47 protein-coding genes (2 of these 47 cut by a window edge) are annotated in these 57,671 nt (G+C 69.4%); 17 read left to right on the forward strand and 30 right to left on the reverse strand.

Going from position 1 to position 57,671, the window contains the following annotated elements; all coding sequences use genetic code 11:
• A protein-coding gene (locus AB0H50_RS00235; RefSeq protein ID WP_357444331.1) for a hypothetical protein crosses the window boundary here: on the reverse strand, positions 1-194 show its 5' portion. It extends 691 nt beyond the left edge of the window; the window shows 194 of its 885 coding nt (coding positions 1-194); the start codon lies at positions 192-194; its stop codon lies beyond the left edge, outside the window.
• 30 nt (positions 195-224) lie between these two features.
• The gene (locus AB0H50_RS00240; protein WP_357444334.1) at positions 225-1,262 is read right to left on the reverse strand and encodes a 3-oxoacyl-[acyl-carrier-protein] synthase III C-terminal domain-containing protein; all 1,038 of its coding nucleotides are present in this window, start codon (positions 1,260-1,262) and stop codon (positions 225-227) included.
• Between the two features lie 281 nt (positions 1,263-1,543).
• Here AB0H50_RS00240 and AB0H50_RS00245 point away from each other — a divergent pair, with 281 nt between their 5' ends.
• From AB0H50_RS00245 to AB0H50_RS00260, 4 genes are read left to right on the forward strand one after another with little or no spacing between them, the layout of a single operon-like run.
• Positions 1,544-2,914, forward strand: coding sequence for a cytochrome P450 (locus tag AB0H50_RS00245; protein WP_357444337.1), 1,371 nt, complete (start codon positions 1,544-1,546; stop codon positions 2,912-2,914).
• Between the two features lie 7 nt (positions 2,915-2,921).
• Positions 2,922-4,310 carry a wax ester/triacylglycerol synthase family O-acyltransferase gene (locus AB0H50_RS00250; protein WP_357444340.1) on the forward strand — a complete coding sequence of 463 codons (1,389 nt, stop codon included), beginning with the start codon at positions 2,922-2,924 and terminating at the stop codon, positions 4,308-4,310.
• Position 4,311: 1 nt separating this feature from the next.
• Entirely contained in the window at positions 4,312-6,237 is a 1,926-nt protein-coding gene (gene asnB, locus AB0H50_RS00255; RefSeq protein WP_357444343.1) for an asparagine synthase (glutamine-hydrolyzing), read from the forward strand.
• Positions 6,234-7,421 carry a cytochrome P450 gene (locus AB0H50_RS00260; protein ID WP_357444346.1) on the forward strand — a complete coding sequence of 396 codons (1,188 nt, stop codon included), beginning with the start codon at positions 6,234-6,236 and terminating at the stop codon, positions 7,419-7,421. Before asnB ends, AB0H50_RS00260 begins: the two co-directional genes overlap by 4 nt.
• Here AB0H50_RS00260 and AB0H50_RS00265 read toward each other — a convergent pair.
• Positions 7,391-9,607, reverse strand: coding sequence for an MMPL family transporter (locus AB0H50_RS00265; RefSeq protein ID WP_357444349.1), 2,217 nt, complete (start codon positions 9,605-9,607; stop codon positions 7,391-7,393). The two genes, AB0H50_RS00260 and AB0H50_RS00265, sit on opposite strands and share 31 nt — an antisense overlap.
• 333 nt (positions 9,608-9,940) lie before the next feature.
• Between AB0H50_RS00265 and AB0H50_RS00270 the strand changes: the two genes are divergently transcribed.
• Both AB0H50_RS00270 and AB0H50_RS00275 read left to right on the forward strand, forming a co-directional pair.
• Positions 9,941-11,980, forward strand: coding sequence for a CocE/NonD family hydrolase (locus tag AB0H50_RS00270; RefSeq protein WP_357444352.1), 2,040 nt, complete (start codon positions 9,941-9,943; stop codon positions 11,978-11,980).
• 67 nt (positions 11,981-12,047) lie between these two features.
• Entirely contained in the window at positions 12,048-12,692 is a 645-nt protein-coding gene (locus tag AB0H50_RS00275) for a TetR/AcrR family transcriptional regulator (RefSeq protein WP_357444355.1), read from the forward strand.
• Positions 12,693-13,265: 573 nt separating this feature from the next.
• Here AB0H50_RS00275 and AB0H50_RS00280 read toward each other — a convergent pair.
• The 3 genes from AB0H50_RS00280 to AB0H50_RS00290 all read right to left on the reverse strand — a co-directional run bounded on the left by AB0H50_RS00280 (position 13,266) and on the right by AB0H50_RS00290 (position 17,028).
• Positions 13,266-14,618 carry a 2OG-Fe(II) oxygenase gene (locus AB0H50_RS00280; RefSeq protein WP_357444357.1) on the reverse strand — a complete coding sequence of 451 codons (1,353 nt, stop codon included), beginning with the start codon at positions 14,616-14,618 and terminating at the stop codon, positions 13,266-13,268.
• Between the two features lie 404 nt (positions 14,619-15,022).
• Positions 15,023-16,654, reverse strand: coding sequence for a hypothetical protein (locus AB0H50_RS00285; protein ID WP_357444360.1), 1,632 nt, complete (start codon positions 16,652-16,654; stop codon positions 15,023-15,025).
• On the reverse strand, positions 16,651-17,028 hold the full coding sequence (locus tag AB0H50_RS00290; RefSeq protein ID WP_357444363.1) for an ESX-1 secretion-associated protein: 378 nt from the start codon (positions 17,026-17,028) through the stop codon (positions 16,651-16,653). Before AB0H50_RS00290 ends, AB0H50_RS00285 begins: the two co-directional genes overlap by 4 nt.
• A gap of 200 nt (positions 17,029-17,228) precedes the next feature.
• Here AB0H50_RS00290 and AB0H50_RS00295 point away from each other — a divergent pair, with 200 nt between their 5' ends.
• The 5 genes from AB0H50_RS00295 to AB0H50_RS00315 all read left to right on the forward strand — a co-directional run bounded on the left by AB0H50_RS00295 (position 17,229) and on the right by AB0H50_RS00315 (position 23,761).
• Positions 17,229-18,233, forward strand: coding sequence for an NAD-dependent epimerase/dehydratase family protein (locus AB0H50_RS00295; RefSeq protein WP_357444366.1), 1,005 nt, complete (start codon positions 17,229-17,231; stop codon positions 18,231-18,233).
• A gap of 31 nt (positions 18,234-18,264) precedes the next feature.
• Positions 18,265-19,287, forward strand: a complete 1,023-nt coding sequence (locus AB0H50_RS00300; RefSeq protein WP_357444369.1) for an Rv2578c family radical SAM protein — start codon at positions 18,265-18,267, stop codon at positions 19,285-19,287.
• 125 nt (positions 19,288-19,412) lie between these two features.
• Positions 19,413-21,377: a 2-oxoacid:acceptor oxidoreductase subunit alpha gene (locus tag AB0H50_RS00305; protein ID WP_357444372.1), complete on the forward strand. Its 1,965-nt coding sequence runs from the start codon at positions 19,413-19,415 to the stop codon at positions 21,375-21,377.
• On the forward strand, positions 21,374-22,453 hold the full coding sequence (locus AB0H50_RS00310) for a 2-oxoacid:ferredoxin oxidoreductase subunit beta (protein ID WP_357444375.1): 1,080 nt from the start codon (positions 21,374-21,376) through the stop codon (positions 22,451-22,453). Before AB0H50_RS00305 ends, AB0H50_RS00310 begins: the two co-directional genes overlap by 4 nt.
• Positions 22,454-22,609: 156 nt before the next feature.
• On the forward strand, positions 22,610-23,761 hold the full coding sequence (locus AB0H50_RS00315) for an FIST N-terminal domain-containing protein (RefSeq protein WP_357444378.1): 1,152 nt from the start codon (positions 22,610-22,612) through the stop codon (positions 23,759-23,761).
• A gap of 214 nt (positions 23,762-23,975) precedes the next feature.
• Here AB0H50_RS00315 and AB0H50_RS00320 read toward each other — a convergent pair whose 3' ends face one another.
• The 3 genes from AB0H50_RS00320 to hisS all read right to left on the reverse strand — a co-directional run bounded on the left by AB0H50_RS00320 (position 23,976) and on the right by hisS (position 27,176).
• On the reverse strand, positions 23,976-24,983 hold the full coding sequence (locus AB0H50_RS00320) for a malate dehydrogenase (protein WP_357444381.1): 1,008 nt from the start codon (positions 24,981-24,983) through the stop codon (positions 23,976-23,978).
• A gap of 140 nt (positions 24,984-25,123) precedes the next feature.
• The gene (locus AB0H50_RS00325) at positions 25,124-25,771 is read right to left on the reverse strand and encodes a hypothetical protein (protein WP_357444384.1); all 648 of its coding nucleotides are present in this window, start codon (positions 25,769-25,771) and stop codon (positions 25,124-25,126) included.
• Positions 25,772-25,895: 124 nt separating this feature from the next.
• The gene (gene hisS / locus AB0H50_RS00330; protein ID WP_357444387.1) at positions 25,896-27,176 is read right to left on the reverse strand and encodes a histidine--tRNA ligase; all 1,281 of its coding nucleotides are present in this window, start codon (positions 27,174-27,176) and stop codon (positions 25,896-25,898) included.
• Between the two features lie 139 nt (positions 27,177-27,315).
• Here hisS and AB0H50_RS00335 point away from each other — a divergent pair, with 139 nt between their 5' ends.
• The gene (locus AB0H50_RS00335; protein ID WP_357444390.1) at positions 27,316-28,182 is read left to right on the forward strand and encodes a peptidylprolyl isomerase; all 867 of its coding nucleotides are present in this window, start codon (positions 27,316-27,318) and stop codon (positions 28,180-28,182) included.
• Positions 28,183-28,594: 412 nt separating this feature from the next.
• A complete protein-coding gene (locus AB0H50_RS00340; protein WP_357444393.1) occupies positions 28,595-29,149 on the forward strand; it encodes a hypothetical protein in 555 nt (184 codons plus the stop codon).
• Between the two features lie 62 nt (positions 29,150-29,211).
• Here AB0H50_RS00340 and AB0H50_RS00345 read toward each other — a convergent pair whose 3' ends face one another.
• The 18 genes from AB0H50_RS00345 to AB0H50_RS00430 all read right to left on the reverse strand — a co-directional run bounded on the left by AB0H50_RS00345 (position 29,212) and on the right by AB0H50_RS00430 (position 50,031).
• Positions 29,212-29,595 carry a DUF4913 domain-containing protein gene (locus AB0H50_RS00345; protein ID WP_357444396.1) on the reverse strand — a complete coding sequence of 128 codons (384 nt, stop codon included), beginning with the start codon at positions 29,593-29,595 and terminating at the stop codon, positions 29,212-29,214.
• A 55-nt stretch (positions 29,596-29,650) separates the two neighbouring features.
• Positions 29,651-31,492: a TraM recognition domain-containing protein gene (locus AB0H50_RS00350; RefSeq protein WP_357444399.1), complete on the reverse strand. Its 1,842-nt coding sequence runs from the start codon at positions 31,490-31,492 to the stop codon at positions 29,651-29,653.
• Between the two features lie 39 nt (positions 31,493-31,531).
• Entirely contained in the window at positions 31,532-32,074 is a 543-nt protein-coding gene (locus tag AB0H50_RS00355) for a hypothetical protein (RefSeq protein ID WP_357444402.1), read from the reverse strand.
• A gap of 86 nt (positions 32,075-32,160) precedes the next feature.
• A complete protein-coding gene (locus AB0H50_RS00360; RefSeq protein ID WP_357444405.1) occupies positions 32,161-33,831 on the reverse strand; it encodes a peptidoglycan DD-metalloendopeptidase family protein in 1,671 nt (556 codons plus the stop codon).
• A gap of 61 nt (positions 33,832-33,892) precedes the next feature.
• Positions 33,893-34,201, reverse strand: coding sequence for a transposase (locus AB0H50_RS00365; RefSeq protein ID WP_357444408.1), 309 nt, complete (start codon positions 34,199-34,201; stop codon positions 33,893-33,895).
• Positions 34,202-34,280: 79 nt separating this feature from the next.
• Entirely contained in the window at positions 34,281-36,602 is a 2,322-nt protein-coding gene (locus AB0H50_RS00370; RefSeq protein ID WP_357444411.1) for a hypothetical protein, read from the reverse strand.
• A gap of 7 nt (positions 36,603-36,609) precedes the next feature.
• Positions 36,610-38,100, reverse strand: a complete 1,491-nt coding sequence (locus tag AB0H50_RS00375) for an SCO6880 family protein (RefSeq protein ID WP_141809824.1) — start codon at positions 38,098-38,100, stop codon at positions 36,610-36,612.
• Complete coding sequence (locus AB0H50_RS00380; RefSeq protein ID WP_357444414.1) at positions 38,097-39,578, reverse strand: hypothetical protein; 1,482 nt, start codon at positions 39,576-39,578, stop codon at positions 38,097-38,099. Before AB0H50_RS00380 ends, AB0H50_RS00375 begins: the two co-directional genes overlap by 4 nt.
• 193 nt (positions 39,579-39,771) lie before the next feature.
• The gene (locus AB0H50_RS00385) at positions 39,772-40,581 is read right to left on the reverse strand and encodes a hypothetical protein (RefSeq protein ID WP_357444417.1); all 810 of its coding nucleotides are present in this window, start codon (positions 40,579-40,581) and stop codon (positions 39,772-39,774) included.
• Positions 40,578-41,243 carry a hypothetical protein gene (locus AB0H50_RS00390; protein ID WP_357444420.1) on the reverse strand — a complete coding sequence of 222 codons (666 nt, stop codon included), beginning with the start codon at positions 41,241-41,243 and terminating at the stop codon, positions 40,578-40,580. Before AB0H50_RS00390 ends, AB0H50_RS00385 begins: the two co-directional genes overlap by 4 nt.
• Positions 41,244-41,274: 31 nt before the next feature.
• The gene (locus AB0H50_RS00395; RefSeq protein WP_357444423.1) at positions 41,275-41,547 is read right to left on the reverse strand and encodes a hypothetical protein; all 273 of its coding nucleotides are present in this window, start codon (positions 41,545-41,547) and stop codon (positions 41,275-41,277) included.
• Between the two features lie 7 nt (positions 41,548-41,554).
• On the reverse strand, positions 41,555-41,851 hold the full coding sequence (locus AB0H50_RS00400) for a hypothetical protein (RefSeq protein ID WP_357444426.1): 297 nt from the start codon (positions 41,849-41,851) through the stop codon (positions 41,555-41,557).
• Between the two features lie 93 nt (positions 41,852-41,944).
• Positions 41,945-42,583 carry a hypothetical protein gene (locus AB0H50_RS00405; protein ID WP_357444429.1) on the reverse strand — a complete coding sequence of 213 codons (639 nt, stop codon included), beginning with the start codon at positions 42,581-42,583 and terminating at the stop codon, positions 41,945-41,947.
• Positions 42,580-43,461 (reverse strand): hypothetical protein, encoded by an 882-nt coding sequence (locus tag AB0H50_RS00410; RefSeq protein ID WP_357444432.1) that lies wholly within the window; start codon positions 43,459-43,461, stop codon positions 42,580-42,582. Before AB0H50_RS00410 ends, AB0H50_RS00405 begins: the two co-directional genes overlap by 4 nt.
• Positions 43,462-43,477: 16 nt before the next feature.
• Positions 43,478-44,404 (reverse strand): hypothetical protein, encoded by a 927-nt coding sequence (locus tag AB0H50_RS00415; RefSeq protein WP_357444435.1) that lies wholly within the window; start codon positions 44,402-44,404, stop codon positions 43,478-43,480.
• A 56-nt stretch (positions 44,405-44,460) separates the two neighbouring features.
• Positions 44,461-46,098, reverse strand: a complete 1,638-nt coding sequence (locus tag AB0H50_RS00420; RefSeq protein WP_357444438.1) for a cutinase family protein — start codon at positions 46,096-46,098, stop codon at positions 44,461-44,463.
• Positions 46,099-46,421: 323 nt separating this feature from the next.
• Entirely contained in the window at positions 46,422-48,851 is a 2,430-nt protein-coding gene (locus tag AB0H50_RS00425; protein WP_357444441.1) for a RelA/SpoT family protein, read from the reverse strand.
• A 262-nt stretch (positions 48,852-49,113) separates the two neighbouring features.
• Positions 49,114-50,031 carry an alkaline phosphatase family protein gene (locus tag AB0H50_RS00430; RefSeq protein ID WP_357444444.1) on the reverse strand — a complete coding sequence of 306 codons (918 nt, stop codon included), beginning with the start codon at positions 50,029-50,031 and terminating at the stop codon, positions 49,114-49,116.
• Between the two features lie 137 nt (positions 50,032-50,168).
• Between AB0H50_RS00430 and AB0H50_RS00435 the strand changes: the two genes are divergently transcribed.
• Positions 50,169-50,501 carry a YnfA family protein gene (locus tag AB0H50_RS00435; RefSeq protein ID WP_357444447.1) on the forward strand — a complete coding sequence of 111 codons (333 nt, stop codon included), beginning with the start codon at positions 50,169-50,171 and terminating at the stop codon, positions 50,499-50,501.
• Between the two features lie 153 nt (positions 50,502-50,654).
• Here AB0H50_RS00435 and AB0H50_RS00440 read toward each other — a convergent pair whose 3' ends face one another.
• The 3 genes from AB0H50_RS00440 to AB0H50_RS00450 all read right to left on the reverse strand — a co-directional run bounded on the left by AB0H50_RS00440 (position 50,655) and on the right by AB0H50_RS00450 (position 53,590).
• A complete protein-coding gene (locus AB0H50_RS00440; RefSeq protein WP_357444450.1) occupies positions 50,655-51,296 on the reverse strand; it encodes an NUDIX hydrolase in 642 nt (213 codons plus the stop codon).
• A gap of 16 nt (positions 51,297-51,312) precedes the next feature.
• Positions 51,313-52,566, reverse strand: a complete 1,254-nt coding sequence (locus tag AB0H50_RS00445; RefSeq protein ID WP_357447119.1) for an adenylosuccinate synthetase — start codon at positions 52,564-52,566, stop codon at positions 51,313-51,315.
• Positions 52,567-52,648: 82 nt separating this feature from the next.
• Entirely contained in the window at positions 52,649-53,590 is a 942-nt protein-coding gene (locus AB0H50_RS00450; RefSeq protein WP_357444453.1) for a hypothetical protein, read from the reverse strand.
• A gap of 387 nt (positions 53,591-53,977) precedes the next feature.
• On the opposite strand from AB0H50_RS00450, the gene AB0H50_RS00455 reads away from it, so the two are divergent.
• The 3 genes from AB0H50_RS00455 to AB0H50_RS00465 form a co-directional block, all read left to right on the forward strand.
• Positions 53,978-55,360, forward strand: coding sequence for a helix-turn-helix domain-containing protein (locus AB0H50_RS00455; protein WP_357444456.1), 1,383 nt, complete (start codon positions 53,978-53,980; stop codon positions 55,358-55,360).
• Between the two features lie 130 nt (positions 55,361-55,490).
• Positions 55,491-56,321 carry an isocitrate lyase/phosphoenolpyruvate mutase family protein gene (locus tag AB0H50_RS00460; RefSeq protein WP_357444459.1) on the forward strand — a complete coding sequence of 277 codons (831 nt, stop codon included), beginning with the start codon at positions 55,491-55,493 and terminating at the stop codon, positions 56,319-56,321.
• A 119-nt stretch (positions 56,322-56,440) separates the two neighbouring features.
• On the forward strand, positions 56,441-57,671 hold the 5' portion of the coding sequence (locus AB0H50_RS00465; protein WP_357444462.1) for an MFS transporter. The gene runs 149 nt beyond the window's last position; 1,231 of the gene's 1,380 nt are visible here — the first part of the coding sequence; its start codon is at positions 56,441-56,443; its stop codon lies beyond the right edge, outside the window.

Here is a 57,671-nt window from a genome sequence, read left to right on the forward strand (position 1 = left end):
TCGTAGTCGAGATGCATGCCGAGCTCGCGCTGGATCAGCGCGGCGTTGGACGGTTCCACGATGTTGGCGTCTCGATACACGCCGACGTTCACCAGCACGTCCACGTCCGCCGCCGACAGGCCTGCCCCGGCCAGGCATTCCCGCGCCGCGGCGACCGCGTGGCCGATCGAGCCGAGCGCCGGATCGTCGCTCACCGCCGAATTCTGCAGAATGGTCGCCACGTGCTACTTCACCAACTCACCGATGGTCGCCGACAGGACGCCGAACACCATTCCGGATGCGGTCGGCACGAAACAGATCTTGGAACCCGGCGCGATCAGGCCGCGCGACAAGTAGTCGTGCAGCACCAGGAAATGTGTGCTCGCACCGGTATTTCCGTACTTTTCGACGCACGCCAGCCGCGGTGGCATGGGAGCGCCGTGAATCTTGCTGCCCGACTCCGCCAGTTTCTCCGTGAAACCGACGCCGAGCTGATGGAAGACGATGTAATCGAAGTCCTCGTCGGCGAACGTCGTGCCATTCTTGGCCAGCACGTCGCGATGGAATTTCGCCCATGTCTCGCGCCGCGGCGCGGCCTGCATGGTGATGTTGTCGGTCAACATGATCATGTTCTCGGTGTTGTCGCTGGGTTTCGCGATACACAGGGGCGAGTATTCCGCGCAGGTGATCATGTCGATGTAGTGCACGGCCTCGTTGTCGTCGACGGCGCGGTCGAGCACCACCGCGACGGCCGCGTCGGCCAGGGTCAGTGCCGCGAACTGGGGGTCGCGGGCGTCCACCGCCTCGGCCAGCGCGCCCTCGGTGACCGGCGAGATGACTTCGGGTGTCACCACCATGCCGGTCCGGACGACACCGGCGCGAATCAGGTTGTCCAGCAGGTAGATACCGGTCATGGTGCCGCCGCACGCGTTGGCGACGTCGTAGCCGGTGGCGTTGACAGCGCCGATGCGGCGGGCGATCTCGCCCGCTGCGGACGGCTCGAACACCATGCGGAATCCGTCGTGCACGGTGGTGCCGCCGCAGATGATCACATCCAGATCGGCGGGATCGTATCCGGAGCCCGCGAGGCAGTCGAGGGCCGCGGCGACACCCAATGTCAGGGTGTCCTCTTCGGTGCGGTCGACCATATGCCGGTGTGCGATACCGGTAATGCGTTCGACGTCGAACTCGCCGCCGCTCGACATACGTTGCAGCACTTCGTTCGTGGTGAATTCTCCGGCAGGGAGAGCGGCCCCCAGCGCGCGTATTCGAGAGCGATTCATATGAGATTTCCTCCGATGGCCGCGGCTATCCCGGGATTGGAGCCACACGGCGCTGACACAGCAAGGGAGCGACAGTAACCCGGAAGCAACCGGATGCCTGCGACACTACGACCGAACCGCGACAGCAGTCCACTTCGGCCGCCGCCTGAGTGAGGGGGATCACCAATCGATGTGTGCGCCTTGCTACTTCGTGACAAATCTTCGGTACGAACCTAGTTTCCCGCGATGAATTGCCGTCGCCGATTGCGCCGGGCACTCTATTCGTGATTAGGCTCGGGCCGGTGTCCGCCGCACCGATGTCGCTCCTCGATCTCCCCGGGCCGGACGGCTGGCCGGTGCTGGGCAACCTCCCGCAGCTCACCCCGACGCGGCTGCACCGGCAACTGGACAGCTGGTGCGCGGAATACGGCCCCGTCTACCGGCTGAGCATGCCCGGCAGACGACTGGTCGTGGTCGGCGATCCCGAACTGAGCAAGGAGATCCTGCGGCAACGGCCGGGGACCTACCGACGACAGTCCTCGATCGAGTCGATCATGAGCGAGATGGGCTCCAACGGGCTGTTCTCCTCCGAAGGCGAGGCGTGGCGACGGCGCAGGCGGCTGGCCATGCCCGGCTTCAACGCCGCCCATCTCACGCGCTTCCACACCACGCTCGAGCGGATCACCGAGCGGCTCCAGCGGCGCTGGCTCGCGGCGGCGCCCGAGGACGTGCGCGCCGACCTGACCCGCTACACCGTGGACGTGACGGCGAAGCTCACCTTCGACTACGACATCAACACCCTGGAGCAGTCCGGCGACGTCATCCAGCAGCACCTCGAGCACGTCTTCCCGATGATCAACCGCCGCTTGAACATTCCGCTCCCGTACTGGCGCTGGGTCAAGCTGCCCGCCGACCACGCGCTGGATCGGGCGCTGGAGGCGCTGCGCACCGAGGTGAACACGGTCATCGCCCGCGCGCGCACCACCGCGCCCGAACAGCCGACGAATTTCATCGAAGCATTCCTGCTCGCCCACGACGGCGGCGAATCGTTCACCGACGAGGAACTCTTCGCCGAGGCGCTGACGATCCTGATCGCCGGACAGGACACCACGAGCAACGCCGCGGCATGGCTGCTCTACCACCTGGCCTCCGAACCCGAAGCGCAGCAACGCATCCGGGAGGAGATCATCCGGATACCGTCGACGCTGGAGCGCCAGCCGTATCTGGAAGCCGTTGTCGCCGAGTCGATGCGGCTGCAACCCACCACTCCGCTGCTGCTCATGGAAGCCGTGCACGACACCGTGTTGCGCGACATCGCGCTGCCCGCGGGCACGTGGGTGCTGGTCAACGTGCGGTACCCGGGCCTCCAAGAGGAGAACTTCGCAGATCCGCACAGGTTCGACCCCGAACGGTGGTTGCGCGACGCCGACGGCAGGGCGCACCGCCCGGACGTCGCGATTCCCTTCGGATCGGGGCCGCGCTTCTGCCCGGGCCGCGGCCTGGCGATGCTGGAGGTCAAGAGCGTGGCCGCGATGGCTTGCCGCACTTTCGATTTCCGGCTCCCGGACGGTGTTCCACCGCCCGACGACCGGTTCCATTTCGCCGTGATCCCGGTCGGCCTGCGGCTCGACCTCGCGCCACGACCGGCGGCGGGCCACGAATTCGAAGGATAGGAGCCGTATGGCGGTCAAGCGATTGTCGGCGACCGACGCGACCTGGTTGTCGCTGGAGTCGCAGGAGATGCCGATGCATGTGGCGTTCCTGATGGAATTCCACTGTCCCGATGGCGATGCCGAGGGATTCGTGCGCCGCTGGCACGCACGGCACGGCGCCCCGTTCACCGCTCCGCCGCCGTGGAATCTTCGGCCAGTACCCGGTCGGCTCGCCCAATCCTTCGCTCTGGTAGCGGAAGTCGGCGAGATCGACCCGGCCGACCACATCAGGACGTGGCGGCTGTCCAAGGGCACCGGTCGCGACGAACTGGTCGAGCTCGTGACGCGCATCCACCGCGAGCAGCTGGACCTGGGCAAGCCGCCGTGGGAGCTGCACTTCGTGACAGGGCAGTCCGAGGACCGGTTCGCCGTGGTGTTGAAGGCGCATCACAGTCTGCTGGACGGTGTTTCGCTGGTACGCGTCATCACCGGCGGTCTGTCCCCCGACCCGCTGGCGCGCGATCTGCCGCCCTTCTTCTCGATCGGCCCCGAGACCGACCTCGGTCCGGCGCGGACGAGCCGGATTCGTGCGCTGTTCACGGCGGTGTACGGGTTCTTCGCGATACTGTCCGGGGTCGTCGGGGCCGCGCGGGATGCGTTGCGGCGCAAGGCGGGACAGCCGACCGCGCAGCACACGTACCGGCAGCCGCCCTCCGTCCTGGACGGTCCGATCACCGGCGCGCGCGATCTCTCGCTGCGCCGCTACCGGCTCGATGAGATCAAACGACTGGCGCGCGCCGCGGACTGCACCGTCAACGATCTGGTGCTGTATCTGGTCGCCACCGCGTTACGCGGCTACCTCACCGATCACGCCGAACTACCCGAGCGCCCGCTCACCGCCGGCGTGCCGACCGATCTGCGCGACGGCGATCAGCGGGTGGGCACCCGCGCCGGACTGATGTTCACGGCGCTGGCGACCGACGTCGAGGACCCGGTGCGACGCCTCGCCGCCGTCAAGGACGCGATCGACGCCGCCAAGCGGCACATGGGCGCGATGTCGCCGGGTGCGGTCATCGGCTACGGCCTGGCGACCACCTTCCCGTGGATCTTCGCACTGCTGCTCGGCATCCGGTCGGCTCCGTCCTCGCACCCCATGGGCATCTCCAATATTCCCGGGCCACGGGACACGCTGTACCTGGACGGCGCTCGCCTGGACGCGATGTATCCGATATCCCTTCTGATGCACGGCAATGCGCTGAATTTCACCTGCTTCGGCTATCGTGACGAGCTGTTCATCGGCGTGCTCGGCGCCGCCGACAAGCTGCCGCCGATCGAGCACCTGACGGCCGCGCTGGACGCCGCCGTCGCCGAACTGGACGGGCTCCTCGCACCCGCTACCGCGGTCGGGCAGGACTGACATGTGCGCCGTCTGCGGCATCGTCGACTTCGAGGCCCCGGTCGACCCCGGCCCGCTGGCCGCGATGTGCGCCGTGCTGCGCCACCGCGGCCCCGACGACCACGCCACCTGGAACGACCGGCACGCCGCGCTGGGGTTCCAGCGTCTGTCGATCGTGGACGTGCGGCACGGCGCGCAGCCCACCGCCGACGAGAGCGGTTCGATCCACGCGCTGCTCAACGGCGAGATCTACAACCACAAGGCGTTGCGCCGCGACCTGGCGGCGCGCGGGCACCGGTTCCGCAGCGACAGCGACGCCGAGGTCGTCCCGCACCTGTACGAGGAGTACGGGGACGGGTTCGTCGAACACCTCGACGGCGATTTCGGCATCGCGATCTGGGATGCCGCCCGGCGCAGGCTGACGCTCGCCCGCGACCGCGTCGGGGTCAAACCGCTCTTCTATCACGTGCGCGGTGCCCGCCTGACGTTCGCGTCGGAGATCAAGGGCATCTTCGCCTCCGGCGCCTGCACGCCCGAGATCGACCGGCAAGGGTTGAGCGACTGCCTCTTTTACGGGCACACCATCGCGCCAGGCACGTTCTGGCGTGACGTGCGCGACCTGGAACCGGGCACCGTCCTCACCGCGGACGCCGACGGTATTCGGAGCCGACGCTATTTCCGCGTCTTCCAGCGCGAGGATCCGGACGCGCCGCTGCTCACCGGGCGCGCGGCGATCGAGGCGTTCGGCGAGCGGTTCACGGCCGCGGTCGCCAAGCGCGTCCCCGACGAGGTGGACGCGGGTGTCGCGCTCAGCGGCGGGCTCGACTCGTCCGCCATCGCCGCCGTCGCCACCCGGCGCTGCGACGCGCCGCTGACCACGCTCAGCGTGCGGCTGTCCGGCGCGATCCACGACGAGACCGAGATGTCACGGCTGGTCGCGCGGTGGTTGCGGGTGCCGAACGTGGAGTCCGAGACGACCGGAGCGCGTGTCTGCGAGCTGCTGCCGAAGAGCATGTGGCACTTCGAATCTCCGTTCTGGTACGGCGGCGTCGCCTCCCCGTTCCTCGACCTGACCGCGCTCGCCCGCGGCCAAGGCCTCAAGGTGGCGATGAGCGGCGACGGCTCGGACGAATTGCTCGCCGGGTACGACTTCTACCGGTTGATGCGGCTGAGTTCGCGGCTGGAGGCCCTGCGGCTGGACGCCCTGCGACCGCTGGTGTGGCGGCAGGCGACGAAGTGGATCGGCGCGCCGAGCGGCATCGACCGCCACATCGTCGAAATCTCCTCTCGGCGTAATCAATACACCGAACAGTACGGGCAGATGCCGCCGTGGGTGTACCTGTGGAGCGCGCTGTCCGGCACGGCGCGGCCCGCCGTGCTCGCCGACCTGCCCGAGCCGTCGGCGCTGCCGCGACCGCCCGAGCACAGCGCGCTGCACCGGCAGATGCATTTCGAGTTCCACACCCGGCTGCCGCACTGGGTGCTGCCGATCTCCGACCGGCTCGGCATGGCGCACGGCCTCGAGGTGCGGGTGCCGTTCCTCGACCGCGACGTCCTCGACGTCTGCGCCGAGCTCGACCCGCGCATGCTCATGCGCCTCGGCACCGAGAAGTACGTGCTCAAGCGGGCGATGGCGGATCTGCTGCCTAAGCGGATCGTGCGGCGGCGCAAGAAGCCTTTCATGACCCCGGTCGGCCCGTGGTACCTCAGCGGCCCTGGCGCGGAGCTGGCCGCCGACCATCTCTCCCGCGCCGCCGCGCGACGCTACGGGCTGTTCGATCCCGAAGCGACGGAACGGATCTGGCGCACGGCCGTGGACCAGCCTGGCACCTGGGATGGCGTGACGGCCGAATGGGCCGCGATGGCGATCCTGTGCACCCATCTCGTCATCGACCAGTTCGGCGCCGACCGATTCACCGCCGACGCGATCGCGGGAGCCCGCGCATGACCGTGAGACTGCCGCGTGCCGCCGAATGGCACGAACTCGCCCTGCACGCCGCCGCCCAGCCGGGCCTGGCGTTGCTCGCGCCGCTCGGGGCCGCCACCCGGCCCCTCCGCAGAGTGCCGAAATTCGGCTGGGTGGTGTCCGATCCGGAACTCGCGCGCCAAGTCCACCGCGACAGCGAGCATTTCAGCATCGCGACGGACGGTGCGTCGGGACACTGGTGGTCGCAGATGCTCGGCGAATTCGGCGCCGAACGCTTCGAGGGGCCGGAGCACCAGCGGTTGCGCGCCGGACTCGGCGACCTGTTCAGCAGACCCGCGTCCGAACTCCTCGTCGAGGACGCGACGGGCGCGCAGCTCGAGCGGCTGCGCACCGATCTGGCCGCGGGCCGGACGGTCGATATCGCCGAGTTCGGCCGGGTGTTCACGGCGCGAACAATGGTCGACGTGGCCGGTCTGCCGCGCGAAACCGGCACCGACACACCGTATCTGGACCTCTTCGCGGCCATGGAGCGGCTGGCCGACCTGGGCAAGGGCAACTGGGCGACGACCGTCGTGCCGCCTCGCAACCGGCAGCGCGGCCGGGAGCTGGCGGCACTGATCGGCGCGAACGTCGAGCACGTGTACGACTCGGCCGGCTCCGGCACCGTCATCGGACGCTGCCGGGACATGGGATTGACACTCGAGCAGACGCGGGGATTCACCGTGCTGCTCGTGGTGGCCGGCACCGTCACGCTCGCCAGCACCATCGGTCGGCTGGTCGCGCTGCTGCACGACACCGGCGACCAGCATCGGCTGCTGGCCGGCGCGGACCTGATCCCCGAGGCGGTGCGGGAGGGTCTGCGGGTGACGAGCTCGATGCCGGTCGTCGGGCGCGGCGTCGTCGGCGACGTCGAACTCGGCGGCAGGCGATTGCGCGCCGGTGACCGCGTCAAGGTGATGACCTGGTACATCGACAATTCCGTCGGCCGGTTCGACCTCGATCTGGGTTATGTGGCGCGGACGCGGCAGCTATGGTTCGGCGGCGGCAGGCACTTCTGCCTCGGCGCCGCGCTCACCCACGTGCAGCTGACGCGCTTCCTCGAGACGCTGCTCGCGACGGGCCGCCCTTGGGAGATCACCCGCCGCCGCTACCGGTTCAACGCGTTCGTCCCGCTCTACCGCAGGCTCGACATCCGCTTGCGCTGAGACATCTCCTTGCGCTGGCGCGGGGCAGGCAGCCACCAGTTCCAGCGGCCGAGCAACCGCAGGGTCGCCGGTACCAGCACCAGTCGCACGACGACCACGTCGAGCAGGACCGCGACGGCCAGCGCGAAACCGAGCTGCTTCAGTTCCAGGGTGCTCGCGGTGAGGAAGCAGGCGAACACCACCACCATGATCGCGGCGGCGACCGCGACGGGTTTGGCGGTGGCGCCGATCCCGTCGGCGACCGCGTCCTGGTTGGCGGCGACCGGATCGGTCACGCCGCGTGCCGCGGCCGAGTCCCAGTTCTCCCTGATCCGGCGGATGACGAACACCTCGTAGTCCATCGAGAGGCCGAACAGGATCACGAACACGATCAGCGGCATCACGACCTGCACGAAACCGGGACTCTCGAAGCCGAAAAGGGTTTCGCCCCAGCCCCATTGGAACACCGCGACGGTGATGCCGAGCGCGGCCGCCGTGGCGAGCAGGTTGACCGCGACCGCCTTGACCGGCACGGCGACGCTGCGGAAGACCGCCACCAGCAGGGCCAGCGCGCACAGCACGGTGATCACGACGACGAGCAGGTAGCCGCCGCGGACCGCGTCGCTGATCTCGAGCAGACCGGCGGGCGCGCCGCCCGCGCTGATCCGCAGGTTCGCGGCCGAGGCAGCGAGCGCCCGCGCGTCGAGTTCGGCGACCAGATCCGAGCCCGCGGCCGAGTCGATCTGCGTGCGGGTCACGACCGTCAGGTGAACGCGGCCGTCCGACTGCTGCGCCAGCACCGCGGCGACACGGGGATCGGCGCGCAGGTCGTCGGCGAAGCCTCGCACGACGCTTCCCGCCTCCGCGTCCAGAGGACCGCCGTCGGGCCCGGTGGCGACGAACTCCATCGGCGAGAGCATGCCGGGCGGGAACTTCTCCGCGACCGTGTGGGCCGCGACACCGGAGGGGTATTCGGTCAGCGATGCGATACCGAGGTCGAAACCGGTGCGCAGGCCGGTCAACGGCAGCGCGGCCACGACCAGCAGGCCCGCGGCGGCCACACCGAACGCCACCGGCCTGCGCATCACCCGGCGCGCCCACCGGCGGGCGGCGTCGCTGTCGTCGGAGTCGATGCCCCGGCCGCGCACCCGCCAGCGATTCACCGCGGGGCCGAGTTCGGTGAGGACGGCGGGCAGCAGGGTCACCGCGGCGAGCATCGCCGTCGCCACGGCCACGCCGACACCGAGCACGATGCCCCGGAAAACGCCCGCGGGCACCACGAGCAGCGCGGACAGCGACACGATCACGACCGAGCCGGAAGCGAGGACCATGCCACCCGTGGTGGCCATGGTCGCGGTGACGGCGGTGCGGATCGGTTCGGTGTCGGCCCGCGAGGTCACCCCTTGCGCCGAGAGTTCCTCGCGGAACCTGCTCACCACGAACAGGGCGTAGTCGATGCCGACACCGAGGCCGATCATGCCGGCGATGGACAGCATCAGCGGATCGACCGATGTCACGGTGCTGGCGACCAAGAGCACGCCGGTGCACGTCAGCAGCCCGGCGACGGCCATCAGGATCGGCAGCGACGCCGCGGCCACCGCGCCGAGCGCCAGTGTCAGCAGCACGAAAGCCACCGGAACGCCGAGGGATTCGGCGCGGCGCGCATCGGCCTGTTCGGCGATGATCACATCGTTCTGGATCGCGGTGTAGCCGGTGAGGCCGACGCGGACCACGTCGCGACCGGGCAGTTCGGACAGCGCGTCCTGCACGTCGGCGGAGACGGCGACGCGGTGCGACTGATCGCCCTCGATCGCGACCACCGCCAAGGCGGTGCGGCCGTCGGCCGAAACCAGCTGTCGCGCACCGAGATCGCCGGGAGCCGCGAGCACCGTCACGCCGCCGACCGATTCGACGGCGTGCCGGGCGCGCTCGAGCTGAGCGCGATATTCGGCGGTGTCCACGACGGCGGTATCGGAATCGAACACCAGCAGCGCCTGTTCGGCCCGCAGGCCGGGGAAGTGTGCGGCGATCAGACGTTGCACCGCGACCGATTCGGCGCGGTCAACGGTGAGATCCGGTGCCTGCACCCGCGATTCGAGCGCCGGGTAGCCCGCGCCGCACAGCGCGAGCACGATCAGCCAGACCGCGATCACCGCGCGCGGGTGGGTGATCACCCAGCGCGACCAGCGCGACAGCGGACCACGCACGGGCTCCGAATAGGGTGCGGCGGACAACTTTTCGGATGCGCCGAGGCTCATCGAGTGGCACACCCCAGGTCCGAAACGCCAACCACCGCACCGCGTCCTTCCCGGCCCAAGAATCCGCCCCCTGCGCGGGGGCCGGTAAACCACCGTACGCAGCGCGGCGGCGGAGTGTCACTGCACCATCGGGAGAACATTTCCGCCCGATCTTGTTTGGAAAGACGAACGGCGCGACTCGATGTGGGCCCGGTCATGGTGGCGCGTCTTCGTGGCGTGCGTTACCGTTGCGTCGGCTTATGGGAACGAAGTAGTTCCTCATTGCGGGAGGGTTTGGCAAGCATGATCAGACGTCGTGGTCCGATCGCCGTGGCGGCCGCAGCGCTGTCCGCGTTCCTCGTGATAGCGGGTGCGGTGGTGTCCGCGCCGTCGGCCGAGTCGACGCCGACGCGCGACGGGCTCGACGCCCAGTTCGTCGCCACACACAATGCGCCGCCGCGATATCCGCACGTCTTCATCGAATGGGACGTGCCGATCACGATGAGCGACGGCACGGTGCTGAAGGCGAACGTCTACCGTCCCGCCGATGCGACGGGTCAGCCGATCCAGGAGCAGACGCCGACCGTCGTCAACCTGACGCCCTACACGAAACTCGTTGCCAACCTCGCGGATTCCGCACTGGCGATTCCCGGGCTGGCGGACCCGCTGATGCATGTGCTGCGTGGTCTGGATTTCTCGGCCTTCGGGATGAGCGGGCTCAGCGATCTGATGCGGGCGCTGCCCGGCGGCGCGGCCCGGACCTTCGGCGTGGACCGCAAGCTGATCCAGAGCGGCTACACGCAGGTCGTCGTCGATGTGCGCGGAACCGGCTTCTCCCAAGGCGTCTGGCAGGTCTTCGGCGATCGCGAACAGCAGGACGGCGCCGAGGTCGTGGACTGGGCGGCACGCCAGCCGTGGTCCGACGGCCGGATAGGCATGAGTGGCATCTCCTACTCCGCCGTCAACCAGCTGCACACCGCGGAGCGCAAACCAGCCGCGCTGCAAGCGATCTTCCCGATCGTCCCCGGTAGCGACCTGATCCGCGACGTCGCGGCGCCCGGCGGCGCGCTCGGCCTCGGTTTCATCCCCGAATGGCTGCTGGCGGTCAATGCCTCGAAGTTGCTTCCCGACCTGGTCTCGATGCTGAGCGGCCGGTTCGACTGGACCTGGCTGGCCGACCGCATCCGTGACCCGTTCACCTTCTTCAACGTCGTCATCGCGGCGCTGGCCACGCCGAGCATCGACCAGATCCCGCCGGAGATGATGGCGGTGCTAGACGACGAGAGCCCGCTGCGGACCGCGTGGGTCGGACATCCGGAACGGATCGAGATCCCGACCTTCATCTACGGCGGCTGGCACGACATCTTCACCTACTCCTCGACACGGGTGTACAACGCCATCGACGTTCCGGACAGCGAGAAGAAGCTGGTGATGGGCGATACGTACCACGTCACCACCGGCGCCGGGCTCGGCCTGCCCGGCGCCCCGCCCTCCCTGGACGTGCTGCAGCGGGCGTGGTTCGACAAGTGGCTCAAGGGAATCGACAACGGCATCGACGGATACGACCAGGTGACGTCGTGGCAGCAGGGCGGCGGATGGAGCGACAGCCCGTCCTTCCCGCGCCCGGGGATGGAGTACCGGCGGCTGTACCTGAACGCGGTCCCGTCGGGCACCGCGCCGACCGCCGCGGGCGACGGCTCCCTGACCATGGCACCGGGCGGACCCACCCGGCTGACGATCGCGCCCGGACTTTCCACCTTGTGCTCACGCGATGCCGCGCACGGGACGGCCGGCATCATCTCGGCACTGGACATCTGCGCCGAAGACGCGCGGATCAGCGAGATGAACGCGCTGACCTTCACGACGGCACCGGTGAGCCAGCCGACCCAGATCTCCGGTCCGCTCGCCGTCCACCTGAACACCGTCCTCGACGCCACCGACGGCTACTGGACGGTGACCGTGAACGATGTAGCGCCGGACGGGCGTTCGACGGTGTGGTCGACCGGACAGCGCACGGCCTCGCTCCGCGCTGTCGACGAGGCCGCCTCCACCCGCTCCCCCAACGGCGACTACACCGATCCCTACCCGATCCTGACCTTGGCGAGCCGTGAGCCCGTTGTCCCCGGTGAGCCGACCGTGCTCGACATCGGGCTCTTCGCCACGGACGGCGTGCTCCAGCCCGGACATCGGCTGCGCATCGACGTCTTCGCGAGCAACTTCCCCAGCAGCATCCCGCTGCGCCCGCTGCTGAACGAGAGCGGCCTCCGGCCACAGCATCTCGTGCTGGATCCCGGCCAACCGAGCTGGGTGAACATCCCGGTCGAGGGCGATCCCGGCTGGTGAGCCGAACATGACGGCACTGCGGTCGGTGTGGTTTGTCTCGTGTGGACAGCGGTGCCACCATGGTGGCGTGACCGTTTCCGAGCTCGGCGCCCCCGGCCGTAAATACCGGGGCGCCGGGCCCGAACAGCGTCAGCAGCAGCGTCGCGCGAGACTCGTCGACGCGGCGATCGAGGAATTCGGCACCCGCGGCTATCGCAACACCACCATCGACGCCGTCTGTGCGCGCGCGGGCGTCGGCAAGCGCTACGTCTACGAATCATTCGACGGCAGTGAGGGTTTGCTGCTCGCCGCGTACACCGTCGCCACCGATCGACTGCGCGGGTACATCGTCGACGGAGCGGCCGCGCACCCCGACACTATCGGCACCGCCGTGCGCGGCGCGTTGACCGGCTTCTTCCGCGGCATCGCCGAAGACCCGAGGATCGCGCGGATCGCGTTCTTCGAGATTCTCGGCATCAGCCCGGCCGTGGACGCGGACTATCGCCGGGTGACCGGATCGTTCGTCGATACCTTCCTCGAGCTGGCCACCCCGATGATCGACATCGAATCCGTGCCGAGCCCCCACCTACGCACCATCGCCACCGGCTTGGTCGGCGCCGTGCTCACCATCGCCCAGCAGTGGGTGCTGGTCGACTACCGCCAACCCCTCGACGATGTCGTCGACAGCGCCCACATGGTGTTGACCTCGGTGCTGGAGGGATTGGGCCGGTAACCGGACAACCTGTGCGGTCGCCACATCCGCACGCTCGTCCACCGGGCCAGGCACCGGCCTTCCTGCGCGCCCGCCGCGCGACTGCAACCCGGCGACATCGAACTGCGGTCCGCCGACAGCCGCGCGGCGGCGCGAGTAGATAGCCGAACTGCCGAAGGAGTCGGACACCGGCAGCAGGGGCGTCGTGAACTGTTGACCAGCTGGGGACCATTGAGAGCCGCTGCGAAAACCACAGCATCAGGTTCGGGGAGAATGGATTTCGTGATGCGTTCGTCGCCGCATATGGCTGGGACGTGACCGATTCGCCCCAGTGGCCGATACTCCGGCGCATCGCTGTGGAGCACGCGCACCGACTGGCGACTTTGCGGTCCGGTTCAGACGCTGCGTGACATCCGTATCACTGACAGGCCGGATACGAGCACCCACGATCGCTGCGGCCGTCACAAGCGCTACTTCTGACCTGACTCTCCCAGATCGAACAGCGACAGAGGCAACCCGCCGACTCGTCAGCCCGTGGCTGAACTGGTCGTCGTGCGTCGAAGGATGACGCCGGGGATTGCCTGCCAGGCCGTTCTACTGACGGGGCCGGACGATGATCGCCGCGCGCCGATACCAGAAATTGGCGGTGTTTCCTTCATTGCCCATGTAACCCTCGATTTCCGACGCGAACGGCTCCAGCGTCGACTTCGATTCGCCCGTACACAACTCCTCATCCCAGACCTCCCGCACAGCGGGCTCACCGGCCTCCCCTGACCGGTCGATCAGCCACGTCAATGTGATGGTCGACCAGCGGAGCTCGCCGAGATCTTCCGATCCCGGGACCAAAGGAAGGCTGGAGCGCACCGGAAGGCTCGCCGGGTCATCGGGCACAGGTTCCGCCATTTCCCCGTCTTCATCGAACTCCATGTCAGCGCTTTCGACGCATTTCCACCCGTCCTCAACGCGCTCCCAACGCTGACGATAGATCATCATGTACGAGGTGTAGTCCTCCTCGTAGGAGTCCTCGACCTCCGCGAGCGCCAGCGACGTGTCGTATCCCGCGATGTCGGCCGCCGCGAGCATCATCCCAGTACGGGCAGTATCGCCGCCCTTGAGCTGATCCCACCCGAATCCGTGCTGGGAATACTGATGATCCAGGAGGTAGACGAGTTGATGAGGTGGGCGTTTCGCCGGCTGGCGGTAAAAAGTCCCCGACGACAATTCCATCGGTGTGGTGAAATGCGCGCGTAACTGCTCGGCCAGTAACGCGACCGACGGATGCGTGGCGAAAGCGGCGGCGTCCGGGCCGGTACGCCCCTTCGCCACCAGGTTGTAGGTCAGCGTGATCCGGAAACCGTCGGTGACCGGCAGCACCTCATGCTCGCAGTCGCCATAGAACGCGACGAAGGACAGCTCCTCCGGCGAACCCTGGTCGGTGACCTTCGTCCCTTGCTGCTCGATCACCAGCTCCCCGCCGGTGAACGCCGAAGGCAGAGTCACCACCAACGTGCCGATCATGCCGTCGGCCTTCTCCGAATCCCGATGGCGCTGAAAGAATTGTCCCGGCTCATACACCAGCATCGAATGCAGCTCCGCCGACAACTCGCAGTCCGGCGCCAGACCTAGCTCGGCCCGCAGTATGTCCAGCATGGGCAGCAACGTCTCGCGCCACTGCCGCTCGTCGACCGTTACCCGGTCCCGCGGAACCTCCCATGTGTCACGCACATTCGCGTCCAATAGGGTCTGCTCGCGCAGACCATACCGCGCCGGCCGCGCGACCTCGCACAGTCGCCGCGCCTGAGCCGACGTCACCGGCAACCGGATCGGCCCCACACCATCTACCTCGATCACCAGGTTCTCCGCCGAGCCCGTCCGACGCGCGGCAAATGAACCCGTCGGCACCGAACCCATGAGCTCGCCGATCACCCGTAAAGTCTTGTCCGTCATGCACTTCTCCCATGTTCGACAATGTTCGCGGGCATCCTCTCAGGGCCCACCGACGATCCAGCCCCTGATGCCGCGAACATCCGGGACTGTGAGTCGGCCGGGCTCCCGGGCCGGTCTACGCGACTCCGGATCCCAACAGCAAGACCACTCCCGCGCATCCGCCCGTCCACCGATTGTGGGATCGCCTTGATTTGCGAATCATGTTGTAGCACACAGCTTTTCGAGCTACAGATCGGAGCAAGCCCGACCCAGCGACGGCCGGAACGGAACGGATTCCGCCGCAAGGACAACCATCGACCCCGACCCACGAACGGCCGCCGCATCGCCCAACCGACCATCACGAACAACGGCGCTCTCCCCCGAACCTCGGAGAAGGGCGCCGTCACGAAACCCGTTGCGAATCCCTAGAACTGATCCTGCTCGTAATCCGAGCTGAGTAGTTCGTCGGTATGCGTCGCACCGATGACGTCCGGCGTCGACTCGCCGAGCGGCCCGGTGAGATCGTCGTTGCCGGTGCGGCTCTGGTACGGCTGCACATTGCGCGAGTGCTGGTCGTCGTCGCCCTGACGGGCGCCCGCCGCACCCGGCGCGCCGCCCATGAACGAGCTGCCGGTGCCCGCGGGCGTCGTCGCCGCGCCGAGACCGGTCGGCATCATCGCGCCGGGCATGCCGATGGGGCGGACGGCGGGTACCGCCGAGCCGGGCACGCCCGGGATGCTCGGCAGTCCGGAAGAACCCGGCCCTGGACCGCCGGGGCCGGGGCCACCGGGACGGCCGAGCGGACCCAGCAGACCGCTCGGCGAGCCGGGCGTGCCCGCGGGGCTGGTGCTGTTGAGCGAGGACGGGATCGTCGAGGTCGACGTGTTGAGACCACTGCTCGGGCTGCTGCTCGCCGCCTGCGTCGCGGCCTCCTGCGCCTGCGACAACAGCGGCTCGCCGATGTTCTGCGCGGCCGCCTGCGCCACTTCCTGCGCCGAAGGCAGACCGCTCTGGCCGAGCAGCTGCGCGACGACGCCGTTCAGCTCGGCGGTCTTCCCCGCCAGATCGCCGCGGGTCAGGTTGACCACCGAGACGGCATGCCCGAGGTGCTCGGTCGCGCTGGCGATCAGCGCTGCCTGCCCCGGCGGAGTGAGGATCACCGGCGCCATCGCGGTGGCCTGGGTCGCAAACGAGCCTGCGATACCGAGCAATTGGGCGTTGCCCTGCTGCACGACGGCCGCCGCCCGCTGGGTGAGCTCGGAGATGTCGAAGCCGCGCTGGCTGGCCTCCTGCCCTTGCTGGTTGGCCTCTTGGCCCGCGGCCTGCGCCTGGCGCGACGCCTGCCCCTCCCAGAGCTGTTCGACGGTGGCGAGGCTGCCCTTGCCGATCTGCATCGCCATCTCGATGATCTGGGACGACTGGCTCAGGATCGCGGTCGGGTCGAGCGCGCCGAAGATGCCGGTACCGAAGCTGCCGAGCAGATCGAGGATCGGCTTGAACAGCAGGTCGACGCCGGGCAGCGCCGGGATCTGCAATCCGTTCATCAGCGCGCCGATCGGGTCGGCGGGCAGCTCGGGCAGCGTGGGGAGCTGCGGCGTCGCCGCCGCCGCCGCAGGCGTCGCGGCGCCGGACGGATTTCCGCCCAGCATTCCGCTCGCGTTGCCCAGCAGGCTGTTCGCGGCGTCCTGCACCTGTTCGGCGGCGTGGCTGATCGCGGTGTTCGCACCGCCGAGCAGGCTTTCCACGTCGGTAGGCAGCCCGCCGAGGATGTCCTGCGCCTCCGGTGCGGGAGCACCGTTCATGCCGGGCAGTCCAGGGGGCACCGCGCCGAGCGCGGGCGCGTCCTCGCTCACCTTTCGCGACAAGATGAATTCGGGCGCCTCGATGGCCGGGATGTCCTCCGGCAGCTGCGGCAGCGGCAGATCGATGATGGCTTGATCGGTCGGAATCGCCGCCGAGACAGCCTGATTCGCACCGGCCGCAGCGTGGCCGAGCGAGTCCGCGGCGGGCTCGGACGGCGCGATGAGGCCCGTGGGCGAGGAGTCGAGCGGCTTCATGCCCCGCCTCCGATCTCGCCCGCCTGCACATTGAGCGCACCCGCGTTGCCGCTGTCGGTGGTCTCGAAGAGCGAGGCGGCGTTGAACGCCTTGAAGGATAGGTCGGCGTACTTGGCCGACAGGTCGTTGATGTCTTTGGCCTGCAACACTTGCGCCGCGGCGAAGCTCAGCAGATAGTCGGCGCCGATCATACCGAACACCGGCGTCATCGCGGCCAGCTGACCTACGAGGTCGGAATTGGCCGCCGCGGAGATTTGTCCGGCGATCCCGGCGTTCTCCGTGGCGAAAGCCCGGACCGCTTCGGTATCGACCGAGAGATCACTCATCGAGTTGCCCCCCAAAAAAAATTCGTCGTGAACATCTGTGTCGTGCACATCGTTGTCGAACGTCTACTCCCTGCCCGAAACGACTGTGCCCCCGGACAGCTCGGGCCAAAGCGGGCCGTCCGAACGGCAATGCCGCTGCGGTTGGGCTCAATATAGCGGACCCCACCGGCAACTTTCGACACCGTCGCCGCGCCAGGACGAAACTGCAACGTGTTGCAAATTAGAACAAGTTCTATATTCTTACCGCCATGAAGGTCGCAGTGACCGGCGCAGCCGGCTACCTTGGCACGAATCTGCTCCGCCTGCTCGTCGATCAGGGACACGAGGTCACCGCGATCGACCGCGCGGTCCCCGAGCAGTCCGCGCAACCGAACGTCACCTGGGTCTCGGGGAACGTCCTCGATCCCGCGTCGATGCGCGAGGCGCTGGCGGGCGCGGAGCTCGTGTACCACTTGGTCGCCGTGATCACCCTGGCCGAGAAGAACGACCTGGCCTGGAAGGTCAACACCGAGGGCGTGCGCGTGGTGGCCGAGGCCGCGCTCGAGGTCGGCGCGCGCCGGATGGTGCACGCCAGCTCCATCCACGCGTTCGACCAGTACAGCTGCGGCGGGCGCATCGACGAAGGCACGGTGCGCTCCACCGACCCGGCGCTGCCGGTGTACGACCGCTCGAAGTGGGCGGGCGAGATCGAGCTGCGCAAGGTCGTCGACAAGGGCCTGGACGCCGTGCTCTGCAACCCGACGGGCGTCTTCGGACCCGTCGACTACAGCACCCCCCTTTCCCGGATCAATCTCGCACTGCGCGAAGCCGCACAGGGACGAGTGCCCGCGATGATCGGCGGCAGCTTCGACCTCGTCGACGTGCGCGATGTGGCTCGCGGCCTGATCCTGGCCGGTGAAAAGGGCCGGACGGGCGAGAACTACCTGCTCGGCGGATCGATGATCGCGATGCCCGAGCTGTGCCGGATGGCGGCGGCGCACGGCGGCAAGAAGGGGCCGAAGTTCACCATCTCGCCCAAGCTGGTCGGCGGTCTGATCCCGATACTCGCGCCGATCGGCAAGATGCTCGGGACCGACATGCTGTCCAAGGCCGCGCTCGGTGCGCTGGTCTCGGCGCCCGTGGTCGACCACGGCAAGGCGGAACGGGAGCTCGGCTACCAACCGCGCCCCATCGACGACACCGTGCGCGATCTGGTCGCGTTCTTCGCAGGCACCACCACGTTCGACCCGCCCGCCACGCGACGGATCGCTTGACACACCCTAGAACACATGTTCGACTGAGGGTGTGCGGTGGCAGAACCAGACCCTGGACGCCGACGACGGCGCACTGCCCGGCCTGAGCCGGGCGGGGTTCGTTCGCACCGTGCAGACCCCGGAATTCGAGGGCATCACGTTCCACGAAGTGCTCTGCAAGAGCGCTTTGAACAAGATGCCCGAGAGCTCGACCCTGCCTTTCCATTGGACGATCAACCCGATGCGCGGGTGCTCACACGCCTGCCGCTACTGCTTCGCCCGGCCAACCCACGAATATCTGGACCTGGACGCCGGCCGCGATTTCGACGCGCAGATCGTGGTGAAGACCAATATCGCCGCGGTGCTGCGCAAGGAACTCGGCAGGCGATCCTGGCAGCGGGATCCGGTGGCGCTCGGCACCAACACCGACCCGTATCAGCGCGCCGAGGGCCGATACCGGTTGATGCCGGGCATCATTCGCGCGCTGACCGACGCCGGCACGCCCTTCTCCATCCTCACCAAGGGCACCCTGCTGCGCCGGGACCTGCCGCTGCTGACGCTGGCCGCCCGCGAGGTGCCGGTGAGCGTGGCCGTCTCCATCGCCATCCTGGACCAGGAGCTGCACCGCGGCCTGGAATCGGGGACGCCCTCGCCGCGCGCCCGGCTCGATATGGTCCGCGCGCTGACCGACGCGGGCTTCGCGGTGCACGTGCTGGTGGCGCCGGTGATCCCTTACCTGACCGACGACCGCGCGCACCTCGACGAGTTGTTCGGCGCGATCGCGGCGGCGGGCGCGACCTCGGCCGTCGCCTTTCCGATGCATCTGCGCGGCAGCACCCGCGGCTGGTTCCTCGGCTGGCTGGCCGAGACGCACCCGGCCTTGCTGCGCCGATACCGCCAGCTGTACGGCCGCGGCGCCTACGTCGCGCCGGAGTACGCCACGTGGTTGCGCGAGCGGGTCACGCCGCTGCTGGAGCGGCACGGCCTCACCAGGGACGGCGAAGCCGCCCGCGCACCGGCGCGGGCGCCGGAGCCGCGGGACGCCGTGGACACCCAGCTCGCGCTGTTCGCCTGAACGGGCGCTCCCGACCTCGGAAAACGAATCCGGAGCGGACTGCGCGCTTCAGCGGCGATACCCGGTCCCGGCGGAGTAGGTTGGCCACTGGCACCTCTCACTCGACGAGGAAGTGAAGCAGGCACATGGTTTCGCACCAAAACGATGTCGGCACAGCCAAATTGGAAAAGGTCGTCATTCGGTTCGCCGGGGACTCCGGCGACGGAATGCAGCTGACCGGCGACCGCTTCACCCACGAAGCGGCCGCGTTCGGCAACGACCTGGCCACCCAGCCCAATTTTCCCGCCGAGATCCGCGCGCCGCAGGGCACCCTCCCCGGCGTCTCGTCCTTCCAGATCCAGATCGCCGACTACGACATCCTCACCGCGGGCGACCAGCCCGATGTGCTGGTGGCGATGAATCCGGCGGCGCTGAAGGCGAACCTCGAGGACCTCCCGCGCGGGGCCACCATCATCGTGAACACCGACGAGTTCACCAAGCGAGCCCTGGCCAAGGTCGGCTACGCCACCGATCCGCTGCAGGACGGCTCGCTCACCGACTTCGTGGTGCACCAGGTGCCGATGACCTCGCTGACGCTCGCAGCCACCGAACCCGCCGAGGTCGGCAAGAAGGACGGCCAGCGCGCGAAGAACATGTTCGCGCTCGGTCTGCTGTCCTGGATGTACGGCAGGCCGATCGGCGGCACCGAACGCTTCCTGCGCGAGAAGTTCGCCGGCAAACCGGACATCGCCGAGGCCAACGTGCTCGCCTTCCGCGCGGGCTGGAACTACGGCGAGACCACCGAGGCCTTCGCCACCACCTACGAGATCGCGCCCGCCACGCTGGCGCCGGGCACCTACCGCCAGATCACCGGCAACACCGCGCTGGCCTACGGGCTCGTGACGGCGGGACAGCTCGCCGGGCTGCCGGTCTTCCTCGGCACCTACCCGATCACCCCGGCCTCCGACATCCTGCACGAGCTGAGCAAGCACAAGCACTTCGGCGTCACCACCTTCCAGGCCGAGGACGAGATCGCGGGCATCGGCGCTGCGCTCGGCGCCTCGCTGGGCGGCGCGCTCGGCGTGACCAGCACCTCGGGGCCGGGGCTCGCGCTGAAGAGCGAGACGATCGGATTGGCGGTGATGACCGAACTGCCGCTGGTGGTCGTCGACGTGCAGCGCGGCGGTCCCTCCACCGGGCTGCCGACCAAGACCGAGCAGGCAGATCTGCTGCAGGCGTTGCACGGCCGCAACGGCGAGTCCCCGGTGGCGGTGCTCGCGCCCCGCTCCCCCGCCGACTGCTTCGCCACCGCCGTGGAGGCGGCAAGGATCGCGCTCACCTATCGCACACCGGTGCTGCTGCTCTCCGACGGCGCCATCGCGAACGGCTCTGAGCCGTGGGCGATTCCGAACGTCGCCGAGCTGGCGCCCATCGACCCCGCTTTCGAGCCGGACGCCGACGACGAGGCCGGATTCCAGCCCTACGCTCGCGATCCGGAGACGCTGGCCCGCCCGTTGGCGGTGCCCGGCACCAAGGGCCGCGCGCACCGCATCGGCGGCCTGGAAAAAGCCGACGGCAGCGGCAACATCTCCTACGACCCCGCCAATCACGAGCTGATGGTCCGGCTGCGGCAGGCCAAGATCGACGGCATCGCCGTCCCCGAACTCGAGGTCGATGACCCCGACGGGCGCGCCGAGCTGCTGCTGATCGGCTGGGGCAGCTCCTTCGGGCCGATCGGCGAGGCCTGCCGCCGCGCGCGCCGCCGCGGCGTCCCCGTCGCCCAGGCGCACCTGCGGCACCTGAATCCGTTGCCGCCCAACCTCGGTGCCGTGCTGCGCCGCTATCGGACGGTGGTCGCGCCGGAGATGAACGGCGGTCAGCTCGCCGTGCTGCTGCGCGCGAAGTACCTGGTGGACGTGCGGCCGTGGACGAAGATCGCGGGCACCGCCTTCTCGGCGCAGGAACTGGTCGGCGTCATCGACGCCGCGCTGGACGGCTCCCTGGAGGACATGGAGCAGGACAAGACGTTCGCCGCCCGCGCGCGGGCCACCTATCGAACGCAGGACACACGGCGCCCGGCCGCGGCCGAGCGGATCGGGGGTAACCGATGACCATCGTCGAAACCTCGCTCGTCGGAACCGATCTCGGCCTCACCGGCGTGTCCGGGGTGCCCGCCGCCGACGGTCCGCAGAAGGTCAAGGACTTCACCTCCGATCAGGAGGTGCGCTGGTGCCCGGGCTGCGGCGACTACGTCATCCTGGCCACCGTGCGCGGGTTCCTCGCCGAACTCGGATTGCGCAGGGAAAACCTGATGTTCGTGTCCGGGATCGGCTGCTCGAGCCGGTTCCCGTACTACCTGGAGGCCTACGGCATCCACTCCATTCACGGCCGCGCGCCCGCCATCGCCACCGGCCTGGCGGTGACGCGTCCCGATCTGTCGGTCTGGGTGGTCACCGGCGACGGTGACGCGCTCTCCATCGGCGGCAACCACCTGATCCACGCGCTGCGCCGCAACGTGAACATGACCATCCTGCTGTTCAACAACCGCATCTACGGGCTGACCAAGGGCCAGTACTCGCCGACCTCGGAGCAGGGCAAGATCACCAAGTCCACCCCCATGGGCTCGGTCGACCACCCGTTCAACACGCTCTCGCTCGCGCTGGGCGCCGAGGCCAGCTTCGCGGCCCGCGCCATCGACTCCGACCGCGCCGGGCTCACCGAGGTGCTGCGCGCCGCCGCCGAACACCGCGGAACGTCGTTCGTCGAGATCCTGCAGGACTGCCCGATCTTCAACGACGGCTCCTTCGACGTGCTGCGCCGCGGCGACGCCGAATCCCGGCTGATTCCGCTGCAGCACGGACAGCCGCTGCGCTTCGGCGCCGACGGCGAATACGCCGTCGTGCAAAGCGGATTCGGCTTGCGCGTGGCCCGCACCGCCGAGGTCGCGGACGCCGACATCGTCGTCCACGACGCCTACTCCGACGACCCGGAATACGCCTACGCCCTCTCGCGCCTGTCCGACCAGGACCTGGGCCACGTCGTCACCGGCATCTTCCGCAGCGTCACCCGCCCCACCTACGACGACGGCGTCCGCGCCCAGAACAGCGCCGCCACGGACCGCAACCCCCTCACCTCCGACTCCCTGCAAACCCTCCTCACCGGCCCCGAAACCTGGACCGTCGGCTGACCTCGCAGAGACTTCACACGCTTAACAGCGGCTGCGTCCTCTGCGAGGCGTGTGGGAGGTCTGCGAGGTGTTCGTGGTAAAGCCGGCATGCGTGACGGGACAGACCGTCAGGCTCAGCGGCCCCACGTCGCGTGCACCGCGCCCTACGATGGATGTGTGCAAATCGCGGTCGGACTCTCCACCGCGCCTGACGCGCGGCACGCCGGCGCGGAAGCGGCGCAGCGTGCGCGTGATCAACTCGCGGGTGCGTCGCCCTCGCTCGCGGTGCTCCTCGCGTCGCGAGCACACGCGGATGCGGCTTCGGACGTGCTCGACGGTGTTCATCATTCGGTCCGGGTGCCCGCGCTCGTCGGATGCGTGGCACACGCGGTCGTGGCCGGGCGGCGCGAACTCGAGGACGAACCCGCGGTGGCGGTGTGGCTGGCCGCCGGTGTACCCGCCGAGACGTTCGCATTGGACTTCGTCCGCACGGCCTCCGGAGGGCTGCTCGCGGGCCACCGCTTCGACGGGGCCGCGCACGACTTCCACCTGTTGCTACCCGACCCCTTCTCCTTCCCGACCGAAGCGCTGCTCGAACACCTGAACACCGACCTGCCCGGCACCCTCGTGATGGGCGGGCTGGTGAGCGGCGGCCCGGTACCCGGCGAGAGCAGGCTGTTCCGCGACCACGAGGTGGTGGCCTCGGGCGCGGTGGGCGTGCGGATTCCCGGGCTGCGCGGTGTGCAGGTCGTATCGCAGGGCTGCCGCCCGATCGGTCAGCCGTACATTGTCACCGCTGCGCGTGGCGCGGTGGTCACCGAGCTCGGCGGGCGGTCGCCGATCGAGCGGTTGCGCGAGATCTTCGACGCGCTGCCGCCCGATCAGCAGGAGCTGGTGGAACACGGCGTGCAGATCGGCATCGTGGTCGACGAGCACCTGGCCACTCCGGGGCAGGGTGATTTCCTCATCCGCGGGCTGCTCGGCGCCGATCCGGCGAGCGGCGCGATCGAAATCGGCGAGGAAGTCGAGATCGGCACGACCGTGCAGTTCCAGGTCCGCGATGCGATCGGGGCGGACAGGGATCTGCGCGCCGCACTCGTGCGGGCCCGCGACGCGCTCCCCGGCCGCCCCGCGGGGGCCCTGCTGTTCACCTGCAACGGACGCGGCAGGCGAATGTTCGGGGTCGCGGATCACGACACGGCCGTCATCGAGGACGCGCTCGGCGACATTCCACTCGCGGGCATCTTCGCCGCGGGCGAGATAGGCCCCATCGCAGGCCGCAACGCGCTGCACGGATTCACCGCATCGCTGGCCCTGTTCGGCGAATGAGCGTCGGCGTCCTGGCCTACGAAATCGACCACTTTCTCCGGCTCGACGAGCGGTACACGGTGCTGAGCAGGCCTTTTCGACTGCGGCCGTCCGATCGACCCGGCCCCGAGACCGACAGGAAAAACGGTAGGAACCGACGGCGGACGCGATGCCGGTGGCGGACGAAGCCGGGACCCCGAAGAGCCACGCGCAGCGCCTGGACGATCCGCCGGGATCAGGCGTGCTTGGCGAAGCCGAGGTCGACGACGGCGTCGCGTTCCTGTTCGAGCTCGGTGATCGTCGCGGTTACGCGGGTGCGGGAGAAATCGTCCAGGGTGAGGTCGGGGACGATGGTGTAGGCGCCGTCGGCGCACGTGACCGGGAACGAGCTGATGAGGCCCTCGGGGACACCGTAGGAGCCGTCGGACGGGACCGCCATGGAGGTCCAGTCGCCCGCAGGGGTGCCGAGCACCCAGTCGTGGATATGGTCGATGGCGGCGCTGGCCGCGCTGGCGGCCGAGGACGCGCCGCGGGCCTGGATGATCGCGGTGCCGCGCTGCTGCACGGTGGGGATGAAGTCCTCGCGCAGCCACGCGTCGTCGACGAGGTCGAAGGCGGGGCGGCCCGCGATGGTGGCGTGCGTGATGTCGGGGTACTGGGTGGCGGAGTGGTTGCCCCAGATCGTGACGCGGGCGATCTCGGCGGCGGGCGCGCCGGTCTTCTTGGCCAGCTGGGCGATGGCGCGGTTGTGGTCGAGGCGGGTCATCGCGGTGAAGCGCTCGGCGGGCACGTCGGGTGCGTTGCTCATGGCGATGAAGGCGTTGGTGTTGGCCGGGTTGCCCACCACGAGCACCTTCACGTCGTCGGCGGCGCTGGCGTTGATGGCCTCGCCCTGTTCGGTGAAGATCGGGCCGTTGGCGGCGAGCAGATCGGACCGCTCCATGCCCGCCGTGCGCGGGCGCGCGCCGACCAGCAGCGCGACGTTGGCGCCGTCGAAACCCACCCACGGATCGTCGCTGATGTCGATGGACTCCAGCAGCGGGAACGCGCCGTCCTCCAGTTCCATCGCGACGCCCTCCAAGGAGGCGACCGCGGCGGGAATCTCGAGCAGTCGCAACCGCACCGGTGTCTCCGGTCCGAGCATCGCGCCGGAGGCGATGCGGAACAGCAGGCCGTAGGCGATTTGCCCGGCTCCACCGGTCACGGCAACGGTCACGGGCGCGTTCCGAGCGGCGGTGCTCACAGGAACTCCTTGCGTTGGACGGACACTCAGGCCAACCCTACTCAGCCTCACGGTGGCCAGAACCCACCCGTGAGCAACGCCTCATGTCCCCACAGGCCGCGTGCACGCCCCACAGACGGGGCGTCTGCGGGCGTGTGGGATCAGCCGAGTTCGGTGACTTCGCTGTCGGTGAGGACGACGGGGGACACGTAATCCTTGGCGCGGGCCAGTTGGACGGCGCGGTAGAGGGGGCGTTCCTCCAGGCGGGCATCGCGGGCCTCCGCGCGGAGCTGGTGCACCAAGAGCGCCGAGACCGCGACCGCGGCGGCCAAATGGCTCGCCGCGAGGGCGTCGGCGAGCTTGCGCAACCCGAGCAGGTGCAGTTCCCGTCCGCTGCCCGCGTCGGTGTACATGGCGAGCGGGATCAGCTGAACGTCCGGGCCTGCGGTGACGCGCAGCGCGATGCGGCTCAGCCGTGCCGGGAAGACGAGGATCTCCACGCCGGTGGCCGCCGGGAGCTCGAGTCTGCGCTCGCCGAACACCCGGCGGGCGTGGATCGTGGTACCGGTCACCCACATGCGGCGGCGCCGCAGCGCCAAGGCGTAGCCGACGGTGGGCAGCCCGACGACGAGACCGACGGCGATCGCGATCGGCCAATCGACGACGGTGGCCGCCAGCAGCGCAGCGCCGATCCCGACACCGGCCGCCGCCAGTGCCAGCCGCCGCAGCATCGGCGCGTACGTCTCGGGGGCGACGAGATCGAGTCCGACCGGCGGAACCGGTTCCGGCTGATCGGGATTCGCGTCCACTCTCCACCTCTCCGCAGGGTCACCGCAGCGGCGGCGCGCAGTCACGGTACCGCGCGCGACCACGAGCGGCGCGACGCCGGGCGGAGCACCGGACTTTCGTCCCCGCACCCCGCCCGCCGGTGGGTCAGCGCCCGGCGACCAGCGCCTCGCGCAGGACGCCGACGACCTCGCTGAGCGGCACGTGCCGCTGCTCGCCGGTCGCCATGTCCTTCACGGCGATGCTGTTCTCGGCCAGGTCGCGGTCGCCGAGCACCACGGTGAACTTGGCGCCAGAGCGGTCGGCGGCCTTCATCGCGCCCTTCACGCCGCGCCCGCCGTAGGCGAGGTCGACGCGGATGCCTGCGCCGCGCAGCTGCGCCGCGAGCACCATGAGGCGCTGCTTGGCCGCGTCGCCCAGCGGCACCCCGAACACGTCGCAGCGGGACGGCACGGCGGCCGTCTTGCCCTCCGCCCGCAGCGCGAGCACGGTGCGGTCGATACCGAGACCGAACCCGATACCGGACAGCGGCTGACCGCCGAGCTCGGCCATCAGGCCGTCGTAGCGCCCTCCGCCGCCGATGCCGGACTGCGCGCCCAGCTCGTCGTGCACGAACTCGAAGGTGGTCTTGGTGTAGTAGTCCAGGCCGCGCACCATCCGCGGGTTCAGCACGTACGGCACCCCGAGCGCGTCGAGGTGACCGAGCACCTGCTCGAAGTGCGTCTTGGCGGACTCGGAGAGGTGGTCGATCATCAACGGGGCGTCGCCGGTCAGCTCGCGCACCTCGGGACGCTTGTCGTCGAGCACGCGCAGCGGGTTGATCTGCGCCCTGCGCTTGGTCTCCTCGTCCAGTGGCAGGCCGAACAGGAAGTCCTGCAACAGCTCCCGATACTGCGGACGGCAGGTCTCGTCGCCGAGCGAGGTGATCTCCAGCCGGAAGCCGTCCAGGCCGAGGCTGCGGTAGCCCGCGTCGGCGATCGCGATGACCTCGGCGTCCAGCGCCGGATCGTCCACGCCGATGGCCTCGACGCCGACCTGCTGCAACTGCCGGTAGCGACCGGCCTGTGGGCGCTCGTAGCGGAAGAAGGGACCCGCGTAGCAGAGCTTCAGCGGCAACTGGCCGCTCTTGTCCAAGCCGTGCTGGATGACGGCACGCATCACGCCCGCCGTGCCCTCCGGGCGCAGGGTGAAGCTCTCGCCGTTGCGGTCGGCGAAGGTCCACATCTCCTTGCTGACCACGTCGGTGGACTCGCCGACGCCGCGCGCGAACAGCGCGGTCTGCTCGAACACCGGCAGCTCGATGTGCCCGTACCCGGCCAATCGGGCCGCATGGACGAGGCCGTCGCGTACGGCGACGAACTCGGCGGAGCCGGGTGGCACGTAGTCCGGTACCCCCCTCGGGGCGGAGAAGCTGCTGGTCTTGGTCACGATGGTCCAGTTTCCACCACTACCGGCCCTCGAGTCCAACCGGTTTGCCTTCGACCCGTCCGAGGAACTGCCGGGCGGTCTCAGGAAGAGATGGCACACTCTTACCTCGGAAGCAAGCCGACACGGGAGGAACGTGGTAGTGCCGAGCAACGAACAGCGACGAGCAGCGGCCAAACGCAAGCTCGAGCGCCAATTGGCCAACCGGGCCGAACGCGCGCGCCGACGCAAGCAACTGACCATCGCGGGGTCCGCGCTCGGCGTGGTCGTCGTGATCGCGGCTGTGACCGGCGTCTACTTCCTGACCAAGGGCGAGGACAACCAGAACACCGCCTCCGAGACGAAGGACGCATCGCTGTCCGCGGCCGCGCCCGCCGCGAAGGCCAAGCCCGAGCTGGTCAACTGCACCTACCGGGACGGCGCGAAGCCGGCGGACAAGCCGGTGCAGAAGCCGTCCAAGTCCGAGGGCATCCCGACCACCGGCGGCGACGCCAAGGTCAGCGTGAGCATGGAAACCAACCAGGGACCGATCGGCCTGACCCTGAACAACGCCGAATCGCCCTGCACCGTCAACAGCTTCGTGAGCCTGGCCAGCCAGAGCTACTTCGACGGCACCGACTGCCACCGGATGACCGCGGACGAGACGCTGAAGGTGCTCCAGTGCGGCGACCCGACCGGCACCGGAATGGGCGGTCCCGGTTACGAATTCGACAACGAGTACCCGACGGATCAGTACGCCCAGGGCGACCCGGGTTCCCAGCTGCCGATCGACTACAAGCGCGGCACTCTCGCCATGGCCAACGCAGGTCCCGGCACCAACGGCAGCCAGTTCTTCATCGTCTACGGCAACTCGCAATTGCCGCCGCAGTACACCATTTTCGGCACGGTGGACGAGAACAGCATGGCCACCCTGGACAAGATCGCGAAGGCCGGACAGGACAACTCCAACGGCCCCGGCGACGGCAAGCCCACCTCGCCGGTGACCATCCAGTCGGTTCGCCTGGACTGAATCGTCGGCAACTTCTTCGGGCCCGGCGCCGTGATCGGCGATCGGGCCCGAAGTCTATTGCGCTCGGGCAACTCAGGGTAGGCGAGCCTAAATCTCCGACAGGGCAGCACCTGTGCCGAAGATCGTCCGGCGCTTCCCCGGGCGTGTCGTAATTGTGCGATATATGCTGTTACCGGCACGTCCGTACGGTTGTGCCACGCCTTTCTCGGGTAATCTCGAAACGTGGAGTTCGCGTAGCGTAGCCATCCCTAATGGGCGATCCCCAGCCACGAGGGAATGCGACGCAACGAGACCTCCTGGTGTCCACGTTTGCAGGCGGGGCGCCGGCCGACGAACTACGGTTCGCGTGGCGGTGTCCGTGACGAAGCACCACAATCATCCATAGTGATCACTGCAGCATCGGGGAGCAGCCATGTCCGAGGAACTGGACGACATCGCCGGGGAAACCGCGGCCATGATAAAGAGTATGTTGCAGCTGGCGACCCTGGTCGCACTGCGCACCCGTGAGCGTGGTCAGAAGGAAGCCGAGGCGCGCGCCAAGATCACCGAGGCCCGCATGAAAGAGGCCCGCGAACTCCAGATTCGGGAGGCTCGCGACTCCAAGGCCAAGGATCCGCGCAACCTCGAGCTCGCGCGCATGGTCGAGAAAGCGGCTCCGGCCAAGGGCATTTCACTGGAGAAGGATCGTTTCTCCGCGCAAGCCGAGGCCACCCGGATGGCGGCCACCGCGTCCGCCGCGAATCAATCTGTCGTTCGGTACGATTCGGCCGAACGACGGATGGCGATCGCGGCCCACCTCTCGCGGATCGGCGTCGCACCGGAATTGGCGGCGGTCCGCATGCTCATCGAGGTAGGCCAGGGCCAACCGCCGGAAGAGGCCATCCGCGCCCGCACCGAGGAGAACCGCGCCGTCGCGACCCGTGGCAGGGAACCGGAGGCGCGCGGCCTCGAACGCGCCAGGCAGTGACCGCGCGAAGAATCTGAAACACCAAGGACGCCCGCTGATTTCAGCGGGCGTTCTGGTATCCGCTACACCCGGAAATCGCCCACCGTCGGATCGCCGAACATCCCCTGCGCGGGGGACTTCAGCGGCAGCGGGCTCAGCATGTCCTTGTGCCCGTTGCGCACACTGCAGTACTTGAACGGCCCGCGCGGATCGAACAGCTTGGTCATGTGCGGATCGGCATGGTCGAGGAACCAGACGCTCAGCCCGGTGCTCGGCTCCAACCGGTAGTGCTCCCAGGCGCGCCACAACGCGTCCAGTCGCGCCACCGCCTCGGCATGCTTCCACCACTCGGGGCACCACACCGTTTCACTGATATCGGTCACCTGCCGCCGGTACACCAGGCTCAGGTAGTTCTCGACGAACTCGACGACGTTGGTGTAAATCATCTGCTGCTGCTGTTCGGTCACGACTCCACCTCGCTAGCGCTTAGTGCCGTGCCGTTGACCAGCTCGCTATGCGCGCTCACAGGGGGCGAACCTCCTCGACTTGCCCTTGCTCGGGGGGCGGGGTGGACTTGGTCAGCGAGGGCGAGCCGATCAGGTCGGTGATCTCGGTCTTGCGTTGCGGATCGTGCTGCGCGATCGACTTCTTCACGTCCGAAGCGTACTCGCCCTCCCACCAAGGGACCGTGCGGACGAGCACCGCGGGCTGACCCGAGGTGAACACGATCGCGCGGCCGCGCGGAAGCGTGGTGAGCGCGTTGACGCTGAACGTCTTGGACGAACCCAGCGAGCGCGAATAGCTCTTGCTGCCTTTGGATTCCGACACCGAACCGGAGATCGAGTCGTACTCGCCGATCGCCTCGGAGCGGTCGCGCAGGAAGTTCATGTCGTCCACGCCGCTGCCGAGCACCTTGATGTTGGCCGCCGACCACAGCGCGAGCATGCCCGCGTCGCCCCAGCAGCGCGCGCCCTGCGCCCAGGACTGCAACACCGTCATCACGACGATGCCGCGCGAACCGAAATGGCTGTACTGCTTGGGCAGATCCTTCCAGCGCACCACGTTGGCGGCCTCGTCGAGGACGGCGAGCAGCGGAATGGGCAGGCGGCCGCCGCGGGAGCGGGACGCCTTGCGCATGGCCACGTCGATGACGGCCTCGGTCAGCGCGCTCACCAGCGGCGCGGCCGAGCCGCGTCCCTCCAGCGACAGGCAGTACAGCGTGCCGTTGCGCTCGATGAACTCGAGCTCGTCGAACTGCCTGCGCGGCTGGCCGCTGCTCGGGTCGGCGCCGGGCAGGATCCAGCTGTGCACGTTCGACAGCTGCAGGCAGCGAACCATCTTCTTGGCGGTGCCGAAAATACCGCTCCTGGTGCGTGGATCGGCGTTGTACTGCATCGCGAGGCCCGAGGCCATGTAGTGGTGACGAGCGTTGCGCAGCAACTCGATCGCCTCGGTGTCGACCGGGTTGGTGACCCAGTCCCACACCTGCACGATGGGCCGCTGGCCGACCGCCGCGGCCAGGAACAGCGCGGCGAGCAGATCCTCGGCCTCCGGGTCGAAGAACTCGTCGGACTTGGACTCGGTGCCGTTGTCGGCGTCGGCGAAGTGCCCGGCCAGCCGCTGCGCGCGCATCTCACAGCCCTCGTGCCCAGCGTCGACCCAGTCCAGCGGATTCCAGTACCAGCTCGGGCTCTCGTCGGCCACGCCCTGCGGATCGAACACGAAGGTGGGGCTGCCCTTGGACTCTCGCACGTCGCGGGTCGCGTCGACGACGTCGCGCTTGTTCGAGGTGGACAGCACCGGGCCGATCGCGGACAGGATCGCCGGGATCACCCTCGACGTCGACTTGCCCTGGCGCGGACCCCAGATGTCCAGGTGCAGATCCTCGTAGGAGCCGTACAGCATGACGCCGTCGGCCACGCCGACGCCGATCGGCACGCCGGGGGCGTCGTCGTAGCCGAGGTTCATCCCGAGCTGTTCGGCCTTCTCCCGCACGCCCGCCTCGGTGAGCGCGCGGATCGCGCCGCCCGACCCCATGTGCTGTGCCTTCTCGTCGACGGGCAGCGCGCCTTTGGACTTGCGCTTGATCATCTGCGTGCGCACCACCAGGTAGGCGACGGCGCACAGCACCACGAGCAGCAAGATCACCGTCGCGCCGGTCGGCCAGGTGTACTTGCCGCGCGCGATCCCGGCGACGATCTCGATCGGGTTCACCGGCAGGTCCTGCGGCTCGGCCGCCATCTGGTTGCCGAGATGCAGCGCCACCAAGAGCGTTCCGATCACCACGGCACCGGCGTAGACCGATAACAGGCCGAGATCGGGTCCGGGTATCGCCGGATCCGTCACCTTCTTCTTCTTTGCCATGTCTGCCTCCTCGAATCCCGTGCGGTGGAAAGCGTGTGGTCAGCGGAACGCGTCGAGCCGCCAGCCGTCGGGCGTGCGCACCACGGTGGCGATCACCGTCGCGGGCGGCAGCGGTTCCTTGCGCCCGTTCGGGTAGACGACGGTCTGTTCGATGCCGATCTTGAATTGCGTGAGGTCCGGATCGGGACCGGGCGGCGGCCGGTCACCCGAGGCGAAGGTGAACGCCTCGACGGTGGCGTTCGCCTTGGCCCAGTCCGCCCACTGCAGCGAGGGCTTGGGAGTCTCGCTGCTCGACAGCGAGCCCTCGAGTATCCGGATCAGGCTGGGGCCGAGCCACTTCCGAGCCCTGACCAGGGAGTCGCCCGGACCCTCTCCCGCCGGTCGCCAGGTGTAGATCTCCCGCAACGCCGCGACCGCGACGCCGTCCGGCGTCACCGGATCGGGGGCGGGAACCTGTTCGAGCAGCCGGGTCGTCGACGTGGCGGGCTGCGGCGCACCGGAACCCGATTCGCCGGTCTCGTCACGCCCGCAGGCCGCGATCGTCATCGTCACGCTCATCACCAGCATCACCACCAGTTTCACGCGTGCAGTTGCCCTGTCTTTCAAGGCTAACCGCCCGCACCGACACCGCGGTGGCCCGATCGGAACTCGCGCCAGCGCATGTTCGCTCACAGCACCCTCCGCAGCCGTGCGTCGCCGGGCACCGCGACCTCGCTCACGCCGCCGCCCGACCGCGCGTCCGAACCGGGCACGGACTGGATCATCTGTCCGTCACCGGCATAGATTCCCACCTGTGCGGGCCCGCGCGGACCGAAGGAACTGAACACCAGGTCTCCCGGCTGCGCCTTGCTCGTCGGCACTTCGTAGCCCGCCTCCCACTGCTGTTCGGCCGTGCGCGGCAACGTCACCGCGCCCGAGGAGGCGGCGAACACCGCGGCCGCGGTCAGACCGGGGCCGTCCAAGCCGCCGCCACTCGGGCCCTGCGGCCCGCCGCCGCCCCACACGTACGGGGTGCCGAGCCAGTCGTGCGCGGCCTCCAGGATCTGCGCGCCCGCGTTGCCCTCCTGCGGGCTGAAGCGGCCCGTCGAGCCCGGTGCGCGATACTGCGGTTCCATCGCGAGGATGTTGGCCACGTAGGGCCTGGTCTCGGAGTAGTGCGCCGCATACTGATTCGGCATGCCGCCGGAGGCCAGCACCGCGCCCTCGCCCGCGTTGTAGGCGGCCAGCGTCAGCGCGGTGACATCCCCCTGGACGCGCCCCTCGGCCATCCACTGGGTCACCTTGCGGGCGATGGCGCACATGTAGCGGCCCTGCCCGATGATCGCGTCGCCGTCGTCCCACACGCTCGCCACGCCATTGCCGTCGGCGTCGATGACGTACGGCCTGCCGTCGTCGGGGTCGATGGCGGCCGCGGTGCCCGGCAGGAACTGCGCCAGACCCTGCGCGCCCGCGGGCGATGTGGCGCCCCTGCGGAATCCGGACTCCTGCCTGCCCTGCGCGGCCAGCAGCGACGAGGTGATCTGCGGGCACAGCGAGCCCGCGCGGCGGTACCAGATCTCGAGTTCCGGCGGCACCTTGCCCGCGGCCAGCGCGCCGCCCGCGCTGCCGAAACCGCGCTGGCAGCGCGGATCGGACGAGTACCACTGCGCCCCACCGAGATCCGGGGTCGGCGCGCCGTCCAGCCAGGGCAGCGGATCGATCTGGCGGCCGCCGGTGAAGCGCCCGCCGGGGACGATCTCGAAATGCAGGTGCGGGCCGCTGGATTCGCCCGCCGAGCCGACGGCGCCGATCTGCTGACCCGCGCGCACCGTCTCCCCCACCCGCACCAGCACGCCGTGGTCCCACATGTGCCCGTACACAGCGGAATACGACCGGCCGTTGACGTCGACCGAGTCGACGACGATCCAGTTGCCGAAGCCGGAGGCCGGTCCCGCCGCGACCACCCTGCCGTCGGCGACCGAGAAGATCGGGGTGCCGTCGGTCGCCGCCATGTCGACGCCGCGGTGCCCGCCGTTGCGGGAGCCGAAGACGTCCGAGACCGTGAAGGTGCCGACCGCCATCGGCAGGGTGCGGCGGATGGGGCCGACGCCCGCGGCCAGCGACGGGGTGCCGGTGACACTCGGATTCGCCTGGGAGACAGTGGGTTCGCCGGAAGCCGCGGCAGCGGGCCGGTCGCCGGGGGCGTAGCCGCCGAGCGGCGGAAGCGCGGTCTGCGACGGACCGAGCACCGTGGCGTCCTCGCACGGATCCTCGACGGCGGGCAGTACCACGACGAGCACCAGGGCGATCAGTCCGACCACAGCGCCGAGGGCGGTCCACAAGACGCCGCGGGCGCTCACCTCGCCCTCGCACGGGGAGGCGGCGGGTCGCCGATGGTCGAATGCGACTCGGGGGAAATGGTCACGTGTGGCGTCGGGCTTCGTTGAGTGTGTCGGCGAGGGTGCGGTTCATTTCGGCGGCGGCCGCCAATTGTTGTTGCAGCAGAGCCACTTTGCGGCGCAGCGCGATCGCGTCCATGCGTTCCAGGCCGGGGCCTTCCGCGGCGCGCACCCAATTGCGCACCGAATTGGTGTGCACGCCGATCTGTTCGGCGACAACCCGGCACGCCTCGGATTCACTGCGCAGTTTGCCGGTCAGCGCGATGACCTGCTCGACGGCGGCCTTGCGCACTTCCGGCGATACTCTGCGATACGAACGATGCGGCATCATGCGGCACTCCTTCCGCCGAACAACACCGCCCGCCCAGGCGCTCGGCCGATCCTTGTTGCTCCGCGTCCTGGACGGTATCTCATGCCGCGCTCCCGTTCGGGGATTCACCACCGCGCGCGGTGGATTCGTTGTCCGGGCCGCCGGTGAATTCACTGAACCGCTGGTTCGTGTCGTGGATTCCGCTTTCCTTCTCCGACAACGTGAATTCCATGTGGAACGGAATGCCGGGGCGCCGATCCTCACCGATCTTCAGCAGGAATTTACCCGTGCCGGGCGGGGAAGGGCGCTGCTGTCCCGGTTTCAGTGCCTCGCCGGTGAGCGCTTGCGGCGCCGACCATCCGGTGACCATATCCTCCTCGGCGGAGGTGAACGGAACCGTGCTGTCGAGCCGCTTGACCTCCTCGGCGGGCAGCGCACCGAAGATCTTGGCGCGGGCGCGTTCCAGGAAGCCGAGCGCCTTGGCGATCGCGGCTTCCGATCCGAGCGCCTGCAGGTCCTTGATGGTGTGGCTGATCATGATCAGCGCGGTCGCCAGGCCGCGCTGCAGACGGGTCAGCTCGTCGACGCGATCGACCATGAAGTCGCCGAGCCCGAGCACCTGCCACAGCTCGTCCATCACCACCTGGAAGTACCGCTGCGGGCCGAGGCCGGCGTCGGCGAGCACGTGCGCGGCCTCCACCGAGGCGAAGCCGTCGGCCCAGCAGGCAAGCATCACAGCGGCTTTGAGCTTCTTGTCGCCGGTCGGGATGTGCGAGACATCGATGCAGACGGCGACCGCCTCGGTGTCGATCGGCACCGAGGTCTGGCCGTTGAAGACCGCACCGAACGGGCCCTGGGTGAGCGCGCGCAGCGAGCGGCGCAGCCCCTTGATCGCGACCTGGTATTCGGCGGGATTGTCGGCGCCCGCGTCGAGCTGGAGCTCCTCGCCGCCCGCCTGGATCACCTCCAGCAGGTTCTCCATGATCGGCGGCTGGTCCGGGGTGTAGCCGCTGCCCGGCTGGAAGAGGATGCGCAGCGCGGTGGAGATGAGCGTCTCCTCGTAGTCGCGCACCCGTGCGCCGCGCACCAGCTCGACCAGACCCGCGATCAGGGTGACCTGCCTGGCCCGCATGTCTTGCAGCACTTGGAGTTGCAGCGCGGGGAACTCCTCCAGCTGCGGGACCACCGAGCCGAGCACACCGGCCGCAAGAGGATTCAGTTTGCCGTGGCCGTAGCCGAGGTCGATGACTTGGCCGCCGACCAGTTCCACCAGCTTGCGGTAGTCGGGCTTCACGTCGGCGAGCACCAGCGGCGTGATGCCCTGCGCGATGCCGCCGAGCACGATCCGGCGCACCAGCGAGGACTTGCCGAAACCGTTGAGGCCCAACACGAACAGGCTCGGCGCGGTGATGAAGCTGCCGCGCATGAACCAGTTCATCGGGTCGAAGCAGACCGGCGCGCCGGTGTGCAGGTGCGAGCCGAGCGGCGTGCCGATCAGCGGCGCGCCCGCGCCGACCGACCACGGCCACAGGCCGGCCACCTGGGCCGTCGTCGCGCGGTATTCCACGGGGCGGCCCACCACGTTCATCCGGCCGCCGCCCGCGCCCGCGTAGCCGCGGTCGGTGAGTTGGGCTGTGCTGCGGTCGAATCCGTCCTCGATGGTCTGCTCGGCGCGCGCGGCGTAGTTGCGGCGGCGGATGTCGTCGGTGCGGATGCGGAAGGTCGCCCACGCCGCGCGCAGGCCGGAGCCCTCCCGGCTGACCGCCTCCAGCCGCGCCCTGGTCGAGTCGTCGAGCAGCGGCGGACCGGACTGTTTGCGCCTGTCCGCCTTGGCCTTCGCGCGCTGCGCGGCCTTGTCCATGCGCGGTGCGCCCATCGCGCGGTCGGCGGCGTAGTCGATCTTCGCGGGCCGCGACGGGACGCGCCCGCCGCGGCCGTTGTCGGCGCGGAAGGGCCGCTCGCCGCGCATCGGACGCTCGGCGGGCCGCTGCGGCCGCGCGCCATTGCCGCGGCCGCGCTCGGCGGCGGCTCGTTCGGCCCGCGCCTGCTCGGCCCGCGTCTGCTCGGCGCGCGCCCGGTCGACGTGCGCCCGATCGGCACGGACACCGTCGGCGCGACCGGGGCGCCCGCGCCGCTCGGCCGCGTCCCTGGACGCCCTCCGCTCCCGATCGGACAACTCCCCCTTGCCGATCCGCTCGTCGTCGCCGACTCGCGCCGAATCCCGGACCGGACGCCGCCCGCGATCGGGTAGCTCCTCGACGCCGCGCTGCCCGCCGCGCGGACGCGCGCCCTCGGCGGGCGGGCGGTGCATCCTGCCCTCGCCCGCGGGGCGACCCCATTCCTCGCGTTCGACGTCCTCGCGCCTCACGCGCCGCGCCGCCTCGTCTCGCTCCCGTACGGGTGGCTCGTGGTCACGTGCCATGGATCACTCACCCCGCCAATGCCTTCGGAATCGTCGCGTGCTCCGGCAGGATCACCCCGCACCCGAGCGAGGCCGCGAAGGCCGCCGCCTGGTAGCGGTAGCACCGCCGGATCTTCAAGCGCGCCTGGGTGGACAGGTCGCGGGTAATGGCTTCGATGCGCGGAAGGTCGCCGCGCAGTGGCTCGGTGATGGTCACCAACGCACCGAAGCGGGTCACACCGTGACCCCTTGCCTGTTCCTCACGTGCTTGCTGGGTGGCGCCGACCCGCAGGGTCGCGGCCGCCGAGACGACGCCGCGTTCGCTCTGCTGGGCCACCAGCGCGTTCTTGAAGTCGTCGTCGACGATCTCGGCGGCGTCGGCGGCCGAGTGCGGCCTGTACACGATGGCGATGCGCTTGCGCGGCACTTCGGGATTCGGCGCGAGCAGCCGCTGCAGCACCCGCTCGTCCACCGCGCCCTCGGGGGCGGCGTCCATCTCCCAGGTGACCGAGCGGCCGCCGTCGTGGATGAAGTGGTCCCACTTCTCGTCGTGCGAGACCGGGCCCGCGTCGGCCCAATCCAGTCCGTGCCCTTCGGGTTCGGAGGCGGCGACCTCGAGATCGGCCTGCGAGGCCGGGTCGTAGCTGCGCCGGATGAAGGCGATCACCTCGTCGGCCGACATCGGCTGAGCGCGCACGCCCGCCTCGGCAAGCGCCGCGCAGATGCCCGGTAGCCGCCGACCGATCTCGACGGCCTCCTCGGCCGGGTTCTTGCGACGCTCGGCGGTGGTGGCCTTGAATGTGATGGCGACGCGCGGCAGCAGCTGCACCCGTTCCTGCGGCAGCTCGGTGGCCAGCTCGTACATCACCTGCTGGGCCAGCTCCGGCGCCTCGGGGCGGGTGATGGTGGAAACCTCTGTGAGCAAACGGTTTCCGGTCTCGGGGACGGTGTCGATGACCGGAACCACGGCCACGATGTCGCTGGTCTGACCCACCGAGGCGAGGAAGGTGCCCCACGCCGAGACCCAGCGGTCGATGACCGGCTGGTCCACGGCCTCGTGGCCCTGCGGCCAGGCCCGCAGCACCACGGTGTACTGCGCGAACTGCGGCAGGTGGATCATGCCGAAGCTGTAACCGCCTGCGTCGATGCCCTCGTACAGCTTCGAGGGGGCCAGCAGGCCGGGCAGCCGGGTGACGCCGCCGGGGATGCGAGAGAATCGCCCGCCCCGGTACACGTGTTCGCCGCGGTTCCGCGAGCGCATCCAGTTGAACATCATCAATCCCGTCTCATAGCCGGAGCGGCCCCCCGTCCGCCACACCAGTGGAACCATCACCGCCACGCCGACGCCGCCGACGATGAGACCCCATTGGAAGCCGCCGACCATCGCGCAGATCAGCGCCGTGATCACGACCACGAAGCCGATCACGGTCTCTTCCCAGCGCAGGCCGAAAAGGCCCGCGCTGCGCGGCTTCTGCCACAGCCCGTAAGAACGGCGCTCGTAGGGTTCGGTCATCGTCATCGCGGAATGGTGCTCCTCCCGAGGTCGGGCGAGCGGTTCGCCCAACGGTCGCCTGCGACATCACCCATGGAATCGTCGGCGCTGCGCATACTGCCCGCCGCGGCTCTCGCCGCACCTATGCGGCCTGCCGTTCGCGCCGCTCCGGACGCTACTCCGGACGCGCCCTGCGGCCCGGAGGCGCGCGGTGGCTGTCCCGCGGCGCCTCCGCCGCCACCACCGCCGCGCGGGGGCGTCGGACGTGGAGCGCCGCCGCCGCGTCCGCCGCCTGCGCCGCCGGGCGGGTGCGGTCCCGAACCGCTGCCACTGACGTAGCCCGCCGAGCCGGGGGACGCGGAAGCCTTGACGCCGACCGCCTTTGTGCCCATGGCGCCGAGCGCCAGCGCGCCGACCACGGCGCCGCCGGTCCATGCCAGACCCGAGCCGCCGGAACCGACGATCGCGACGGCCGGGGTGACCAGGCGCATGAGCGCGGGCAGCACGAACGCCACGCTGCACAGCAGCACGATGGCGACCAGCATGCGTTGCGCCTCTTCGCCTTCCGGCAGACCGGTGGTCGAGGTGAGGCCGTCGACGTGGCCCGCGGTGGTGAACGCGATCATGTAGACGATCGCCGCCACCGGTTTGAACAGCATGAAGGCGATGATCCAGCCGATCAGCTTCTGATACGACGACTTGCCGATGTTCATGCCCGACGCGGCGGCCGCCAGCGGCAGCACGCCCGCCGCGATGATCAGCAGACCTTGCCGGACGATGGCGAACACGATCTGCGCGAGCGCGCCGAGCAGGCCGACGATCGCGATGATCAGCACGAGACCCGGCGAGAAGGCTTGCAGCTTACTGGTTTTCACCATCAGCTCGGCAAGGTCTTTGGCGTTGCCATTGGTCGAGTCGTTGATGATCCACTCGGCGAAGCGATCCGAGGCCTGGGTGCCCGCGACGATGATGGCGCCGAGCATCCAGGAGCTGAATACCACCCTGGCGAACATGCGGAACGATTCGGCCGCCTCGCTGACCGCCGCGCCGCGCCTGGCTTCGGCCAGTCTCGCGCCCGACAGGATGACCGAGGCGATGAGCAGCAATATCTGGATCTGATAGGTGTAGTCGTTGATTCTGGTGAACAACGATCCGTTGTCGCTCGCCGCCTCGTTGGGCACCTTCATCCAGAACGTGAGCGCCAGGATGATGGCCTCGCCGAGACCGTTCATCAGTGAGTCGACCACCTTGCCGAAGGTGGAGTCCCACGCTTTGTCCTTGACGGCGTCCGCGGCGAGGTCGGGGTGCGATGCGGCGTTGCCCGCCTTGCACACCGCGGACGCGGCGTCGCCGAGAGAGATGCCGGGGAGACCGACACCGTCGAGGGTGTCGTGGATCTCGTTACAGGTCTCGTCGAAGCCGTAGGTCTGGCCGTAGGCCACCGTCGGCGTCGCGATCATCACGGTGAAGATGACCGCGAGGATCGTCACTAGTTTTTTCACCATCGTGTCCACCCCTCGATGCTCCGCAGGGACTCGATCTGGACTTGCTGCAGGCCCGTCACCGGCCTGAGCTTCCTATCGTTTTCGCGCCGGACGACCGCAAGGCGCATGCCCACCCATGTCGGTTGGCCATCAACTGTTTCCCGGGCCTTTCTCGCGAACGGGACGATCGCAGAATCGTCTGTGCAGCTTTGGATCACCACTTCGTCCACCCCTCCAGCGACTCGATGTACTCGGTCTGCGCGCCGTTGCTGGTCGCGGGCTTCAGCCGCCAGTCGCCCGCGTCCCACACCATGACCAGGCGCAGCGCCGCCCACAGCTGCTTGCCGTCGATGACGGGACCGCGCGAGGCGAACCGGACGATCGCCAGGTCGTCGGCGTAGTTTTCCACCTTGAACGCGTCGGGGGCGACGAAGTAGCGAGTCACCGTCTCCGGCTGTTGTTTCGGCAGCCGGTTCTCGTCGAGCGCGCGGTCGTAGGCGGCGATCTGCTGCGCCGAGACACGCACCTGCCGCACGTACAGGTCGCGGTCGGCGGGGCGGGCGTTGATCCGGTAGGTGATCTGCGCGGCCGCCAACGCCGCGCCTTGCGGGGTGTGCGCGTAGCCGACGGCGAGTCCGTCCTCGATGCGGGCAGGCCCGTCGGAAGTGGAGAACGGCACGGACGCGCCGTACACCCGCTGCCAGCCGCGCGGGGCGCCGGTGCCCTCGGGCGCCGCCGTGAGCCAGTCCGGATCGGACGACTTGCGCTGACGCGTCGGATCCTGCGGAAGCGGTTGTCCCGCAGGGTTGTTCGGCATGTCGACGCGCCTGCCGAACAGGTCGACATCAGGGCCTGCGAAACCCTCTCCGGTCGTCGCGGCGAACTCGGCCTCGTTCTCGCCGGTGGCCTCGTCGCGAGTGAGATACACCACGGCCCCGATGATCACGATGAGCGCCAGCAGCGCCGCGGACGCGATCGCGCCGAAGGAGACGCGATCGCGCGCGTAAGACTCCCTCTCACTCACTTCGGCGCCTCCAATGTCACTATGTCGGTGGGTAATACGTCGATGGCCTCGACGGGGCGTGCGGTCGAATCCGGCTCGGGCAGTCGTAATCTCCAGTCCTCGGCGAACCACTCCACGACGGTGTGGTTCACCGCCTTCGAGCCGTCCGAGTACTCGGTGTACACGTCGACGGCGCTGCGTTGCGCGGTGTAGTCGGTGATCTTGTACCCGAGCAGGCGCGGGGCGTACTCGGGATCGGCGGGACCTGTGATGGACAACTGCACCCGGCTCACCGCCCACTCGTCCCGAGCGGGTCCCGGCACCACCTCGGCGGCGATCACCTTCGACCACTGGTTGTCGGCGGCCACCGAAAGTCGCACGGTGTGGGTGATGGCCGCTACCGCGGCGCCGGGCGGCGATTGCTCGAAACCCGTTGCGGCGCCGTCGGCTACGGATGCGGGCCCTTGGTCGGTGTGCGGCAGCGCAACGCCCTGGTAGGACTGCCACCGCAAGCCGCTCGGCCGCGCGGCGAGATCCGGGCCAGTGGCTTCGTCCGCGCCACCGCAGCCGACCGCCGCCGCCAGCAGCACGGCGCCGACCATCCCGGCCGCTGACCGGCCCCGCCGCCCCACGCCGTGCTGCGGGGGCGCCACCGGATGCGGCCGCGTCGCTGTGCAGTTCATGTCCGAACCGTCTCCATCAGGTTCCCGCGGCTCACGTCGGCAGGAACGCCAACGCGATCCCCGAGGCCGTGCTGGCGACCGTCGCGCCGAGCAGGCTCATCACCACGCCGTGGGTGGCGTCGTTGACGGCCAGATCGCTGCGGAAGGCGATCCACAGCCTGCCCGCGGACAGGATCATCCAGGCAAGGCACACCAGCAGCACGAACCAGAGCAGCCAGTTCAGCAGCTGCATCAGCGGTTCGAGCACCTCGGAGGGCATCTGCTTGTAGGCGAGCAGCTCCGCCGACATTCGCGCGGTGGACATGCTCGCCCTATGTTCCGATGACGGCGTTCATGATGGTGCCCGCGCTGGTGGCGACCACACCGCCGATCATCGCGCCCGCCACCATCTTCGGCGACTCGAGTCCGCCGCCGGTCCACTTCTCCCAGGCGAATTTGCCACCGGCGTAGATGATTCCGCAGACACCCGACAGCAACACGAACCACGTCAGATAGCGCACCAACTGGAGGATCTTCTCCGATCCCGGCGGCGCCTCTGGCGTCGGGTTGCCCACCTGGGCCAGCACGGTGCCGTATGTGTCTTGCACGGCGAGGAGAATCGCGCTCATCGGGTGCCTTTCTCGAGACGTGAAGCTTTTACTGCCAAAGACATAGTGCTGGATCCGGTCATTGCGGCCCCGCAGCGGTGGTCTCCATCACTATCACTCCCCCTCGTCGAAATCCGCAGTGCTGTCAAGCTTCTCACGCACCGCGGAGACGATGTCGACGCCCAGCTCACGCACCTCGAGCGGGACCTCGTCCAGCGGATCGATCTTCCGTTTCTTCTCCGGCATCGGATCGCCCGGTGTCCACACCGGCAACTGCTCCGGCTCGACCAGGGTCCACTCCTCGTACCACGGCACCTGCCACAGCGGGCCGGCCAGCGAGCCGACCACGTCGCGGTAGCGCCGGATCTCGGCGGGCATCCTGCCGGGGCGAGCGGCGACCGTGATCAGGCCGAGCACGTCGGAGGGGCCGCCGAAACCGAAATGGTGCTGGCGCAGCAGATCGTGCGCGCGGGTCAACCCGGCGATCGTCTCTCTGGCCACCAGCACGACAAAGGGGGATTCACGCTCGAAGACGCCGGGCCAGCGGCGGCTCGAATCCGCCGCGGGCGCAAGCACATGCGCGAGGGTAGTGGCTCCGGCTCCACCGTGCACACCCAGCAGCCAGACCAGCGGCGCGCGTCCGACGCCGGGCACCGGACGGTCCCAGACCGGGGCGCGACGGGACTCGGGCGGCGCGACGACGCCAGCGGGCTGCGGATCGAGTTTCCGGCGAAGTTTCATGGCGGCGGTCATGATGCCACCCCCGACAACAGCACCCCGTACGCACGCCGCGTCTCGGCGGCCAGCGCGCTGTGCCGGACGAGTTCGCCGCGGGCGAGGTGCGGGTCGTACGGAATCTCCCTGATGTCGCGGACCCACCCTGCCAGGTGTTCACGCAAATGATCGGCAACCCGGGAATCGCCGCCCGGCTGCTGGTGCGAGACAACGATGGTGGTGTCGCCGACGATGCCATCGCCCTGTCCCTCGGCCGAATCGCCGAACTGGTCGTCGAGCCATTCCAGGGCGACGCGCAGCCGGTTCGCGGCGTCCGGACGCGCCGGAATGGCAAGCACCAGAGCGACATCCGCGTCATCGAGAAGCGGACGAAGCTGACGTCCCGCGATCGCGCCGCCGCCGTCGTAGACCGCCGTGAACCCCGCGTCGTCCACAGCGCGCGCGACCGTCAGATATGTCGCGCGGCGGCGCAGCGGGGCGGCGTCGCGCCAGAGCAGCCCGATGCCGGAGGTGGCACGGGACAGGCACTCCTTCAACGGAGCCGGTTCGTCGTCGCCGCGCCCGTACAGCCACGACTGCAGGCTGATCGGGTGCAGGTGTTCGTCGGCGCCGCGCAGCGCGAGATCGCTGCCCGCGGCGGTGGCGTCCACCGCGACGGTCGGCGTTCCGCCCGAACCCAATTCACCCGCGATACCCAGTGCGGTCGTGGTGGTTCCCGCGCCACCGCACCCGCCGACCACCAGAATCGGCCGCGGTGCGGGGCCGGTGTCCTCGTCGCCGTCACCCCGCTTGCCGCGCCGCAACCGCACCACCGGAGCCTTCGCACGCGCCTGACGACCCTGCGTGGCGCCCTCCTCGGGCGCCTCGTCGAGCCAGCGGCTCCAGTCCTCTCCCATCGTTCTCAGCTCTCCTTCATCCGGCCGCGATACCCGTGATCAGGGTGCGGCCGCCGATCACCGCGGTGGTGACCGTCTGTTTGTTGTACGTGGCCGGCGCTCCGCCCGGCCGGTACTCGGTGACCTCTACCGAATACATGTTGTCGGTCACCGTCGTGATGCGCACGCAGTGCGTGGTGCCCTCGGGAACGCTGTCGATCCCGCGCTGGATCGTCGGGGCCCCAGAGATGTTCGCGTCCGGCGCGACGAATTCCCGCGCCCGCTCGCCGGACCGCTCCACGTAGTAGGCGTACTGGAAGGCCAGCACCACGTCCGGGCCGCTGTCCGTACCGCCCGCCGCCGCGCTGCGAATCAGCCGGTCGCCGTGCTCGGTCGGGCAGCCCGAGGTGATGCCTGCCTGAGCGCTGCCCGCGGTGAACTGCATCGGCGGGGTCGTCGGCGCGATGGCGGCGCGGTTGCCCGAGGACCGCAACAGGTAGAGCGCGCCCACGGCGACGAAGGCCAGCAACAGCACCGCAATGATCAACACCACGACCACGCGGCCGCGGCGCGAGGTGGGGTGGTCGCGCAGCGCGCGCGGCAGCGGGCGGGCGGGCGGCTGGGGCTCTTCGTCGTAGTCGTCGTCCTCGGGCCAGGGGAAGCGAACGAGATCGCCATCGCGCGGTGCGTAGTCGTCGTCCGGCCCCGGCGCGTGGTCGGCTACCCAATCCGACCAGCCGCCGGTGAACTCCGCGCGACGCGACGCCAGATCCGCCGGGACCTTGTTGCGCGCGCGTGCCTCCTCCGGGTCCATTTCCTCGCGGATGTAATGCGGATACCGGGCCGGTCCTTCGTCGTCGGTCGCGTCCGAACTCGCGTCGTCCTGCTGCGCCGGGGCGGGCGCCCCGTTGTCGGGGTCGAGTGGGTCGTACCATCGGGACAAGTCTTTGTACGACTTCAACATTCCCCCATTCCCGCAGAGCCAGGCACGTGGTATTGCATCGTCGGACCTCTCGGCGATCAGTTCGTGGAGAACGGGTAGCTGTTGTGGGCGGCGCCGGGTCGCTCGGTGGGCGGAATCGAGGTCGCGCCGCCGGATGAGGCGCCATCGGCTCCTGTCCCGAACGGAAATTGTCCCGTACCGGACGAATTCGGCGTAGTCGACGCGCCGGTACTCCCGCCGAAGAATCCGGCGGGCGGCTTGGCGGCCCCGCCCATCGGTTCGGCGCCCGCGCCGAAGCGATCGGCCAGGTCACGGGCCAGTGCCGCGAACCAGTCGGCGACGAAGCGGGTGGGCGCGTCGCCGTTGGCGGCCACCGCCGCGGTGCCGTACGCGCCGTGCCGCTGTACGGTGTCCCAGTACCGCACCCAGGTGGTGAGGTTCAGCAGTTCGCTGTTGTCGGTGATGTTCTGCACGACCGCGTCGAACGCCTGGGTGACCAATCGCGAGACGGTCGTCGGCGGAATCAATTGTGGAATGGCGCCGATCAACTTGGCCCCGAGCAACAGCAGACCGGCCGCCGGGTTGGACAGTCCGGCGGTGGCGAGCTCGGAGATCGCGGCCGGACTCAGCACCGCCCTGACGACCGTGGCGACCGCGTTGAGCCCGATCGAGCCGACCTTCAGCACGGCGCGCAGCGCGCCGTTCAGATCCAGCGGCGTCCGCGGATCGGAGGCGTCGGCGATCCGCTGCGAGATCGACTTCTTCGGGGAGAGCGACAGATTCGCCAGCGAGGTGCCCTGCACGTCCTCGGTGACGACCTTGGTCGCGGTCTTGATGGAGGTGAACGCGAGCGCCTGGGAGATGGAGACCAGCGAGGCGATGGGATCCCCGCCGCTCAGCTTCGCTTGGCCCGCCACCGACGCCACCGCCTTCAGGATCGGCGCCCCCTGCGGCGCGTCACAGGCGAGATCGCCTGCGGCACAGAAGCTTGCCACCCGACCGGTGAGCGCCGCGAAATTCGCCGCCTGGTCTCGTTCCGGGCCGATACCGCCGCCGCCCGCGGGCGCTTGCGGTAGCGCGGCGATGGCCGCGACCTCGGCGCCCGCCGTGCCCAGCGCGGGATCCGGTGCCTGCTTGCCCGGCGAGCCGGGGAACAGCGGCGCGCCCGGATTGCGGGTCGGGTCGGCGAACAGCGCGACGGCCGCGACCCGGTCGGCGGGCACGACGCCGCGGCCCTGCCCGACCTCCTGCGCGAAAACCGAGGCGACGTGCGCGCCCTGGGAGTAGCCGACGATCGCGAGTCGTGTGTCGGCGCACCGCTGGGTCACCTGCGCGGCCATGTCGCGTAGTCGCGTCAAGCCTCCTTGCACCGACTCGACGTAGGGGGCGGGGCCGCCGTTGACGAAGCCGCCGAAGCCGGATTCGTATGGCACGTAAGCACGATCGACGAGACCGGGCTGCGGTGCCTCGGCCAGCAACGGCAGGAAGACCGTCGAGAGCATGCCGGTGTCGGTGGTGGGCGCGGCGTCCGGGGAGGACTCCCCCGTACCCTGAATGCCCAACGCGTACAGCGCGGGACAGTCGTCGATGGCCAGATCGGTCGAGGGTGCTGCGGTATTCGGCGGATCGGCGAGCGCGGGGCTCGCCGTCGCCGCGGCGACGGCAACGGTGGTCGCGACCACCAGCCCCGAGAGTCTTGCCGTGTAATCAGTCATAGCGATCCGCAATCAATCCCGTGTTGCCGCAGTTACCCTCAACGCCATGAAACGCAATAGACCGTAACAGATTCCGGCTATTACTGCCGCAACAGCGAAAACTTTTCGCAAAACGCCGAAGCATACCTCATCGACACCGGCGCGGCGCGGAACTTCACGCGGTAAGTTTCCGACGACTCGCGTGAGACCGCTACCGGCGGGTGACAATTGGGCCGAAAAGGGCGGTCGGACCGGTTCCACCGCCCAGCAAACATTTCGGCTACGCCAGCAAACATGCTGGGAGACAAGGAGATTCGCCCGCGTCGCGGCGGCGGGCGAATCGATCAGGCGGCCGAGGTCACGCGGTAGACGTCGTAGACGCCTTCCACGTTGCGGACCACGTTCAGCAAGTGGCCCAGATGTTTCGGATCACCCATCTCGAAGGTGAACTTGCTGATCGCCACCCGGTCGCCGTGCGTGGCCACCGAGGCGGACAGGATGTTGACCTTCTCGTCCGCGAGCACCTTGGTGACGTCCGAGAGCAACCGGGTGCGATCGAGCGCCTCGATCTGGATGGCGACCAGGAACACCGAGGAGGGCGAGGGCGCCCACTGCACGTCGATGATCCGCTCGGCCTGCTCGCGCAACGAATCGGCGTTGGTGCAGTCCGTCCGGTGCACGCTCACCGCGCCGCCACGGGTCACGAAGCCCATGATCTCGTCGCCCGGCACCGGGGTGCAGCACTTGGCCAGCTTGGCCACGGTGCCCGGCGCGCCGGGGATCAGCACACCCGCGTCGCCGGTGACGCGCTGGCGACTCGGCGTGGTGGACGGCGTCGAGCGCTCGGCGAGCTCGTTCTCCACGTCGCCGATGCCGCCGAGCTGGGCCATGAGCCGCTGCACGACATGGTGCGCGGAGACCTGGTGCTCGCCGACCGCGGTGTAGAGGGTGGAGATGTCGGTGTAGTGCAATTCGTGGGCGACGGCGGTCATCGCGTCCACGCTCATCAGCCGCTGCAGCGGCAGCCCGACGCGGCGGACTTCCTTGGAGATCTGCTCCTTGCCGCTCTCCAGTGCCTCCTCGCGGCGTTCCTTGGCGAACCACTGCCGGATCTTGGCCTTGGCGCGCGGGGAGACCACGAAGTTCTGCCAGTCCCTGCTCGGTCCCGCGTTCTGCGCCTTGGAGGTGAAAACCTCGACCACTTCGCCGTTTTCGAGCTGACGCTCCAGCGCGACGAGGCGTCCGTTGACGCGCGCGCCGATGCAGCGGTGGCCCACCTCGGTGTGCACCGCGTACGCGAAGTCGACCGGAGTCGACTTCTGCGGCAACGTGATCACGTCGCCCTTCGGGGTGAAAACGAAGATCTCCGGCGACTTCAGGTCGAAGCGCAGCGACTCCAGGAACTCCGCGGGGTCGGCGGCCTCGCGCTGCCAGTCGAGCAGCTGGCGCATCCAGGCCATGTCGTCGACCTCGGCGGCGTCACCGGAGTGCTTGCCCCTGGTCTCCTTGTAGCGCCAGTGCGCGGCGATGCCGAATTCCGCGGTGCGGTGCATGTCCTGGGTGCGGATCTGCACCTCCAGCGGTTTGCCGTCCGGGCCGACCACGGTGGTGTGCAGCGACTGGTAGACGCCGTAGCGCGGCTGGGCGATGTAGTCCTTGAACCGGCCCGCCATCGGCTGCCACAGCGAGTGCACCACGCCGACCGCCGCGTAGCAGTCACGGACCTCGTCGCACAGGATGCGAATGCCGACCAGGTCGTGGATGTCGTCGAAGTCCTTACCCTTGACGATCATCTTCTGGTAGATCGACCAGTAGTGCTTGGGTCTGCCCTCGACGATCGCGTTGATCCGCGAGGCGGCCAGGGTGTTGACGATCTCGGCGCGCACCTTCGCCAGATAGGTGTCGCGCGACGGCGCGCGGTCGGCGACCAAGCGCACGATCTCGTCGTACTTCTTGGGGTGCAGGATCGCGAAGGCGAGGTCCTCCAGCTCCCATTTCACGGTGGCCATGCCGAGGCGGTGCGCCAGCGGGGCGATCACCTCGAGCGTTTCCTTGGCCTTCTTCGCCTGCTTCTCCGGCGGCAGGAAACGCATGGTGCGCATGTTGTGCAGGCGGTCGGCCACCTTGATGACCAGCACGCGGGGGTCGCGCGCCATGGCGATGATCATCTTGCGGATGGTCTCGGCCTCGGCGGCCGCGCCGAGGTTGACCTTGTCCAGTTTGGTGACGCCGTCCACCAGGTGCGCGACCTCGGAGCCGAAATCGGCGGTCAGCTGTTCGAGCGAGTAGCCGGTGTCCTCGACGGTGTCGTGCAGCAGGGCCGCGACCAGCGTGGTGGTGTCCATGCCGAGTTCGGCCAGGATGTTGGCGACGGCCAGCGGGTGGGTGATGTACGGATCGCCCGACTTGCGGAACTGGTGTGCGTGACGTTCGTCGGCGACGTCGAAGGCCCGTTGCAGCAGGGTGAGGTTCGCCTTCGGGTACAGCTCGCGGTGCACCGTCGCGAGGGGTTCGAGCACCGGCTTGACGGCGGCGATGCCGCGCTGACCGGTCATCCTGCGGGCGAGCCGCGCACGCACCCGCCGCGAGGCGGAGGTCGGGACGGCGGCGGTGGCGCCCGGCTGGCGTTGCGACGCGCTCGGCTGGCGCTGGGGCACATCGTTGGGGGTCGGCCGGGCGGGCGACGGGTTCGCGGGGGCGGGCCCCGCCCCGTTCGATTGCGGGGCAGATGCCGCCGATTGCTCGACATTCGCCTCGCCCAGATGCTGAGTCATGCCACCACCTCTCCACGCCGCGGTCGGACCACCCTATCCGACCGCTGCAACCGCCCAGACCACAACTTTAGTCCCCGGCTCGGCGCATCGTCCGATCCGTAGATGCCGAGACCGGAGCCTGTCCGATATCGGGTGCCGCGATCGGACGTTTCTGACCGGTAGCGGCGGCCCGCCGACCGAGTCCTCCGAGCCGAACCCTCCGGGGGAGAACGGGTTTGCCGTCGTCCCCGTTACCGGATAACCGGCGCGGAGCGACGCGGTGTTACCACTCGCGGGCGGTGGCGGGTCTGGCGCGCATCGAGCCGCCGTCGAGACCACGCGGTATCGGGACGCCGAGCAGGTCGAGGGCGGTCGGGGTGATGTCGACGAGGGCGTAGTGGGCGTCGGTCACGCCGGGGTCGAAACCAGGGCCGCGGGCGATGACGAAGGTGGCGGTCTCGTCGCGGGTCTGGCCGCCGTGACCGCCCTTGGGGAGGTGGCCGTGGTCGGTGGTGACGAGGACGGTCCAGCGTTCGCCTGCGCGGGCGTCCACGGCCGCGACGATGCGGCCGACCTCGCGGTCCACCCTGGTGGTGGCGTCCAGGTAGGCCCGCGAGGCGGCGCCGTGCCGGTGACCGGCGAAATCCACCTGGTCGAGGTGGACGAACAGGAAGTCGGGTGCGTCGCCGGTGAGGGCGGTGATCGCCGCGTCGGCGGTGGCGGCGTCGGTCTTCGCCTCGTCCGGATCGTCCGGAACGGGCGCGGTGACTGCGATGCGGCCCGCGTGCGGCGATCCGCTGCCCGCGATGGTGGCGATCTTCGACCAGGTCGCGACGGCGGCGGTGCGGCGGCCCGCGCGCTCCAGCAGGGTGAACACCGTGGGGTACCGATCGAACGGGGCGGCGTCGAAGTCGTTGTGGGTGACGCCGTGTTTGCGATCCCAGACGCCGGTGAGTGCGGTCGCCCACGAGGGGCCGGACAGGCTGATGTGCGGCACGAGCGAGGTTTGCGACAGCGTGCCCGCGGCGGCCAAACCCAGCAGGTTCGGCGCGCCGGCCTGGTGGATCTTGGCGTACATCGCGCCGTCGATACCGATCACCAGGACCTTGGCCGGTGCGGTGGCGGCGGTGGCGGTGACCGCGCAGGGGATGGAGCAGGCCGCCCCGAGAGCCGTGGCGCGCAACAGCGTCCGTCTCCGCATACCGTGACGATGACGGCCGCGGCACGGGACCTGCCAGCCCTTTCCCGGTCTGTTCATCGAGCTTTCATCGCTCGACCCGGCGCCGGTCGCCTCCCTGAACTCGGGCCGAACGCCGCGCGACAGGTAGGTTCCCCGGCATGGTGGTCGCCCGCTCCCTGCTGCTGTTCGCCTTGGCCGCACTCGCCGAGATCGGCGGCGCCTGGCTGGTCTGGCAGGGCTGGCGCGAGCACCGCGGCGTGCTGTGGATCGCGGCGGGCGTGCTCGCCCTCGGCGCCTACGGATTCGTGGCCACCTTCCAGCCCGACCCCCACTTCGGCCGCATCCTGGCCGCTTACGGCGGCGTCTTCGTCGCAGGCTCACTAGCCTGGGGCATGGTCGTCGACAAGTTCCGCCCCGACCGCTGGGACTACCTGGGCGCCGCCATCTGCCTCGTCGGCGTCGCGGTGATCATGTACGCCCCACGCACCTGACCACCCCTCACCCGGCCGCGAAATGCGTTGCCAGCCGCGCGGCAAGCCCGGCCTCGTGATCGTGGGAGCTTCCGCCCATTCCCGCCGCCGAACCAGGAAACCGCGTCGGGCGTGCCTGGCGAAGACGTGCAGGTAACCGGTTCGGGCGCAGCGCTATTCGGCGCTGACGGGCTCCGGTGCGGTGAACGCCCAGACGGCGGCGGGGCGTCCGGTGGACTTGGTGCGGCGGCGTTCGGTGGTGCGTTCCAGGCCGGGGAGGGCGGCGAGGGTTCGGTTGAGGTTGGCCGGGTCGGGGCGGGCGCCGAGCAGTGAGGCGCTGAGCTCGACGGCTCGGGTGGCGGGGAATTCGGTTCCGAGCAGGGCGCGGGTGAAGAGCCCGTCTTTCCAGAGCAGCCGGGCCAGGACCGCGCGGGACGCTTCGACGATGCGGTTGTGGTCGAACGCCAGGGTGGGTGTCCCGTCGAAGGGCACCCACCTGGCCGGGCCTTCGTGCGGGCCTGCCACCGCCCACATGGCGATGGACAGGGTCGGTCCGCGCGGGTCGCGATGGGGTTCGTCGAAGGTGACGAGCTGACCGACGGCCCCGATCGCGGCCTCCGGGACGCCGAGCTTGGTGTGCACCGCGCGGCGCGCGGCCGCGACGAGGCGCTCGCCGCGGCCGAGCAGCACGCCGGGCAGCGCGAGTTCGCCGGTGAACGGTTCGTGGCCGCGCGGCGCTATTCCGATCGTGACCTCGGCGTCCTCGGGCCAGAACCGGAGCGTCACCACGTCGACGGACACAACGGATTGCTCCACGCCGAACATCCTGCCCTCAGGCGGCGGCCGCCGTCCGGTGCGGGGTTCGGTCGGCGCGGGCGGGCCCGTCCGCGCTCAGGACGACCGGTGCGCCGAGCGTCCGCTCGAACCAGGCCGGCCGGTCGTCGGGGAGCTCTTCGAGCAGCGGCTCGGCGGTGGCGAGCAACTCGGTGAGCCCGCGCTGGTGGTCGAGATCGCGCCACGGCCCGAGCGGGAGCTTCCGGACGATCCCGGCGCGCGTGCGGTAACCCGTTGCGGCCCGGCCGGTTCCCGCCGCGTCGAGGTGGTTCACCACGAGTCCGTCGATGCCGCCGCACGCCGCGACGGCGTAGCGCAGCAGCACCGCGTCGAGGTGGCCGAGCCGGAATGCGCCCTGGTACTCGCCGAAGGTGTTGTGCGGCTCGGGAATACCGAGTCCGGCGTGCTCCGTCGGCAACGGGCCCGCGCCGTGCCTGGTCTGATAGGTCCGGGTGACGCCGAGCGTGTGACCGGAGTGGCCGATGCCTGCCAGCATGGCGCGCGCGTTGCGCGGTTCGACGGTGGACCAAGTGGTGTGCGGATGGAATCCGCGCCACTCGTCCAGCAGCACGCCCTGCGCTCCCTCGAAGACGAGGCGGCCGCGCCGCGCCACTCGCGCCAGGTAGGTCGCGTCCACGATGCGCACCGCGGCCGCGAACTCGCGGTACATGTCGACCAGGTCGTCGATCGGCTCGTAGCGATGCCCGCTTGGCGCGATCAACGGAGCGTAGCGGGCGGCCAGCGCGCCCAGCTTGGCGCGCAGCACACGGGGGTCGCGGCAGTCGGCGACCGTAGGCGCGTCGTGTTCCAGTGCGTACCAGGCGGTTTCGCCGATGCCGCGTCCGCAGGACCCGTGCCGCGCCGCACCGCGAGCGTCCTCGCGGGCGCGATTGGCGGCGATGTGGATCGGCGTGGTGAGCAGCGCGCCGCCCTCGATCCGCAACAGCGACAGGGCGTCACGGACGCCCAGCGCGTCCAGCCGCCGCGCCTCCCCCGCCAGCGCGATCGGTTCCACCAGCATGTGCCGCGACAGCAGGGTCGGCACGCCGGAGAACGTGCCGGAGCCGAACTGCGCGAACGTATGGTGCCGCCCGTCGGCGATCACGTTGTGCGCGGCTTGCGCACCGCCGTTGAAGCGGACGACAGCCGACACGTCGAGGCCCGCCTCCGGCGAGCACAACCAGTCCACCGTCGCGCCCTTTCCCGCGTCGCCGAAACCGAGGTCGACCACGATCAGATGCGCGCCGAACATGCGCGTCTGCCTTTCATTTTCCTCGACGCCGCACTCGGAACGCACGTCACACCGACCCCGCGACGGTGCGACGCGCCCCCGCTCAGCTCGACCCGCCCGGCAACGCGCGCATGGCGTGCGGGCCCAGCGCTTTGCCGACCGAATCCACTTCCGCACCCGACCCGACGTCGCGCAGGTCGGCCAGACCCGTGTCGATGTCGACCCGGCCCTCCGCGAGCCCGATGGTGAGCGCGATGAGTTCGCACACGGCGGCGGGATCGTCGAGCTTCAGGAAGTTCTGCCCGAGCAGCCCGCGCCAGTGTTCGGCGATCTCGGGGTCGTCGTAGTAGCTGGACTGGTTCGGCAGGATGTAGTGCACGTGCCATTTCTCGGCCAGCTCGCGGTAGATCGAGTCGACCGCGATATCGCTGCGCACATGGTCGCCGATGATCGCGCGGATGTGCCGCGAGGCCAGTCGCGGCTTGTTCAGCTCGTCGCCGATGAAGAACAGGTACCCGCGCTTGCGCCGCTTCTCCCACGCGTCGGTGACGACGTGGGTGGCCAGGAAATACGCAGCCAGCTCGTAGCTTTCGGACTTCTGCCCGCCACCGCCGCCCTCCAGCAGGATGTTGCGCAACTGCTCGTCCATCCGGTTGTCGGATTCGAACTGCCCGACCTGCAGCGGCGCCCGGTCGGTGTCGGCGTCGCCGACCGCGCCGAACAGAATCTGCGGATCGTCCGCGTACTTCTTGCGCTGCAGCAGTCCGTGCAGCTTGCCGAGCTTGTCCTGCATGATGATCGGCACCTGCCCCATCGAGCCGGTCACGTCGAACAACACCGCGATGGGCAGCGAGTTCCCATGCTCGGCGGAGTCCCGGCACTCCCGCACGTCGACCCCCAGCGGGTCGAGCGCGGGGTGCGCGCGCCAGCTCGTGTAGGGCTGCGCCCGCATCTCGGCGGTGTAGCCGAAGTCGTCGATCCCCCGGCTGGCGCGGTAGGTCTTGGCCGCCCGGTAGGCAGTGTCGTCCCAGTGTCCGTATCCCATGTCGCCGCTCCTCTCGTGAACTTGGTTTTAGTGTAAATGACTAAAACTTGAGCGGTCAAGGGTCCTGATCCAATCGAGGCCGTTCCAGGTGTTAATACCCAAGGTGCACAGCACGATTCAGGCTTAGGCGGCACGTCGCCTATTGCACGCCATAGCGACGCTGGCCGTTCACACTGCGGATGGACCATCGCGGAACGGGAAATTCGGACTCGCCGGACGCGCGGTGCGGAGCTCCCCGGAAGTGCGGTCGTCATCAGGGGTAAAACCGCCGAGGCCGGTGCTCGCTAGGCGGTGCGCGTCATGGGGGGAGCCGACGAAGTTGTCGGCTGCTAAGGCAGCGGTACAGGGGCAAGTGTGCCGCAACGCATTTCAGGGAGTGGAGCACCGATGGGTCGACGAGAGAAACCGATCGATATCCGGTCGGGACCGGTCGCCGCGTTCGCGGGAGATCTGCGCAAGCTGCGGGCCGCGGCGGGCAATCCATCGTATCGGCAGCTGGCGAGCGCGGCCCTCTACTCCCCCTCGGTGCTGTCGGACGCCGCGGGCGGCCATCGGCTGCCGACGCTGCCGGTGGCGCTGGCGTTCGTGCGCGCCTGCGGCGGCGACCCCGCGGAGTGGGAGCGCCGCTGGCGCGAGGCGCGCGGGGACGGCGCGCCCACCGAGCCGCTGCCGATCGTGGTGGACGACGCGGGTGACTCCGGACCGCCGCGCCCGGTGCAGCTACCCATCGGCCCGCACGATTTCGTGGGCCGGATAGCCGAATTCGACGACACCCGAGCGGCCACGGCCGGCATCGCGGACTCGCGGGTCCCCGTGGTCGTGCGCGGACCGGTCGGCGTCGGCAAGACCGCGTTCGCGCTCCGGTTCGCGCACCGGCTCGCCGAAGAGTTCCCCGACGGACAGCTGTTCGCCGACATGGCCGCCCGCCGCGGCGACGAAGCCGCTCCGCTGGAGGTCATGGCCGGTTTCCTGCGCGCGCTCGGCGTGCCGCCCGACCAGGTGCCCGCCGACGACACGCACCGCATCGGGCTGTACCGCTCGATGCTCGCCGAACGACGGGTGATCGTGCTGCTCGACAACGTCCACGACGAACCGCAGGTCCGTCCGCTGCTCGCGCGCTCGCTGAACAGCCAGATCGTGGTGACCAGCCGCTCGCGGCTGCTCGGTCTGGACGGGGTGCGCCGCGTCGCACTCTGCCAGCTCACGCAGGCCGAGTCGGTCGACCTGCTGCGCCTGCTCATCGGCGGCGACCGGGTCGGCGCCGAGCCCGCGTCGGCGCTGCGCATCGCCGAGTTCTGCGGCCACCTGCCGCTGGCGCTCACCATCGCGGGCCGCAAGATCGCCGCGCAGCCGGGGCGGCGCCTGTCCGAGATCGCAGCGCGTCTCGCGGAGGGGGTGACCGTGTCGAACTGGTTGCGGATCGGCGATGTGAGCCTGGCCGACGCGGTGCTGCCCGCCTATCTGTCGCGTCCGCCGCTGGCCAAGCACGTGCTGCACATGCTGGCCGGCGGCGCCGACGAGGTGACGCCCGCGACCTTGGCGCGCTCGCTGCACATCTCGATCGAGTCGGCCGAGTACGCGATGGACAGCCTCATCGACGGCGGTCTGCTGCACCGGCTTCCGGATCCGGAGCGGTACATGATGTCGCCGCTGTTCGGCCAGCTCGTCGCCCAGGAGGCCGACCGGTTCGCGCTGCGCCGCAGGGCCGACGAGCTCGACGCCGACCCACTACGCGCGGCCATCGGTTTCGAGGGCGGTTTCGCACGCTGAACCGATCGCGTTGTCCGGCTTTGACGTTCGTTTGTCCGCGGTAGTCGTGAGCAGGGCGGATACGGCCGGTTCAGGGGTTAGGTTCGTCGAGTTCGAACAGATCAGGATCAACGACACAGGAGGAGCCGACGTGGCCGACGACATCCAGCGGAGCCGGGCCGACGCGTTTCGAAACCTGCACGCGGCAGGCACTTTCGTGCTGCCCAACGCCTGGGACCCGATCAGCGCGGCGGTGATCGCGCAGGCGGGCGCTCAGGCGATCGCCACCACCAGCGCGGCCGTGTCCTGGGCGCTCGGCCGCACCGACGGCCAGCGGCTGACCAGGGACGAGGCCGTAGCCCAGGTGGCCCGCATCGTCGCGGCCGTCGACGTGCCGGTCACCGCCGACGTGGAAGGCGGCTACGGTCCCGCGCCGGAGGATGTCGCGGCCACCATCGCCGCCGTGATCACCGCGGGCGCGGTCGGCGTCAATCTGGAGGACTCCACCGCGCCGGGCGGACCGCTGTTCGAGCGCGCAGCGCAGCGCGATCGGCTGCGCGCCGCCCGCGCCGCTGCCACCGAGGCGGGCCTGCCCGAACTGGTGATCAACGCGCGCACCGACGTGTACCTGTTCGGAATCGGCGCACCCGATGACCGGTTCGACGAGGTGCTGTCCAGGGCCGTCGACTACGCCGAGGCGGGCGCGGACGGCCTGTTCGTCCCCGGCCTGCTCGACCTGCCGACGCTCACCGATCTCGCGGGCAAGTCGCCGCTCCCGGTGAACGTGATGACCGGTCCCGGCGCACCCAGCGTGCCGGAGCTGGCCGCCACGGGCGTGCGCCGGGTCAGCCTCGGCCCCGCGCTGGCCCAGGCCGCCTACGGCCAGGCCGCGGCCGCCGCCCGCGAACTCCTCGACACCGGCACCTACGGCGCGCTCGCGGGCGCGCTGGACTTCGGTGCGGTCGAGGCGCTGCTGCGCTGAGCCGTGGACGCCGCCGCGCCGGGTCGTCGAAGCGCAGCTGCGCCGAGACGTCCGAGCGCTGCCGCGCCGAGGCTTCCGAACGCCGACCACATCTCCGCTCCGGCGATCAAGGACTCACGATGAACGCAATCAGAACCGATTCCCGCACCGGCGTTTTCGCCGCGCTGCGCCAGACCCCGCGCCCGGTCGTCTATCTGCTCATCGGCGTGCTGGTGAACCAGCTCGGCGCCTTCGTGCAGACCTTCCTGGTGCTCTACCTGACGCATCGCGAATTCAGCATCGGCCAAGCCGGTCTCGCGCTCACCGCCTACAGCGCGGGGGCGGTCTTCGGGACCATGCTCGGCGGCGAGCTCACCCATCGGCTCGGCCCGCGCTCGACCATCATCGCCGCGATGACCGGATCGGCCGCGCTGCTCACGGTGATCCCGCTGCTCGCCACCCCCGGCCTGTTCGCGGCGCTGCTCGTCGCCGTGGGCGCGGCGGGCCTGGTCACCCAGGCCTACCGGCCTGCCGCGGCGCTGCTGCTCGGCGACCTGATGCCGGAAGAGCATCGGGTGATGGGCTTTTCGATGATGCGCATCGCCCTGAACGCGGGCGCGGCGCTGGCGCCGCTGATCGCCGCGGCGGTGATCCTGATCGACTGGAATCTGCTGCTCTGGCTGGACGCCGCGACCGCGCTCACCTACGCGGCCCTGGCGCTGCTGCTCCTGCCGAACGTGGCAGCCGTGCAGGACGCGCCGGAGCCGACGCCGGGCGAGCGCACCGGCTACGGCGTGATCCTGCGCGACCGGCGCTACCACCTGTTCCTGGCGTCGGTGCTGGTCGGCTCGATCATCTATGTGCAGTACACCGTCGCGCTGCCGCTGAACATCACCGCCGACGGCCGGTCCACCGGCCTGTACAGCGCGGTGCTCGTCACGGCGTCGGTGGTGCTGATCCTGTGCGAGCTGAAGATCACCTCGTATGTCAAGCACCTGCGGCCGCCGCTGGTCGGCGCGGTGGGTACCGCGATCATGGGGCTCGGCGTCGCCGGATACTCCTTCGCCGGACACGGTGCGGCGCCGATCCTGCTCGCGACGGTCGTGTTCGTACTCGGCGTAATGATCAACGGCCCCACCATGTTCGCCTATCCCTCCACCTTCCCCGCCGCGGTGAAGGCCCGTTACATCGGCACCCATCAGGCCACCTTCGGTCTGGGCATGGCGCTGGGTCCCACCCTGGGTGTTCTCGCATGGGATCGCCTCGGCACCGGGATCTGGCCACTGTGCGGTGCGCTCGGGATCTTCGCGGCGTGGTGCGCGTACGCGGGGATTCGCGAGGACCACACGGCGGATACGAGCGAGGCGGACG

Origin of the sequence: Nocardia sp. NPDC050793 (genome assembly GCF_040654065.1) — a bacterium.
Classification (GTDB): Bacteria; Actinomycetota; Actinomycetes; order Mycobacteriales; family Mycobacteriaceae; genus Nocardia.

What these genes read in the sequence shown, in the direction of transcription:
- AB0H50_RS00455 (WP_357444456.1), top strand. Translation starts at nt 53,978, where the DNA reads ATGGGTCGACGAGAGAAACCGATCGATATCCGGTCGGGACCGGTCGCC.
- AB0H50_RS00445 (WP_357447119.1), bottom strand. Translation starts at nt 52,566, where the DNA reads ATGTTCGGCGCGCATCTGATCGTGGTCGACCTCGGTTTCGGCGACGCG.
- AB0H50_RS00390 (WP_357444420.1), bottom strand. Translation starts at nt 41,243, where the DNA reads ATGAACTGCACAGCGACGCGGCCGCATCCGGTGGCGCCCCCGCAGCAC.
- AB0H50_RS00380 (WP_357444414.1), bottom strand. Translation starts at nt 39,578, where the DNA reads ATGGTGAAAAAACTAGTGACGATCCTCGCGGTCATCTTCACCGTGATG.
- AB0H50_RS00395 (WP_357444423.1), bottom strand. Translation starts at nt 41,547, where the DNA reads ATGTCCACCGCGCGAATGTCGGCGGAGCTGCTCGCCTACAAGCAGATG.
- AB0H50_RS00295 (WP_357444366.1), top strand. Translation starts at nt 17,229, where the DNA reads ATGAAGGTCGCAGTGACCGGCGCAGCCGGCTACCTTGGCACGAATCTG.
- AB0H50_RS00425 (WP_357444441.1), bottom strand. Translation starts at nt 48,851, where the DNA reads ATGACTCAGCATCTGGGCGAGGCGAATGTCGAGCAATCGGCGGCATCT.
- AB0H50_RS00310 (WP_357444375.1), top strand. Translation starts at nt 21,374, where the DNA reads ATGACCATCGTCGAAACCTCGCTCGTCGGAACCGATCTCGGCCTCACC.
- AB0H50_RS00340 (WP_357444393.1), top strand. Translation starts at nt 28,595, where the DNA reads ATGTCCGAGGAACTGGACGACATCGCCGGGGAAACCGCGGCCATGATA.
- AB0H50_RS00420 (WP_357444438.1), bottom strand. Translation starts at nt 46,098, where the DNA reads ATGACTGATTACACGGCAAGACTCTCGGGGCTGGTGGTCGCGACCACC.
- AB0H50_RS00365 (WP_357444408.1), bottom strand. Translation starts at nt 34,201, where the DNA reads ATGATGCCGCATCGTTCGTATCGCAGAGTATCGCCGGAAGTGCGCAAG.
- AB0H50_RS00280 (WP_357444357.1), bottom strand. Translation starts at nt 14,618, where the DNA reads ATGACGGACAAGACTTTACGGGTGATCGGCGAGCTCATGGGTTCGGTG.
- AB0H50_RS00305 (WP_357444372.1), top strand. Translation starts at nt 19,413, where the DNA reads ATGGTTTCGCACCAAAACGATGTCGGCACAGCCAAATTGGAAAAGGTC.
- AB0H50_RS00435 (WP_357444447.1), top strand. Translation starts at nt 50,169, where the DNA reads ATGGTGGTCGCCCGCTCCCTGCTGCTGTTCGCCTTGGCCGCACTCGCC.
- AB0H50_RS00350 (WP_357444399.1), bottom strand. Translation starts at nt 31,492, where the DNA reads ATGGCAAAGAAGAAGAAGGTGACGGATCCGGCGATACCCGGACCCGAT.
- AB0H50_RS00285 (WP_357444360.1), bottom strand. Translation starts at nt 16,654, where the DNA reads ATGAAGCCGCTCGACTCCTCGCCCACGGGCCTCATCGCGCCGTCCGAG.
- AB0H50_RS00450 (WP_357444453.1), bottom strand. Translation starts at nt 53,590, where the DNA reads ATGGGATACGGACACTGGGACGACACTGCCTACCGGGCGGCCAAGACC.
- AB0H50_RS00370 (WP_357444411.1), bottom strand. Translation starts at nt 36,602, where the DNA reads ATGGCACGTGACCACGAGCCACCCGTACGGGAGCGAGACGAGGCGGCG.
- AB0H50_RS00270 (WP_357444352.1), top strand. Translation starts at nt 9,941, where the DNA reads ATGATCAGACGTCGTGGTCCGATCGCCGTGGCGGCCGCAGCGCTGTCC.
- asnB (WP_357444343.1), top strand. Translation starts at nt 4,312, where the DNA reads ATGTGCGCCGTCTGCGGCATCGTCGACTTCGAGGCCCCGGTCGACCCC.
- AB0H50_RS00250 (WP_357444340.1), top strand. Translation starts at nt 2,922, where the DNA reads ATGGCGGTCAAGCGATTGTCGGCGACCGACGCGACCTGGTTGTCGCTG.
- AB0H50_RS00430 (WP_357444444.1), bottom strand. Translation starts at nt 50,031, where the DNA reads ATGCGGAGACGGACGCTGTTGCGCGCCACGGCTCTCGGGGCGGCCTGC.
- AB0H50_RS00410 (WP_357444432.1), bottom strand. Translation starts at nt 43,461, where the DNA reads ATGGGAGAGGACTGGAGCCGCTGGCTCGACGAGGCGCCCGAGGAGGGC.
- AB0H50_RS00375 (WP_141809824.1), bottom strand. Translation starts at nt 38,100, where the DNA reads ATGACGATGACCGAACCCTACGAGCGCCGTTCTTACGGGCTGTGGCAG.
- AB0H50_RS00405 (WP_357444429.1), bottom strand. Translation starts at nt 42,583, where the DNA reads ATGACCGCCGCCATGAAACTTCGCCGGAAACTCGATCCGCAGCCCGCT.
- AB0H50_RS00240 (WP_357444334.1), bottom strand. Translation starts at nt 1,262, where the DNA reads ATGAATCGCTCTCGAATACGCGCGCTGGGGGCCGCTCTCCCTGCCGGA.
- AB0H50_RS00400 (WP_357444426.1), bottom strand. Translation starts at nt 41,851, where the DNA reads ATGAGCGCGATTCTCCTCGCCGTGCAAGACACATACGGCACCGTGCTG.
- AB0H50_RS00415 (WP_357444435.1), bottom strand. Translation starts at nt 44,404, where the DNA reads ATGTTGAAGTCGTACAAAGACTTGTCCCGATGGTACGACCCACTCGAC.
- AB0H50_RS00260 (WP_357444346.1), top strand. Translation starts at nt 6,234, where the DNA reads ATGACCGTGAGACTGCCGCGTGCCGCCGAATGGCACGAACTCGCCCTG.